Origin of the sequence: Niveispirillum sp. (assembly GCF_052437035.1) — a bacterium.
Classification (GTDB): domain Bacteria; phylum Pseudomonadota; class Alphaproteobacteria; order Azospirillales; family Azospirillaceae; genus Niveispirillum.
The window spans coordinates 1,061,904-1,103,538 of sequence record NZ_JBQVOH010000001.1 but is presented as its reverse complement, the minus strand read 5'-3'; the positions used below and the strand labels follow the sequence as shown (position 1 = coordinate 1,103,538).

Annotated in this window: 34 protein-coding genes, 4 tRNA genes and 1 pseudogene (1 of these 39 running past the window's edge); 19 read left to right on the top strand and 20 right to left on the bottom strand. The window is 62.1% G+C overall.

The window, feature by feature from the left end; all coding sequences use genetic code 11:
• Nucleotides 1-156: 156 nt before the first annotated feature.
• Nucleotides 157-1,039 (top strand): annotated as a pseudogene (locus ACT6Q8_RS05265) (ISNCY family transposase); the annotation flags it as partial.
• A 20-nt stretch (nt 1,040-1,059) separates the two neighbouring features.
• On the opposite strand, the gene ACT6Q8_RS05260 reads toward ACT6Q8_RS05265, so the two are convergent.
• Nucleotides 1,060-1,983 carry a LysR family transcriptional regulator gene (locus tag ACT6Q8_RS05260; protein ID WP_444734482.1) on the bottom strand — a complete coding sequence of 308 codons (924 nt, stop codon included), beginning with the start codon at nt 1,981-1,983 and terminating at the stop codon, nt 1,060-1,062.
• Nucleotides 1,984-2,086: 103 nt separating this feature from the next.
• On the opposite strand from ACT6Q8_RS05260, the gene ACT6Q8_RS05255 reads away from it, so the two are divergent.
• On the top strand, nt 2,087-2,956 hold the full coding sequence (locus ACT6Q8_RS05255; protein ID WP_444734483.1) for an NmrA family NAD(P)-binding protein: 870 nt from the start codon (nt 2,087-2,089) through the stop codon (nt 2,954-2,956).
• 66 nt (nt 2,957-3,022) lie between these two features.
• Here ACT6Q8_RS05255 and ACT6Q8_RS05250 read toward each other — a convergent pair whose 3' ends face one another.
• The 5 genes from ACT6Q8_RS05250 to ACT6Q8_RS05230 form a co-directional block, all read right to left on the bottom strand.
• A complete protein-coding gene (locus tag ACT6Q8_RS05250) occupies nt 3,023-4,990 on the bottom strand; it encodes a methyl-accepting chemotaxis protein (RefSeq protein WP_444734484.1) in 1,968 nt (655 codons plus the stop codon).
• Nucleotides 4,991-5,216: 226 nt separating this feature from the next.
• Nucleotides 5,217-5,591 carry a GcrA family cell cycle regulator gene (locus ACT6Q8_RS05245; RefSeq protein WP_082372212.1) on the bottom strand — a complete coding sequence of 125 codons (375 nt, stop codon included), beginning with the start codon at nt 5,589-5,591 and terminating at the stop codon, nt 5,217-5,219.
• Nucleotides 5,592-5,854: 263 nt separating this feature from the next.
• Complete coding sequence (locus tag ACT6Q8_RS05240; protein ID WP_054167580.1) at nt 5,855-7,306, bottom strand: NADP-dependent isocitrate dehydrogenase; 1,452 nt, start codon at nt 7,304-7,306, stop codon at nt 5,855-5,857.
• Nucleotides 7,307-7,747: 441 nt separating this feature from the next.
• On the bottom strand, nt 7,748-8,938 hold the full coding sequence (locus tag ACT6Q8_RS05235) for a vWA domain-containing protein (protein ID WP_054167579.1): 1,191 nt from the start codon (nt 8,936-8,938) through the stop codon (nt 7,748-7,750).
• A gap of 54 nt (nt 8,939-8,992) precedes the next feature.
• Nucleotides 8,993-10,366: an adenylate/guanylate cyclase domain-containing protein gene (locus ACT6Q8_RS05230; protein ID WP_156344541.1), complete on the bottom strand. Its 1,374-nt coding sequence runs from the start codon at nt 10,364-10,366 to the stop codon at nt 8,993-8,995.
• A 386-nt stretch (nt 10,367-10,752) separates the two neighbouring features.
• Between ACT6Q8_RS05230 and ACT6Q8_RS05225 the strand changes: the two genes are divergently transcribed.
• Both ACT6Q8_RS05225 and ACT6Q8_RS05220 read left to right on the top strand, forming a co-directional pair.
• Nucleotides 10,753-11,214, top strand: coding sequence for a spore coat protein U domain-containing protein (locus ACT6Q8_RS05225; protein WP_444734485.1), 462 nt, complete (start codon nt 10,753-10,755; stop codon nt 11,212-11,214).
• A 65-nt stretch (nt 11,215-11,279) separates the two neighbouring features.
• On the top strand, nt 11,280-11,744 hold the full coding sequence (locus ACT6Q8_RS05220; protein WP_444734486.1) for a spore coat protein U domain-containing protein: 465 nt from the start codon (nt 11,280-11,282) through the stop codon (nt 11,742-11,744).
• A gap of 7 nt (nt 11,745-11,751) precedes the next feature.
• Here ACT6Q8_RS05220 and ACT6Q8_RS05215 read toward each other — a convergent pair whose 3' ends face one another.
• The 3 genes from ACT6Q8_RS05215 to ACT6Q8_RS05205 form a co-directional block, all read right to left on the bottom strand.
• Nucleotides 11,752-12,129: an Mth938-like domain-containing protein gene (locus ACT6Q8_RS05215; protein ID WP_054167575.1), complete on the bottom strand. Its 378-nt coding sequence runs from the start codon at nt 12,127-12,129 to the stop codon at nt 11,752-11,754.
• Between the two features lie 45 nt (nt 12,130-12,174).
• Nucleotides 12,175-12,249: transfer RNA gene (locus tag ACT6Q8_RS05210), tRNA-Asn, on the bottom strand.
• Between the two features lie 98 nt (nt 12,250-12,347).
• A tRNA-Asn gene (locus ACT6Q8_RS05205) sits at nt 12,348-12,422 on the bottom strand.
• Between the two features lie 176 nt (nt 12,423-12,598).
• Here ACT6Q8_RS05205 and ACT6Q8_RS05200 point away from each other — a divergent pair.
• Nucleotides 12,599-13,207: an NUDIX domain-containing protein gene (locus ACT6Q8_RS05200; RefSeq protein ID WP_444734487.1), complete on the top strand. Its 609-nt coding sequence runs from the start codon at nt 12,599-12,601 to the stop codon at nt 13,205-13,207.
• A 43-nt stretch (nt 13,208-13,250) separates the two neighbouring features.
• Here ACT6Q8_RS05200 and ACT6Q8_RS05195 read toward each other — a convergent pair.
• Nucleotides 13,251-13,324, bottom strand: a tRNA-Cys gene (locus ACT6Q8_RS05195).
• Nucleotides 13,325-13,548: 224 nt separating this feature from the next.
• Here ACT6Q8_RS05195 and ACT6Q8_RS05190 point away from each other — a divergent pair.
• From ACT6Q8_RS05190 to ACT6Q8_RS05170, 5 genes are all read left to right on the top strand, one after another.
• A complete protein-coding gene (locus tag ACT6Q8_RS05190) occupies nt 13,549-14,214 on the top strand; it encodes a protein-L-isoaspartate O-methyltransferase family protein (RefSeq protein ID WP_082372211.1) in 666 nt (221 codons plus the stop codon).
• A 20-nt stretch (nt 14,215-14,234) separates the two neighbouring features.
• Nucleotides 14,235-14,567, top strand: a complete 333-nt coding sequence (locus ACT6Q8_RS05185; RefSeq protein ID WP_245924149.1) for a rhodanese-like domain-containing protein — start codon at nt 14,235-14,237, stop codon at nt 14,565-14,567.
• 2 nt (nt 14,568-14,569) lie between these two features.
• Nucleotides 14,570-15,961, top strand: coding sequence for a TolC family outer membrane protein (locus ACT6Q8_RS05180; protein WP_054167573.1), 1,392 nt, complete (start codon nt 14,570-14,572; stop codon nt 15,959-15,961).
• Nucleotides 15,962-16,333: 372 nt separating this feature from the next.
• Nucleotides 16,334-16,732 (top strand): DUF2497 domain-containing protein, encoded by a 399-nt coding sequence (locus ACT6Q8_RS05175; protein WP_308421099.1) that lies wholly within the window; start codon nt 16,334-16,336, stop codon nt 16,730-16,732.
• Between the two features lie 104 nt (nt 16,733-16,836).
• Entirely contained in the window at nt 16,837-19,521 is a 2,685-nt protein-coding gene (locus ACT6Q8_RS05170) for a valine--tRNA ligase (protein ID WP_444734488.1), read from the top strand.
• An 88-nt stretch (nt 19,522-19,609) separates the two neighbouring features.
• Here ACT6Q8_RS05170 and ACT6Q8_RS05165 read toward each other — a convergent pair whose 3' ends face one another.
• On the bottom strand, nt 19,610-20,467 hold the full coding sequence (locus ACT6Q8_RS05165; RefSeq protein WP_444734489.1) for an ATP-binding protein: 858 nt from the start codon (nt 20,465-20,467) through the stop codon (nt 19,610-19,612).
• A gap of 212 nt (nt 20,468-20,679) precedes the next feature.
• Between ACT6Q8_RS05165 and yajC the strand changes: the two genes are divergently transcribed.
• On the top strand, nt 20,680-21,021 hold the full coding sequence (gene yajC, locus ACT6Q8_RS05160; protein WP_054167500.1) for a preprotein translocase subunit YajC: 342 nt from the start codon (nt 20,680-20,682) through the stop codon (nt 21,019-21,021).
• A gap of 525 nt (nt 21,022-21,546) precedes the next feature.
• Nucleotides 21,547-24,564, top strand: coding sequence for a TonB-dependent receptor domain-containing protein (locus ACT6Q8_RS05155; protein WP_444734490.1), 3,018 nt, complete (start codon nt 21,547-21,549; stop codon nt 24,562-24,564).
• Between the two features lie 180 nt (nt 24,565-24,744).
• Here the strand turns inward: ACT6Q8_RS05155 and mgtE are convergent, their stop codons facing one another.
• The 5 genes from mgtE to ACT6Q8_RS05130 all read right to left on the bottom strand — a co-directional run bounded on the left by mgtE (nt 24,745) and on the right by ACT6Q8_RS05130 (nt 30,105).
• A complete protein-coding gene (gene mgtE / locus ACT6Q8_RS05150; protein ID WP_444734491.1) occupies nt 24,745-26,100 on the bottom strand; it encodes a magnesium transporter in 1,356 nt (451 codons plus the stop codon).
• Between the two features lie 44 nt (nt 26,101-26,144).
• Nucleotides 26,145-26,765, bottom strand: a complete 621-nt coding sequence (locus tag ACT6Q8_RS05145; protein WP_444734492.1) for a class I SAM-dependent methyltransferase — start codon at nt 26,763-26,765, stop codon at nt 26,145-26,147.
• Nucleotides 26,766-26,827: 62 nt separating this feature from the next.
• Nucleotides 26,828-29,119, bottom strand: a complete 2,292-nt coding sequence (locus ACT6Q8_RS05140) for an NADP-dependent malic enzyme (protein WP_054167498.1) — start codon at nt 29,117-29,119, stop codon at nt 26,828-26,830.
• Nucleotides 29,120-29,269: 150 nt separating this feature from the next.
• Nucleotides 29,270-29,878 carry a class I SAM-dependent methyltransferase gene (locus ACT6Q8_RS05135; protein ID WP_444734493.1) on the bottom strand — a complete coding sequence of 203 codons (609 nt, stop codon included), beginning with the start codon at nt 29,876-29,878 and terminating at the stop codon, nt 29,270-29,272.
• 142 nt (nt 29,879-30,020) lie between these two features.
• Nucleotides 30,021-30,105: transfer RNA gene (locus ACT6Q8_RS05130), tRNA-Leu, on the bottom strand.
• A 176-nt stretch (nt 30,106-30,281) separates the two neighbouring features.
• Between ACT6Q8_RS05130 and ACT6Q8_RS05125 the strand changes: the two genes are divergently transcribed.
• The 3 genes from ACT6Q8_RS05125 (at nt 30,282) to ACT6Q8_RS05115 (ending at nt 32,518) form a co-directional block, all read left to right on the top strand.
• Nucleotides 30,282-31,391: a branched-chain amino acid ABC transporter substrate-binding protein gene (locus ACT6Q8_RS05125; protein ID WP_444734494.1), complete on the top strand. Its 1,110-nt coding sequence runs from the start codon at nt 30,282-30,284 to the stop codon at nt 31,389-31,391.
• 219 nt (nt 31,392-31,610) lie between these two features.
• Nucleotides 31,611-32,012 carry a response regulator gene (locus ACT6Q8_RS05120; RefSeq protein ID WP_444734495.1) on the top strand — a complete coding sequence of 134 codons (402 nt, stop codon included), beginning with the start codon at nt 31,611-31,613 and terminating at the stop codon, nt 32,010-32,012.
• A gap of 248 nt (nt 32,013-32,260) precedes the next feature.
• Nucleotides 32,261-32,518 carry a hypothetical protein gene (locus ACT6Q8_RS05115; RefSeq protein WP_444734496.1) on the top strand — a complete coding sequence of 86 codons (258 nt, stop codon included), beginning with the start codon at nt 32,261-32,263 and terminating at the stop codon, nt 32,516-32,518.
• A gap of 89 nt (nt 32,519-32,607) precedes the next feature.
• Here ACT6Q8_RS05115 and ACT6Q8_RS05110 read toward each other — a convergent pair whose 3' ends face one another.
• From ACT6Q8_RS05110 to ACT6Q8_RS05095, 4 genes are all read right to left on the bottom strand, one after another.
• Nucleotides 32,608-33,072 (bottom strand): DNA polymerase III subunit chi, encoded by a 465-nt coding sequence (locus ACT6Q8_RS05110; RefSeq protein WP_054167571.1) that lies wholly within the window; start codon nt 33,070-33,072, stop codon nt 32,608-32,610.
• A 71-nt stretch (nt 33,073-33,143) separates the two neighbouring features.
• Complete coding sequence (locus ACT6Q8_RS05105) at nt 33,144-35,576, bottom strand: beta-galactosidase (protein WP_444734497.1); 2,433 nt, start codon at nt 35,574-35,576, stop codon at nt 33,144-33,146.
• A 68-nt stretch (nt 35,577-35,644) separates the two neighbouring features.
• On the bottom strand, nt 35,645-36,157 hold the full coding sequence (locus ACT6Q8_RS05100) for a hypothetical protein (RefSeq protein ID WP_444734498.1): 513 nt from the start codon (nt 36,155-36,157) through the stop codon (nt 35,645-35,647).
• Nucleotides 36,158-36,232: 75 nt separating this feature from the next.
• On the bottom strand, nt 36,233-37,726 hold the full coding sequence (locus ACT6Q8_RS05095; protein WP_444734499.1) for a leucyl aminopeptidase: 1,494 nt from the start codon (nt 37,724-37,726) through the stop codon (nt 36,233-36,235).
• 204 nt (nt 37,727-37,930) lie between these two features.
• Here ACT6Q8_RS05095 and lptF point away from each other — a divergent pair, with 204 nt between their 5' ends.
• The 4 genes in view from lptF to pdxA are tightly spaced (at most 50 nt apart) and all read left to right on the top strand, a layout consistent with a single transcriptional unit that may run on beyond the window.
• Nucleotides 37,931-39,055, top strand: coding sequence for an LPS export ABC transporter permease LptF (lptF, locus tag ACT6Q8_RS05090; RefSeq protein WP_444734500.1), 1,125 nt, complete (start codon nt 37,931-37,933; stop codon nt 39,053-39,055).
• Nucleotides 39,055-40,149, top strand: a complete 1,095-nt coding sequence (gene lptG, locus ACT6Q8_RS05085) for an LPS export ABC transporter permease LptG (protein ID WP_444734501.1) — start codon at nt 39,055-39,057, stop codon at nt 40,147-40,149. The genes lptF and lptG overlap by 1 nt, the downstream gene beginning before the upstream one ends.
• Nucleotides 40,150-40,199: 50 nt before the next feature.
• Entirely contained in the window at nt 40,200-41,522 is a 1,323-nt protein-coding gene (locus ACT6Q8_RS05080) for a peptidylprolyl isomerase (RefSeq protein ID WP_444734502.1), read from the top strand.
• Between the two features lie 3 nt (nt 41,523-41,525).
• Nucleotides 41,526-41,635, top strand: the 5' portion of a protein-coding gene (pdxA, locus tag ACT6Q8_RS05075) for a 4-hydroxythreonine-4-phosphate dehydrogenase PdxA (protein WP_444734503.1). 904 nt of this gene lie beyond the right edge of the window; the window shows 110 of its 1,014 coding nt (coding positions 1-110); its start codon is at nt 41,526-41,528; its stop codon lies beyond the right edge, outside the window.

Below are 41,635 nucleotides of genomic sequence, written 5' to 3'. Positions count from 1 at the left end.
CAGCAGCAAGCTGGCAGCTATCAGGCGAACCGACTACAATGCACTGCAACCCAGTCGCACTTCAGCGTGAATCCGCCGCGCAAAGTTAAAATGTCAGTTCTGTGCAAGATAGAAATGTCAGTCTCTGGATCGGTTTGACCGGTTTTGGGGGCTGTCATGGGCTGGCTGATGATGAGCGATGGGGATGTACGGCGTGTTGAGGTACTGGCAGAAATCGAGAGTGGTCAGCTTGGGGTTTCGGACGCGGCTGGGATATTGGGCCTGAGTGAGCGCCAGGTTTGGGCGTCTTCTGGATCGCTACCGGTGTGATGGCGGTGGCGGGATTGTCCATCGAGGCCGGGGCCGACCGTCGAACCACCAGATTTCAAAGGGGGTTCGCGAGCTGGCACTGGAGTTGGTTCGTCTGCATTACCATGATTTTGGGCCAACATTGGCGGCGGAGAAGCTGGCTGAACGGCACAAGCTTGTGGTGTCGCGGGAGACGCTTCGGCACTGGCTGGCGGAGGCTGGTTTATGGCGCACCAAGGCACAGCGACGTCAATTTCACCGCCCTCGCCTTCGGCGGCAATGCCAGGGTGAGTTGGTACAGATTGATGGGAGCGAGCATCGCTGGTTTGAGGACCGCGGGCCGCCGCCCTGTAGCTTGCTGGTGTTTGTGGATGACGCGACGGGCTGGCTGATGGCTCTGCGGTTTGTGGTCTCGGAGAGTACCTTCAGCTATTTCGAGATTTTGGCGGCCTATCTGCGCGACCATGGGCGGCCATTGGCCTTTTATTCGGACAAGCACACGGTTTTCCGGGTGGCCCGCAAGGATGCCAAGGGTGGCCAGGGGATGACGCAATTCGGGCGTGCCCTGGCGGAACTGGGGATTGAGATCCTGTGTGCGAACTCCAGCCAGGCCAAGGGCCGGGTGGAGCGGGCGAACCGGACTTTGCAGGACCGGCTGGTCAAGGAACTGCGTCTGGCGGAGATAGACAGCCTGGAGGCTGGTAATGCGTTTCTGCCGGGTTTCATGGCGCAGTTCAACGAACGGTTCGCAAGCGCAATTTTCGTTGAAAATCAGTCTGTCATGGACACGCCTTCACGTAGTGCGCTGACGACTTCGCGCCGAAACCATGTGTGGGCCTGATCGTCTTGAAGCCGTTCATGCCACGCGACGCTGACATCGAAGCCGCCAAGGTCGATTGGCGTAGGCAGGATGGCTAGCGGTGCCAGAACGGCTATCCGCCTTGCCAATCCGGATGGCACCGTCAAGACCATATCGGTCTGTGCCACCACAAGGGGGGCGGCCATGAAATGCGGAAGCCTGACGGCGACATGGCGCGACAGGCCACGCTGAGCCAGGGCCGTATCCACGGCCCCACCGCCACGCCCCGTCACGGTAACCAGGATATGGGGCATCGCTACAAACCGTTCCAGCGTCAGGCCGTCGCTGACAACCGGATGGTCGGCGCGCACCAGACAGGAAAAGGCCGAACGATAGACCTTGGTGGCGTGAAAGCCTGCGCGTATCTGCGGGTGGTAACCGACCGACAGGTCAGCCTCCCCCGCTTCCACAGCAACCAACGGGTCGCCGCGGAAGCCGATGATCTCCAATTCCACCCCCGGCGCCGTCCGGTGGAGGCGGCGGGCCAGCGTGGGCATAAGTTCCATGCTTTGCACATCGGGGCACAGGATACGGAACCGGGCCTGATGCGATGACGGATCAAATTCCGGCGCTGTCAACAAACCGCGCACCCCCGCCAACGCCCGGTGCAACGGCTCCTCCACGGCCAACGCGCGCGGGGTCGGGACCAGACCGTCGGGTCCCCGCACGAACAGGCGGTCATCGAACAAGGACCGCAGGCGGCCCAGAGCCCGGCTCATCGCCGGCTGCGACAGGCCGACAGCATCCGCCGCCTTCGTCACGCTGCGCTCCCGCAGCAGCGCTTCCAGTGCTGTCAGCAGATTAAGATCAATACCCGCTAAATTCACTTGGTGCATATTAAGTATAATATGCATTCATTTTACGCATGTAAACAGCCGCGTCATTCTTCCCTTCGACAAGGGGCGGGCCGCGAGTGGTCCCGACCAGAGATAGGAGAGAATGATGTCGTTGTTTGCTGTAGCCGGTGTATCCGGCAATACCGGTGCTGCCGCTGCCAATGCCCTGCTGTCGCGGGGGCATGGCGTGCGCGTGATCGTCCGCGATGCCGGCAAGGGCGCCACCTGGGCAGCGCGCGGGGCTGAGGTCGTGGTAGCTGACCTTGGCGACATCCCTGCCCTTACCCAGGCCCTGCGCGGAACGGATGGGGCCTTTCTGTTGAGCCCGCCGCGCTATGACATTGCTGACCCGATTGAGGCGGCGGCCCGGACCGGAACCGCCCTTGCGGCGGCCAGCAAGGCAGCCGACCTGCCCCTTGTCGTCGTACTGTCCTCCATCGCCGCCCAGCACACCACTGGCACGGGCATGATTAAGACCAATAACCGGGTGGAGACGGCGTTCAAAGCGGCTGGAGCCAAGGCGACCTTCCTGCGGGCCCCGTATTTCCTGGAGAATCTGGGCTCGGTACTGCCATTGGTTCAGGAACAGGGACTGCTTCCCAGCTTGATTGATCCCGATCAGCGGATGGACATGATCCCGGTTCGTGATATTGGCGCCGCCGCTGCCGATCTGTTGACTGGCATGGCTGCCGCGGCCCCGGTCGTGGAACTGCACGGGCAAAAGCCGGTCACGATCCGGGAAGTTGGCGCCGCCTTCGAACAGGTAATGGGTAAATCGGTACAGGTCCTGGGTGTGCCCGCGCAGGGTTGGGCGGAAGCGATCGCCCAATGGGGCCTGCACCCGTCTGTGCAGAAGGAATTCGTGGAAATGTATACCGGCATCGCGGATGGGACTGTGGATTGGGAGGGTCACTCTGCCCTGCACGGTGCGACCACGCTGACCGAATGGGCACATCACATCCTGAACCGTTGATAAAGATCGGGCCGGACGGGTTGCCGTCCGGCCCAGTTTTCACCTGTTACCGGGAGCGTGAACCGGTCAGGCGGCGCGTGCCTCCGTGAGGTAACGTTCAACCTGTTGCGACAGCTTGCCTGCACCCAGGCTCAACTCGTCCGCGCTGCTCCGCACCTGAGCGGCGGCGGCCCCGGTTTCACCGGTAGCTTGGTTGACCCCGCTGATATGTTCGGTGACGTCACGGGTACCGGCAGAGGCCTGGGAGATGTTGCTGGCAATCTCGCGTGTGGCGGCCTGCTGCTGCTCCACAGCCGCGGAGATGGCGGCGGCTGTGGCGTGCAGTTCACGGATCATGCCCGTCATGCCGCGCAGGGCGCTGCCGGCACGGCCGGACGCGGCCTGGATTTCCTCGACCTTCTGACGGATACGGTCGGTTGCCTGCGCGGTCTGGGTCGCCAGCCCCTTCACTTCGCCCGCGACGACGGCAAAGCCCTTGCCCGCCTCACCTGCCCTTGCTGCCTCAATGGTGGCGTTCAGCGCCAACAGATTGGTCTGGCTGGCGATGGCTTTGATCAACTCCACCACCTCGCCCACTTCCCGTGCGCTCTCGGTCAACTGACGCATCAACTCGTCGGCCTGCCCGGCCTCCTTCACAGCCATGCTGGTGCGGCTGTTCGATGCCTCAGCCTGACGACCGATCTCCTGAATGGAAGCGGCAAGCTCCTCAGTGGCGCTGGCCACGGCGGCGACGTTGGCGCTGGCTTCCTCGGCAGCGGCGGCGACGGCCACCGACTGCCCGCTGGCATTGTTGGCCGTCATGCTGAGGGCATCAGCGGCGCGGGCCATCTCGTCGGCAGCCTGGGCCACCAGATCAACAACACCCTTCACATTGGCCTCGAAGTCATTGGTGAGATTGACCTGCTGCGTCACCAGCGACCAAGTCAGCATAGGCGCGACATAGCGGCCGTCGTTATCCAGGATCGCGGTCACCCGCAGGTCCATGACCTCACCACCCAGCTTTATCTTGGTCCGGTGCGGCAGGTTGGCGGGGTTGGACAGCAGGCGGCGCTGATGTTCAGGATGCTTATGCAGGATGTCGATCGACTGGCCCACCATCTCCTCAACCTTGCAGGGCAGCAGATGTTCGACGGTCTTCAGCACCTCGGCGCTGCGCTTGTTCATATAGTTAATGCGGAAATTGTCGGCAGGATCGCAGGTCATCACGCCCAGCGGAGCATCCGCGATCATCTGGGCCTGGGCAAAGGCCTTGGCGACGGTACCGCGCAACGTATCGAAGGCCCGGGCGATGCGTCCGATTTCATCCCCGCGGGTCCAGGTCAGCGCGGGCGGCGTCTTGCCACCCGCCAGTTCGCTGATCAGAGTACTGACCCGGTTGAGCGGCGCCACCACGAGGCGGGCCAGACCGACGGCTGATAACAGAGCTGCCAGGGCCGCACCGGCAATCACCAACCAGAGCACTGTCAACATCCCATGCAGGCCGTTATCAGCAATCTCCGTGCGCTGAACGAGTTGCGTACGCTCGGCTCCTTCCACGGCGTCGAGCGCCGTGCGAAGGCGGGCGATGATCGGGGCGCTGACATGCTGGGCCACCATATTGCGGGCCGCTTGAAGCCCGCCCGTCTGACTGGCCAACGCGATCTCACGGTCGGCAACCTGGGTCCGCCAATCGGCAGCGGCCGCCGCGATTTCCCGCAACTGGGCCTGCTGTGTCAGGTCGGCGCTGGTAAGGCTCATAGCCTCCTCCATTGCCTTATCAAAGCGCGTGCGGGCCGGCGTCAGCGGAGACAGGAATTCCTTGTCGCCCGTCACCAGAAAGGCGCGCAGCGCGCTTTCCTGCTGCTGGATTGATTGCTGCAAGGTCGAGACCTTGTCCAATACCTGATAGCTTTCGGTGTTCAGATCAACCGCTTCATGTGTCCGGTTCAAGAAGCTGGTGATCCCGACACCGGAAAGGGCGACGACACTGATTACTATACCAAAGGCTAGTGACAGTTTGCCTGTAACCGAAAGGTTAGAAAGATAAGACCGCATGGCACGCTCCTGTTCTGGCGCGGCGATTTCTTCGCCTGCGCTTAACGTGCGCCTCGATTATTACCTGAACTTTAACCTCTGCTGTTGACATGGTTGAAATATTGGAAACTATCCATTTGCACAGAAAATATATGTAGATAGTTCGGCAAGCATATCAATCGGCAAAAAGAAACCCCGGCATCTTTCGATGCCGGGGTCATCCTTGTCACCGTTCAGTCAGGGGCTTTCAGGCCACGCCCAACTTGCGGTCATCTTCGCGCTTGCGGGCTGGTTGATAGGCGATAGCCGCATGTTCAGCGCAATAGGGCAAACCATTCAAGGAGGGCTTGCCACAGAAATGGAAGTCAGGCGACTTCGGATCGCCAACCGGCCACTTGCACATCCGTTCCGTCAGGGAAAGGATCGTCGCACCCTTGGTCGGCTTCTTCTTGATGGGCGACGGCCGACCGGACAGACCCAGACGATGCGCCTTACCAATCACGGCATTGCGGGTGACATTCCCCAACAGCTCGGCGATCTCGCTGGCGCTCATGCCTTGACCCCAAAGCTGGCGCAGCTTCTCAACGCGCTCTTCGCTCCAGGTGCTTTCCGTCGCTTCCACGCTCCAGGTCCCCTTGTGCTATGGCAATTACCGACACCGGAACAGATAGTTCACCACATTTGCGGGTCTAGCCCCAGACCCTGCGGATCGCTGTCTTATCCATTATCCGGCCACTAAATATAGTGGCCTCTTGGATGTGAACCTACCAAATTTGATTCGGCTTGGGTAGAGGGCGCGGTACGGATTCCTGTGGGTAACTCCGTTACCTATCCAAAGGGGGAAGGAGGAGTATAGGCCCCCTTCCCCCACCTCATCCTTTGCGCTTACTGCCCGGCGGCGGCAGAGAAGCCGTTGGCGCCATCAAAGCTGTACAGGCTGGCCGTCTGCACCACGTCCAGGCCGGCATCGGCGAAACGGCCCAGAAGGCTGATGATGGCAGCCGGGCTGACGGGTGCCTTGCCATCGCCCAGCAGGCGCAGGCGCCAATGATCGGTGCAGAAGGTTTCCGGCGCCCCATCAGGCCAGACCTTCTGACCGCGATTGGAGATCATCGACAGCTTCAGATCGCTGCCGATCAGGCCCGCTACACGCGCTGCCATGTCGTCGCCATTGCCGCCCTTATGGTCCAGGAACACGTCGACGCCGATCAGCTTCTTCTCCTGACGCGCATAATCCTTCAAGGCGATGCCGGCAAAGCTGGCCTTCTCGCCCACCTGATAGGAGGCGGGGATCAGCTGGGTCGGGCGCTCACCCAGGCGATCGATCAGGTTCTGTGCGAAGTCGCGGGTGCCGACGCGGGCCTTGGAGACGCCGCGCTTGAAGATATCGACAGTGTGGATGCCGTCTTCGATCATGCGCAGCCAGGCATTGTGGATCTTCTCCGCCGCCTCGGCCTGGCCGATATGGACCAGCATCATCACCGACGCCAGGATCAGGCCCGACGGATTGGCAATGTTCTTACCGGCGATGGTGGGGGCAGAGCCGTGGATGGCCTCAAACATGGCGCACTGGTCACCGATATTGGAGGAGCCGGCCAGACCGACCGAACCCGTGATCTGGGCCGCGATGTCGGAAATGATGTCGCCATAGAGGTTCAGCGTGACGATCACGTCGAACTGTTCGGGCGTGTCGGCCAGCCGGGCAGCGCCGATATCGACGATCATGCTTTCATGTTCGATATCGGGATATTCGGCAGCGATCTCATCAAAGACGCGATGGAACAGGCCATCGCTGATCTTCATGATGTTGTCCTTAACGAAGGCCGTCACCTTGCGGCGATGGTTCGCGCGGGCATATTCGAAGGCGTAACGGATGATCTTTTCCGAACCGGGCCGGGTGATCAGCTTTACCGCCTGGGTCACTTCCTGCGTCTGGCGGTATTCGATGCCTGCATACAGGTCTTCCTCATTCTCGCGCACGATGACCACGTCCATGGTCGGGTGCTTGGTCGAGACGTAAGGGTGATAGGAGACGCAGGGGCGGATATTGGCATAAAGGCCAAGGGCGCCACGGATGGTCACATTCAGCGACTTGTACCCGCCCCCCTGCGGCGTGGTGATCGGGGCCTTCAGGAAAACCTTGGTGCGGCGCAGGCTGTCCCAGGCGCTCGGCTCCATGCCGTTCATGATGCCGCGCTTATAGACGCTTTCACCGATCTGGATTTCTTCGAAGGCCAGATTGGCTCCCGATGCCTGCAGCACTTCCAGCGTGGCGTCCATGATCTCGGGGCCGATGCCATCGCCGCGCGCAATGGTAATGGGGGTAGGTTCGGTCATGTGATGTTCCTTTTCGTCAATGCCCGTCCCCTTCAGCGGGGTTTGCCGGGCTTGGCGAGCGGCAAGTTAATCCCGTTACCGTTTGTGCACAATCGCATCGAAGGTCGGGGCGGCCCTGACCCGGCGACACAAGTCACGGACGACAAAGAACTTTTGTGTCGAAACGACGCCTGTCCCCGATATTTTTCGTGACAAGGGGACGAACCGGCCCTGTGAAACATTATGCACCATCCCATCGGCGCGTGTTTCACAGGGTGGGCCGACCGGCCCTGTGAAACCCTGTGCAACATCCATGTCGGCGATGTTACGTGGCGTGTGCCCCACTCACCGACATATGGGAAACCCTACGCAACACGGTTTCCCGGCGTGTTTCACAGCGGATGCAGATAGGGTGGAGCGGCAATCAGCCTAACAAAAAACCGATGCCAGGGGGAGAGTTGATCAGCGCATCAGTTCCCGCATGCCGGCGTCCAACCCGGCCAGGGTCAGCGGATACATGCGGCCCTCCATGATCTTCTGGAAAATCCCGATCGACTGCGTATAGGTCCAATAACGCTCATCCGACGGGTTCAGCCAGATTGAATGCGGGTATTTGTCCAGCAGGCGGCGCATCCAGACGATGCCCGCCTCCTCGTTGAAATGCTCCACCGAGCCGCCGGGCTGCGTGATTTCATAAGGGCTCATCGAGGCATCGCCGACAAAGACCAGCTTATAGTCGGGACCATAGGTATTGATCACGTCGAACGTGGAAAGCCTCTCCACATGCCGGCGCTTATTGTCCTTCCACACGCCCTCATAGACGCAATTATGGAAGTAATAATATTCCAGGTGCTTGAACTCGCCCCGCGCGGCGCTGAACAATTCCTCGCACAGGCGGATATGGTCGTCCATGGAGCCGCCAATATCCAGGAACAGCAGCACCTTCACGGCATTATGCCGTTCCGGCACCATCTTGATATCCAGCCAGCCGGCATTGCGAGCGGTTGAGCTGATCGTGTCGGGAAGGTCCAGCACATCGGCGGCCCCCTGGCGCGCGAATTTGCGCAGACGGCGGAGTGCCACCTTGATGTTGCGGGTGCCAAGTTCGACGCTGTCATCCAGATTGCGGAATTCCCGCTTGTCCCAGACCTTCACGGCGCGGCGGTGGCGGCTGCCATCCTGGCCGATGCGCACACCCTCGGGATTGTAGCCATAGGCGCCGAACGGACTGGTCCCTGCCGTACCGATCCATTTATTGCCGCCCTGATGCCGGTCCTTCTGTTCGGCTAGCCGCTGCGCCAGTGTCTCCATCAGCTTATCCCAGCCGCCCAGCGCCTCGATCTGCGCCTTCTCCTCGTCGGTCAGGAATTTCTCCGCCAGTTTGCGCAGCCATTCCTCGGGAATGCGGGCCGTCAGCTCCTCAGCGCCGATGGCAGAGGAACCTTCCAAGCCTTTGAAAACAGTTGAAAACACCCGGTCAAACTTATCCAGGTTGCGCTCATCCTTCACCAGGATGGCGCGCGACAGGTAATAGAAATCCTCCACCGCATAGCCCGCGATGCCGGCCTGCATCGCCTCCATCAGCGCCAGATATTCCTTCAGGCTGACAGGCACGCCGGCCTTGCGCAAGTCGTAGAAGAAGCCGGTGAACATGGGTTTTCACGCATTTTTGAAAGGGCAGAGAAGGCCAGAATAGCAGGCCCCGGCTCAGGCCGCGACATCGTCGCGCAAGACCAGGGGCCGGTACCACAGGGCGATGGCGCCATCACGCCCGCGCAGGGGCATTTCCTCCACCCGGCGATATCCCGCCAGTGCCGCCTCACCATCGGTGACCAGGGCCGCACCCGCCACCTCATCGGAAATGACAATGCCGGCTTCCAACTCGCGGGTCAGATGCATCAAACGGCTGGCGACATTCACCGTATCCCCGATGACGGTGAATTCCAGCCGCTGATCCGACCCGATATCACCTGCCACGACAGCTCCATAATGCACACCGATGCCCAGCCCGACCGACGGCAGGCCATGGGCTGCACGTTCACGGTTCCAGTCATGGATGGCATCCTGCATGTCATGGGCACAGGCAAGGGCCGCCGCGGGGTCCCGACCACTGGGGGCAAGCAGGCCGAAAGTGGCCATCACGCAGTCGCCGATATATTTATCGACTGTGCCGCCATGGGTGAAGACGGCCTGTTCCATGCGGATGCGGAACTGGCGCAACAGGTCGATGATCTCCGAAGCTGGCGCATTCTCGCACAGGCGGGTAAAACCTGTCAGATCGGCAAACAAGACGCAGACGACGCGGGTATTGGGTTGCGACAGGGGGCTGTCGCTGGCCGCCAGCCGTTCCACCATGTCGGGCGAGAAGTAGCGGGCCAGGTTTGCCCGCTCACATTCCGTCGCGGCCTGACTGACCAGCAGCATCTTGGACCGCCGTACCGCCGCCGCCAGGGTCAGAGCAACCAGCATCAAGATCAGCACCTGGCTGAGCCAGCCGGGCAGGTCGATATAATAGGGGTCCAGCATGACCTCGAAAATCTCGTTCAGGCTGGTGCTGTGAAAGGGCCAATCCATCGGCATCGTGAAAGATCGCGGCTCACGCAGGGCATGGACGACCACCGCCGACCAGGACAGGACGGCGGTCAACCCGCTCCAAACCACCAGGGCCGGTCGCTGCAACGTGGCAGAACTGACCACCATCAGGAAGAAGACCGCGAACCAGACGCTGCGCGTGGTCAGGGCGGCCGGCATCACCTCCCCGCTGAAAACCACAGGCACTGTCATCACAGCCGCAATTGCCGCGTGATCGAAGGCGACCGACGCGAACAGGTGCCATGGCCGGAATGCCCTTGTCCGGTGCAGCGCCCACAGACCCATGCCGTTGCAGGCCAGAATGGCGATGCAGATATAACCCGCAATGTTGCCGACCGATTGGTCCAGGGCGGTGATCCAGCTCAAGATCGCGCCCAACCCGATCAGCCGCGCCCAGGTGGCCATCTCGATGCTGCGCGCCTGTTCGCGCGCGAACACGGCCTTCAGCCGCGCCTCCGCCCCCAGGTTGCGATCCGACAGGTTGCTCATGCCACCCTTCCCCACCGCCTTTGCCGACGGTGCCGTCCCCTGTTTACCAAGTTAACGCGACAATGGGTCTTTATGACAGGGCCAAGCATCAACCCACCCCAGCCGATCCCGCAAGCCGGGCGACGATGAACGGCAATCATGGAGGGTTGATGGCAAGGATGTGGTTTTACACATCCTTTGTTTGCGACCCTATATGCCGGTTGTTGCATTTTGCATTTAATATAGCAGTATTTGAATTATGCAATGCATGATGAAATGGTTTTGCGCCTGAAACAGTCATTTTCAGCCCGGAATCTTCCCATATCCGATTGGCATACCCCATGCAGCAGGAGTGATCAGAAAGGCAAACGCCTTCCCGCTATAAAAGAACCGACGGAGCCGACATCATGAACAAGTTCTTCGCCAAGACCGCCGCCGCCGCTGCCATCGCTGTTGCTTTCGCGGCCCCGGCCATGGCCCAGAATGCGTCCGGCACGATTGCGCTGAAGGGCAATGTCGCTCTGTCCTGCACCATCGCCGTCCAGGACTTGAACCAGTCTCTGGCCCTGAAGGCCGGTGAGAATGCCAAGACCGTCGGTTCGGTCACCGAGACCTGCAATTCCGGCTCCGGCTACAAGATCACGCTGGCTTCGGCCAATGCCGGCAAGCTGAAGTCCGGCAACTTCACCATCGACTATCAGGTGAACTATGACGGCCAGGGCGGCGCGCTGACCAGCCAGATGGTTGTTGACCGCGCCACGGCGCAGTTTGGCAAGAAGTCCGACCTGAAGGTCACCATCGCCGCCTCCGACCAGTATATCGCTGGTGACTATGCCGACACGGTCACCGTGACCATCGCGGCCAAGTAAGTTTGCCGACCAAACCCCGCCCGAAACCGGGCGGGGTTTTCCATATCCGGACAAAGAGGTGCAGAATGCGCCGTGTACTGGTCCGGGCCGTTCTGGCCCTGCTTCTCTCATCAACCGCCCTGATGCCCGCCGCCATGGCGCAGAGCACGGGTGGCAATTTGTCATTGCGGGGCAACATGCCCATGTCCTGCGCCATCAGTGTGCAGGACAATAACGTCATCTGGAACCTGACCAGCGGCGAAGGGTCGAAGACGGTCGGGTCGGTGACGGAGAGCTGCAATGCCGGCAATGGCTATTCAATCAGCCTGGCGTCGGCCAATGGCGGCAAGATGAAAAGCGGCGTCAACGAGATCGCCTACTCCGTCGATTACGACAGCAACGCCGGCAACCTGACCAGCCAGATGGTCGTCCAGCGTGCGACGGCGCAGTTTGGCAAGAAGTCCGATCTGAAGGTGACGGTGCCGATTTCCAATCAGCATGTGGCCGGCGACTATGCCGACACGATCACAGTGACCATCGCCGCCCGGTGAGGCTGGATCAGACCGTCAGCAAGGCGGCGGCCACGCGCCGCCCCTCGGCCAGCAGCACATTATAAGTGCGGCAGGCGGCGGGACTGTCCATGACATCCAAGACCAGACCCTGCTCCCGCAGCACCTTGCGCAGGACCGATGGCAGCAATTGCATGCGGGCACCAGAGCCCAGCAGCAGCACATCCGGCTTTGGGTCGGCAGCAAGCACAGCGGCGAAATGATCGACGGTCAGATCAGCGAAGCCGGGTACATCCCAGGCAATGGTGCGATCGGGAAAAACGATCACAGCCCCCTCATGCACCACGTTGGACACCCGGAAACGGCCAGGGGCATAGGTGTCGATGACCTGACGATCAGCCGGGATTATGGGGGTGATATCGACCATGTCGGGGATATTCCGATAGGCCCGACTATGCGGGCCAGGTTGAAATGGCTCCCAGGGAGGGATTCGAACCCCCGACCGGGCGGTTAACAGCCGCCTGCTCTACCACTGAGCTACCTGGGATCAGGCCATTTCCAACACTGGAACTACTATGATACGCGTGCCAATCGCACCCCTGAATGAACAGGGCCGGACGCTTTTGGGCATCCGGCCCTGCCGATTGGCTCCCAGGGAGGGATTCGAACCCCCGACCGGGCGGTTAACAGCCGCCTGCTCTACCACTGAGCTACCTGGGATCAGTACTCACGTCACGGCGCGTTGTCGACGCCGCGTCGTGCGGTGGCCGGGCTTATAGCCAACCCGATCCGGGTTTGTAAACCCCTGTTTCGCGATTTTGCGCATTTTCTTGATCGGGGTGGAAAATCCCTGTGATTCCAGTAGCCTGAACCCATGTCTGACAAGGGGGACACGCATGCGCAACCATGACCCGGACGCCAATCCCTGGCGCACGCTGACCCGCCGTCCGGTTTATGAGAATCCCTGGATCCGGGTGGATCACCATGAAGTGGTGAAGCCCAGCGGCGATCCCGGCATCTATGGCTTGGTCCATTTCCAAAACCATGCCGTCGGCGTGGTCCCTGTGGCGGCGGACGGAACGACCTGGCTGGTGGGGCAGTACCGTTACCCGCTGAACCGCTACAGCTGGGAAATCCCTGAAGGCGGCGTGCCGGCGGGCGAGGATCCCGCCGCAGGCGCCCGGCGAGAGCTGCGGGAGGAAACGGGCCTGACCGCTGCCTGCATGATCCCCATCATCCCCCGCGTGGCCCTGTCCAACAGCGTGTCGGATGAGGAAGGCACGCTTTATGTGGCCTGGGACCTGACAGAGGGAGAGGCGGAGCCGGATGATACCGAACAGTTGCGGCTGCGCCGTCTGCCCCTGCGTGCGGCACTTGATATGGCCTTGTCAGGGGAGATCACCGACAGCCTGTCGCTTCTGGCCCTGCTGCGCCTTCCCCTGCTGCTGAAAGCTGCGGATACGCCGGCGGATCTGCGCGCAGCACTGATGAAGGGCTTGGAGTGAGAGCAAAGAAAAAGGCCCGTCGCGGGGACGGGCCTTTTAATTCTGGAGGCACGGCCGGGAATCGAACCCGGATTCACGGATTTGCAGTCCGTTGCATCACCATTCTGCCACCGCGCCATCGGTGCCGCCGTTCGGCATCGCCGTCCGGGGTGGGGCCGGTATATAGACGGGTGCCGCCACCAAGGTCAAGGGCCTGAAAGAAGAATTCCGTCGCACGGGTCTGTGGTGCAGCCGCAACATTGTGTTCCGCGGGCGGGACGGATATATAGCAGCGTGGGTTCCCGCTTTCCGGCGGCTGCGCCCACCCGCCCTTTCCTTTCCCCAGCGCGACAGACACGTCCATGATGGCCACCACCGAATATAGCGCCGCCCGTCTGAACATGGTCGAAGGCCAGATCCGGCCCAACAAGGTGACCGATCAGCGTGTGGTCGATGCCTTTCTGGCTGTGCCACGCGACCAGTTCGTGCCTGAAGGCCTGCGCGGCGTCGCCTATGTCGACAAGAGCATCCCGGTCACCAGAAGCCGCTATCTGCTGGAACCGATGGTCCTGGCACGCCTGCTGAACGACGCGAAGATCGAGTCCACGGATATCGTCCTGGATGTGGGGACCGGCACCGGTTATTCCGCCGCTGTCATTGGCCGCCTGGCCGCCACAGTCGTGGCGCTGGAATCGGACAGCGAACTGGCCGCCTTCGCCAATCAGGCGATGCAGACCCAGGGCGTGGACAATGCCGCCGTCATGCATGGCCCGCTGAATGCCGGCTGGGCCAAGCAGGCGCCGTACAACGTGATCATCGTGCAGGGTGCGGTTGCCGCCGTGCCCCCCGCCCTGCTGGACCAGCTGGCTGAGGGCGGGCGTCTGCTGGCTGTTGTACTGCCTGAAAGCGGTCAGGGCGTCGCCCGCCTTTATCTGAAGACTGGTGGACAAGTGTCCAGCCGCATCCTTTTCGATGCATCGGCGGCCCTGCTGCCGGGCTTCGAAGCCAAGGCCGATTTCCAGTTCTGATTCAGTATCCGGAGGGTTCTGTGCGCCCCATCACAGACAATGAGCTGACGGTGGAGGATTTGGCGGACAGGCTCCGGACGGATGACGGGATTGTCGTGCTGGATGTACGTGAATCCTGGGAAGTGGAACTTTGCCATATCGCGCAAAGCATCCACATTCCGCTCGGGCAATTGCCGTCAGCCGTGGCGGCATTGCCAGAGGACCGCGATATCGCGGTGCTTTGCCACCACGGCATGCGAAGCGCGTACGCCACACAATGGCTGCGCACCCAGGGTTTCGACCGGGCCATCAATCTTGCGGGCGGAATCGACGCTTGGGCCCGGCGTATCGATCCGACCATGAAGGTGTATTGACCATGGACTCCAGCCGTCTGAAGCAGTCCCCGACCAGCCTGATCCTGCGCCGCGTGGCGCGCGCCGCTCTGCCGGCCGTGGCCCTGGCCTTCGGACTTGGCCTTTCCCCCGCCAGCGCACAGTCCCTGCAGGACGCGTTGGCCCAGGCCTATCAGTCCAATCCGACCCTGGACGCCGCCCGGGCACAGCTCCGCGCCACGGACGAGTTGATCCCGCAGGCCAAGTCCGGCTTCCTGCCGACCATCAACGCCAATGGTAGCGCCAGCCGCAATCTGCAGAAGAACGGCCCGGTTGAGACCTACTGGACCGAGAAGTCGGTCGGTGCCGAAATCGTGCAGCCGCTTTTCCGTGGTGGCCGCACCGTTGCCAGCCTGAGCCGCGCCGAAGCGCTGGTGCAGGCGCAGCGCGCCACCCTGCAATCCACCGAGCAGTCGGTGCTGCTGGCCGTTGCCCAGGCCTATTCCGACGTGGTTCGCGACGAGGCGGTTCTGCAGCTGACCGTGAATAACGAGCAGGTGCTGAAGCGTCAGTTGGAAGCGGCCAATGACCGGTTCCGCGTGGGTGAAATCACCCGCACCGATGTCAGCCAGTCCGAGTCGCGTTTGGCCCTGTCGACTTCCAACCGCATTGCCGCCGAAGGTGCCCTGAACGCCAGCCGCGCAACCTTTGCCCGCCTGATCGGTGCGGTGCCGCAGGGCCTGACCCAGGCCGCCCCGCTGACCGGTCTGCCGGCCTCGCTGGACGCCACCATCGCGCTGGCGGAACAGAACAATCCGCAGGTTCTGGCGGCCAAGTTCTCCGAACGGGCTGCTGACGCCGCCGTCGATCAGGTCGCGGGCGAGTTGCTGCCGACCGTGTCGCTGGTCGGTTCCTACAGCCGTACCTGGGATCGCCCCGGCACCCTGGGCGATCTGGACAATGGCGCGATCATCGCCCGCGTGACGGTTCCGATTTACGAGGCCGGTGGCACCACCGCACGCGTGCGTGAAGCCAAGCAGACCGCCTCGCAGCGCCGTATCCAGATCGACGAGGCCGTTCGTGGCGCCCGCGAAACCGGCATCCGTGCCTGGGAAGCGCTGAGCACGTCCCGCGCCTCCATCAAGTCGCGCAATGAGCAGGTGCGTGCCGCCAATATCGCCCTGGAAGGCGTGCGTCAGGAAGCGACTGTCGGTTCGCGTACCGTCCTGGATACGCTGGACGCCGAGCAGGAACTGCTGAACGCCCAGGTCGAACTGGTTCGTGCACAGCGTGACGAGGTTGTGGCCAGCTTCCAAGTGATGGCCGCCACCGGTCAGCTGTCGGTCGGCAGCCTGGGCCTGCCAGTCCAGACCTATGATGTGGAAGCGCATTACAACAGCGCTTCCGGCAAGATCTGGGGTCTGTCGGCCGATTGATTCGGCAGCATTTGACGCAAATAAGCGCCAGCAGGGGAGGCCAATCGGCCTCCCCTTTGCTTTTTGGCCGCCTTCAGAGCCGATTCTTCAATCCTGTTAACAAGTTCGTGGAAATTTCTCGCGTTCTGCCCTAGGCTTGCCAACGAATTCGTGGAAGGTCAGGTTACGCGCGAAATGGCCGACAAAGGGTCCTCACAAGAACCATCGATGGAAGAGATCCTCGCTTCCATTCGTAGGATCATTTCCGAAGATGGCGAGACGCCGGGCGAAGAGGCACCTCCTCCTCCCCCGCCGCCGCCACCTCCCCCACCACCCCCGCCCCCTCCTCCCCCGCCGCCACCTCCCCCGCCGCCGCCGCCGCCTCCGCCCCCCATGGCGATGATGATGGAGCCGGAGCCGGAGCCCGATTTCGGGCCGGTTGAGGAAGAGCCGCTGGAACTGACCCAGATGGTTCAGGAGGAGCCTGAATATTACAGCCCGCCGCCCCCGCCGCGCCGTGCGCCCCCGCCTGAAGATGGCGGGCTGATTTCCGACTATGCCGCCGACGCGGCAAGCCGTGCCTTTGCGTCCGGTCTGGCCGGTTTCCGCCGTGGCGGGCCCAGCCTGATGGGCGATGGCCCCGTCGGTCGGGGCGACGTCACGCTGGAACAGATCGTTTATGAGATCGTGCGCCCCATGATCCGTGAGTGGCTGGATGACAATCTGCCCACCATGGTTGAACGTATGGTCAAGCGTGAGATCGAGCGGGTAGTACGGCGCGGCCTCGACTGACGCGCTTGCCTGCTTTGACGTGAACAAAAGGGGCGGCGCCTTGCTGGTGCCGCCCCTTTTCCTTTATCTAAGCCAATCCCCTTTACCCGGAAGGTCCGGCCATCATGTTGGAAAAGACGTTCTCCCCCGCCGAGGTTGAAGCCAGCCATTATCAGCGTTGGGAGGAGACGGGTGCCTTTGCCGCACACGTCGATTCGAACCAGACGCCCTATACCATCATGATGCCGCCGCCCAACGTAACGGGCAGCCTGCATATGGGCCACGCGCTTACCTTCACCTTGCAGGATATCCTGATCCGGTATCAGCGCATGCGCGGCAAGGATGCCCTGTGGCAGCCCGGCACCGACCATGCCGGCATCGCCACCCAGATGGTGGTGGAACGCAATCTGGGCAAGGAAGGCATCAGCCGCCAGGATCTGGGCCGTGAGAAGTTCCTGGAAAAGGTCTGGGAGTGGAAGGCAGAGTCCGGTGGCACCATCACCACACAGCTGCGGCGCCTGGGTGCCTCCACCGACTGGGCACGCGAACGCTTCACCATGGATGAAGGCCTGAACAAGGCCGTCCGCAAGGTGTTCGTGGAACTGTTCCGCCAGGGCCTGATCTATCGCGACAAGCGCCTGGTCAACTGGGACCCCAAGCTGCACACCGCCATCTCCGACCTGGAGGTGGAGCAGAAGGAGGTGAACGGCAATCTCTGGCATTTCCGCTATCCCATCGATGGGCAGGAAGGCCGTTACATTGTCGTCGCCACGACGCGTCCGGAAACCATGCTGGCCGACACGGCTGTCGCCGTTCACCCCGAGGATGAGCGCTATAAGGACCTGATCGGCAAGTTCGTGCGCCTGCCGCTGGTCGGCCGCCTGATCCCCATCGTGGCGGATGAGTATGCCGATCCGGAGACAGGGTCGGGTGCGGTCAAGATCACGCCCGCCCATGATTTCAACGATTTCGAGGTGGGCAAGCGCCACAAGCTGCCGCTGATCAACCTGCTGGACCGCGACGCCCGCATCGTGCAGGCGTTTGAAGGCTATAAGCCCGGCACCGATGGCAGGTTGGAAGCGTTCAGCGAGCCGGTGCCCGAAGCCTATCGCGGCCTGGACCGGTATGAGGCGCGCAAGAAGGTCGTCGCCGATCTGGAAGCGCTGGAGCTTCTGGAACAGATCGTTCCGCACAAGATGACGCAGCCGCATGGCGACCGCTCCGGCGTCGTCATCGAGCCCTGGCTGACCGATCAGTGGTATTGCGACGCCGCAACCCTGGCCAAGCCGGCCATCGAAGCGGTCGAAACCGGCAAGACCGTGTTTGTGCCCAGGAACTGGGAAAACACCTATTTCGAATGGATGCGCAACATCCAGCCCTGGTGCATCTCGCGTCAGCTCTGGTGGGGTCATCAGATCCCCGCCTGGTACGATGCCGATGGTAATGTCTTCGTGGCGGAGACCGCTGAAGAGGCGCAGGCCCTGGCCGGCGCCGGTGTGGCCCTGACGCGCGACAGCGACGTTCTGGACACCTGGTTCTCGTCCGCCCTGTGGCCGTTCAGCACGCTGGGCTGGCCGGAAAAGGTGCCTGAGCTGGACCGGTATTATCCCGGTGACGTTCTGGTCACCGGCTTTGACATCATCTTCTTCTGGGTTGCCCGCATGATGATGATGGGCATCCATTTCATGGGCGATGTGCCGTTCAAGACGGTCTATATCCACGCCCTGGTCCGCGATGAAAAGGGCCAGAAGATGTCGAAGTCGAAGGGCAATGTCATCGACCCGCTGGAAGTGATCGACCAGTATGGTTGCGACGCCCTGCGCTTCACCCTGACGGCCATGGCTGCACAGGGCCGCGACATCAAGCTGGCGGTGAACCGCGTCGAAGGCTACCGCAACTTCGCCACCAAGCTGTGGAACGCCGCCCGCTATGCGGAGATGAACCAGGTGGCGCAGGTGCCGGGCTTCGACCCGGCGGGCGTGAAGCTGACGGTCAATAAGTGGATCGTGGGCGCGGTGCAGCAGGCGGCGGGCCGCGTCACCGACGCGCTGGATGCCTACAAGTTCAACGAGGCGGCGAACGGCATCTATCAGTTTGCTTGGAATAGCTTCTGCGACTGGTACCTGGAATTCACCAAGCCCATCCTGAATGGCGAGGATGAAGCCGCCAAGGCCGAAACCCGCGCCACCACGGCCTGGGTTCTGGACCGTATCCTGCACCTGCTGCACCCCGTCATGCCCTTCATCACGGAGGAGTTGAACGAGAAGTTGGGTGGTCAGGGCCAGACCCTGATCTCCGCCCCCTGGCCCCTGCCCCAGGCCGCCCTGATCGATGCGGCGGCCGGTGACGAGATGGAATGGGTGGTGCGCCTGATCTCCACCATCCGTACCGTGCGATCGGAAATGAACGTGCCGCCCTCGGCCCAGTTGCCGCTGCTGCTGAAAGGCGCGTCGGAGGTGACGCGTCAGCGTCTGGCCACCCATCGCGACCTGATCCTGCGTCTGGCCCGCCTGTCGGGTGTGGAGACGACCAGCGAGGATGCTGCCAAGGGCTCTGCCCAGGCCATCCTGGACGAAGCCACCCTGATCCTGCCGCTGGCCGACTTCATCGATGTGGAGAAGGAAAAGGCCCGTCTTGCCAAGGAAATCAGCAAGCTGGCGCAGGACATCGCCAAGATCGACGCCAAACTGTCCAATAAGAACTTCGTGGACAAGGCGCCGGAAGAGGTGATCGAGGAACAGCGTGAGCGCCGGGCGGAGGCCGACACGGTGCGGGCCAAGCTGGCCGATGCGCTGACCCGGCTTGGGTAAAATGTCCGAGCATTTCCCGAACAGTGCATAAGAAAGGCGGCGTCCAATGGGCGCCGCCTTTTTGTTTGATGACCCGTGCGGTGAGGTATCAAACCAGCCGCTTGCCCGTTGCACCGGCCAGATCCTGGATCAACTGCCACGCCACGCGGCCCGACCGGTTCCCACGCGTCACCGACCATTCCACGGCGGCGGCATGCAGCTGATCCACCGTCAGGTCCAGGCCGTAGGCGGCGGCATAGCCCTCCACCATGGCAAAGAAGCTGTCCTGATCACAGGCATGGAAGCCCAGCCAGAGGCCGAAACGGTCGGACAGGCTGATTTTTTCCTCCACCGCCTCTGACGGGTTGATGGCCGTGGACCTCTCATTCTCGATCATGTCACGCGGCATCAGGTGGCGGCGGTTGGAGGTGGCGTAGAGCACGACATTATCGGGCCGCCCCTCGATACCGCCTTCCAGCAGGGCCTTCAGCGATTTGTAGTCGCCATCATCGTGGCTGAAGGACAGGTCGTCGCAGAACAGGATGCAGCGACGGTCCGATGCGCGCAGCACCTCCAGCAGCTTGTCCAGCGTCGGGATATCGTCACGGTGGATTTCCACCAGCGCCAGAGAGCCCGGCACATCGCGGTTCACCCTTGCATGCACCGCCTTGACGATAGAGCTTTTGCCCATGCCACGCGCGCCCCAGAGCAAGGCATTGTTGGCCGGCAGACCGCGCGCGAAACGCGTGCTGTTCTCCAGCAACCGTGCCTTCTGTCGGTCGATGCCCTTCAGCAGGTCGTAATCGACATAGGCAACGCGGGCCACGGGCGTCAGGGACAAGGTATCGGCATGCCAGACGAACGCGTCGGCAGCAGACAGGTCACCAGTGGCCCGTGCCGGCGGGGCCAGACGGTCCAGGGCGTCGGCGATGCGGGACAGAAGGGGCAGGATATCCTGGTCAGCCATGTCGGTCGGTCGCTCGAAAGTTCAGTGGTACCCCTTGTGCGCGGCGGCGGGCGGGGCCAGATGTGGTGCCCGCACGCTATCACGGGGTCTGTGCCGTGCCGAAGCCCGCTTGCCGCATGGCAGAAGGCCGGTTTCGGTTGCAACGGCCCCGCTGGCTTGTATAGTCCCCGCATCCGGCGTCGCCGGGCTTTGCAGAATTTGAGGAGCAGTTGATGTTCATTTCCACGGCCTATGCCCAGGCCGCTGCCGGTGCGCCGGGTGGCGGCATGGAATCCCTGATGTCGCTGGCCCCGCTGGTGCTGATCTTCGTCGTCTTCTATTTCCTGCTGATCCGTCCGCAGCAGAAGAAGCTGAAGGAGCATAAGGCGATGCTGGAGGCACTGCGCCGGGGTGACAAGGTCGTGACCGGCGGCGGCATCGTCGGCACCATCGTGAAGGTTGCCGATGACGAGGCGACGGTGGAAATCGCCGAAAATGTCCGCGTCCGCGTCCTGCGCTCCACGATCACCACCGTCCTTGCCAAGACCGAGCCGGCCAAGGTGGACGAGAAGTAAGCGCCCTACGGTCCGGGCAGTGGTATCATCAAGTGTATGGCGCTGCTTCGGCTGCGCTATACACTTGAGCGCACAAAACAATCACAACAGGTATCTCTTATCCTGAGAAAATCCATTCGCTCATACTTAAGTTTCTTAATAAAAAACGTTCATAATTTTTGAACTTATCGGAATGCATATCAAGTACATTTCATCGAAATTCCGTTTCAAAACATTATTATATTTGAGATCCATATTTGGTCATCGATATCTATGAGCAACTCCAGCATGGCGATTCTGTATTAATTTCATTTTATCTTAAAGAAACTTATTTATGGCCACAGCAATAGACCTTTGATCTCCCATATATCGTTGCAATATTCCAATCTTTGCATGTGTGTCTAAATTAACACGCATGCTGCATATCTTTATTAACGTCGCTTTTATGTATTTAATTATGCATAGCATGAATGCATCAATCCATCCTCACAAAACGCTGCGGACCGTATCGGACTGTTACCGCGGTAAAATTAAAAGAGGCATGCGATGACAAATGGATCTGTTGCTAACCGTGGTTTGCGCGGACTGCTGCTGCTTGGCGCAGCGACCGCTTGCATGACGGGTTCAGTATCGGCACAGCAGAACAATTCTGGCGAGTTGGTGCTCGAAGAAATCGTCGTTACCGGTTCGCGTATCGCGCGGTCTAACTTGAATTCAACGGTGCCGTTGAATGTTGTCAGCGAAACCGAAATTCGATTCTCCGGTTACACTAACTTGGCGGACGTGGTGTCGGCTGCGCCGCAGTTAGCCCCCAGCCTGAACGGCCAGAGCTCCGGCGGGTTCCTGTTCGTCGGCGGTCAGAGCCGCGTTGATCTGCGTGGTCTGGGTACCAACCGTACGTTGGTTCTGGTGGATGGCAAGCGCCACGTGACAGGCGCTCTCGATAGCCCCGCTGTCGATTTGAACACCATCCCGTCGAGCATGGTTGAGCGCACCGAAGTCATCACTGGTGGCGCGTCGGCCGTGTATGGCTCCGAGGCCGTCGCCGGCGTGGTGAACATCATCCTGAAGAAGGATTTCGAGGGCGCCGAATTCGATGCCTCCTACGGCATCTCTGAAGAAGGCGACGGACAGGAAAACCAGTTCAGCGGCACGTTTGGCGGCAAGTTCGCCGAGGGCAAGGGCTACGTCCTGGTCGGCGTCGAGTATACCAAGGTCGATCCGGTGTTCGCATCGGACCGCAGCTGGGCCGAGCCTGGCATCACCTTCAACACGCTGGTGACGCCGAACGTTTCCATCCCGGCGCCGAAGAGCCGCACCGGCCGTGGCGGCGTGTTCCGTACCCTGGTGGCCAATCCGGGCGCAGGTCCGATCGCCGCCAACGCGCTGGCCGGTGTCTCCATCGATTTCGAGAGCCGTTCTGTCCAGGGCCTGACGGACGTGAACTGCTTGGCAGCGCGCAACGCCGTTACCGCCGCTACCCCGCTGTGTAATGATCCGACGCTGGATTTCACGTCGATCTATACCACCCTGCAGGGTGAGAGCGAGCGTCTGCTGGGCCGGGCCTATGGCTCCTACCAGATGAGCGACTTCGTCAAGGTGACCGCTGAAATCGCTGCGGCGAGCGTCGACAGCTCCAATCCGCGCGCACAGCCGGCCTTCACCGGCACTGCCACGTTCCGGCACAATGTGCGCCGCGATAACGCCTATCTGAACGGCACCGGTGCCAACGCCGTCGAACTGCGCCGCATTTTCGACGCCAACGGCCTGACCGCCCCGACAGCTTCTGCCGAACTGTTCCGCTTCACCGAAGAATTCGGCCAGCGCGTCATCGAGCAGCAGCGCGACATGATCCGCACCGTGGTGGGTCTGGAAGGCGACTTCGAATTCGCCGACCGCAACGTCAAGTGGGATACCTACTACCAGTACGGCCAGTTGGATGGTAAGTCGCTGAACCGCGGCCAGTTTAACAAAGAGCGCTATACCCGCTCCCTGGATGCAGTGATCAACCCGGCGACCGGCGCCCCGATCTGCCGTGACCTGCTGTCCACGGATGCCGGTGTTCGCGCCGCCGCTGCCGGCTGCGTGCCGAACGACTTCCTCAATGGTCCCAGCCAGGCTGCTATCGACTACGCAGCGGCCACGTCTGTGACCGTCGGTCAGGCGTCTCAGGAAGTTGCGGCATTCAACGTTACTTCCGACCTGTTTGAGCTGCCCGCTGGCGCCGTCGGTTTCGCGGTTGGCGCCGAATATCGTAAGGAAGTATCGGATCAGGAGACCGACAGCGCCACGGCACAGGGCCTGCTGTTCACCAACGCTATCCCCCGCCGTCGCGGTGAATACAACGTGAAGGAATATTACGGCGAAGTGCTGGTCCCGGTCCTGAAGGACATGTTCCTGATCAAGGAATTGAACCTGGACGGCGCCTATCGTTGGGCCGATTACAGCACGGTTGGCGGTGTCAGCCAGTGGAAGGTCGGTGCGGACTTCTCGCCCATCGACGATATCCGCTTCCGCGGTACCTACTCTGAGTCGGTCCGTGCCCCGAACATCATCGAACTGTACGCGCCGACCGGTGAAAACTTCACCACTGCGCAGCAGGACCCCTGCGATCGTTCGCGCATCGGCACCTTGACGGGTGAGGCCCGCTCGATCCGTCAGGCCAACTGCGCGCGCGACATCCCCGGCTACAACCCGGATACGTTCAATTCCAACATCGGCACCGGCCGTTCCTCACTGCGCCTGCTGCAGGGTGGTTTCGACGGTCTGCGTGAGGAAGTTGCAGAAACCTACACCGTCGGTGGTGTGTTCCAGCCCACCTTCCTGGAAGGCTTCGCGGCCACGGTCGATTACTATGACATCAAGATCAAGGACGCGATCGCCCTCCCCGCCCTGTCGGGCGTGTTCCAGGCCTGCTACGACACGGCTGGCGGCTCGTCGCTCTGCGATTTGATCGTTCGTGACCAGACCGGTACCCGCACCAGCGTGGTGGGCGGTGTCGATTTCGTTCGCACCACGCAGGCCAACATCGCCGCTTACAAGAACCGTGGCATCGACTTCTCGGTCGCCTACGGCTTTGATGTGGCCAATCTGGCGCCGGACCTGGGTGATGATGGTCGTATCGATCTGACGCTGCAGGGCACCCACCTGTTGCAGTATGACTATGTCTCGCAGGCCGGTCAGGCTCCGCGTAAGTTCGCCGGCACCTCCGGTACGCCGTCGTGGAAGCTGTCGGGTACGGCGACCTACTCCAACGAGACGTTCACCGTGTCGTGGAATACCCGCTTCGAAGACAACATGGTTGCCGACGAAAGCCTGTTGCCGATCGCCGATGGCCAGCCGCTGCCCCGTGATCCGTTCTACACGGGCGACTTCTGGATCCATGACATCCGCTTCCTGTACAACGTCACCCAGGAAGTGGTGCTGCGCGCTGGCGTGCAGAACGTCACCAACGAGCGTCCGCCGAACCACCCCAGCGTCTACACGGGTACCGGCAACGGCACCTCGGCAAACTGGGACAACCGCGGTCGTTATTTCTACACCGGTGTGAACGTCAAGTTCTAAGAACACCAGTGCTTTGCAAGGGGTCGTGGCATCATGCCATGACCCCTTTTTTTTGTTTCGGCCCGTTTGAATTCCGTTTCAAGAAGCTATCGGTTCTGCTCTTGGCATGCTTATCCCGGCGTAGAGGCCCGGCAAGGGGATCAAGCGTTCATCAGCTTACCGATTTCCCAGGGGAAACCGTCACAGCAGGAACAGCGTCGCCAGCCCTAGAAATGATAAGAAACCGACAACGTCGGTGATCATCGTCAGGAACACACCCGACGCGACGGCGGGATCAATCTTCATCCGGTCCAACAGGAACGGGATCAGGCCGCCAAACAGGCCGGCGCAGATCAGATTGATGATCATGGCCCCGGCAATGACCAGACCGATGATGGAATGGCCAAACCAGAAATAGGTGATGCCGCCGACAATACCGGCCAGGGCCATGCCGTTCATCAGGCCGACCAGCACTTCCTTGCCGATCACGCGGGCGGCGTTGGACGTGGTCAGTTCCTTGGTGGCAAGCGCGCGAACCGCAACAGTCAGGGCCTGGGTCCCGGCATTGCCGCCCATGCTGGCCACGATGGGCATCAGGGCGGCGAGCGCCACAACATGGGCGATGGTGGTGGTGAACTGGTTGATCACGGTCGCGGAGATCAGGGCGGTGACCACATTGAAGGCCAGCCAGCGGAAACGCGACCGCGCCGTGGAAAGGACGGCACGATACAGGTCGTCCTCACCGACGCCACCCATGGCCAGCATGTCGGCTTCGGCCTCCTCCTCGATCACGTCCACGACGTCATCGACGGTGATGACACCCAACAGGCGATCGCCCTTATCCACCACCGGGGCGGACACCAGACCATAATTACGGAACAGGCGCGCCACCTCTTCCTGGTCCATGGTGACAGGAATGCGGTGAATATCCTCGTGCAGAATGTCAGCCAGCTTCACACCGCGCTTGGCGCGCAGGACGCGGGACAGCGGTACGGAGCCGATGACCCGGTGCATGGGGTCCACAACGAAGATGTCGTAAAACTGCTCCGGCAGCTCGCTTTCGTCGCTGGTTGCAGCAGCACGCAGATAATCCAGAAGGCCGCCGACGGTCCAGAATTCTGGCACCGACACGAATTGCCGGCCCATCAGACGTCCGGCAGAATACTCCGGATATGTGAGCCCCTCCTCCACAAGCGCCCTGGCCTCGGGCGGCAGGTTGGAGAGGATGGATTGCTGCGCCTCCTCATCGAGGTCCTGGATCACGTCGACGGCGTCATCGGTGTCCAGTTCAGCGACAGCCGCCGCCAGGGCCTTCGGCTCCAGCCGCTCCACAACCTCGTCACGCAGGTCGATGGAAAGATAGGCCAGGATCTCTGCATCGAACTGCGGTCGCAGCAGCGCGATCAGCAGCTCGCGCCGATCCTCATCAGCCTGTTCCAGCAGATCGGCAATATCGGACGGATGCAGCTCGGCCAGAGCCATTGCGGCGCTTTGGGCGTCGCCGGCATCCAGGAAATCCGAAATCTCATGCATCTGCGCCCGCTCAGGCTCCTGCACCTTAAAACCCCACCCTCAATCGCTCCCGCACCAATGTCTCCCCCTCAGGGCGTATCCGGAAAATGTGCAGCGGCCAATTCACGAAGGGCCGCATCCGGCAAGGCCGCCTTGGAAGCGACCATCCACAGTTCGAAGAATGGGTATCCGCGCGATATGCCCGCAATCGCCTGGAACCCAGCTTCCTTCAATGCCTCTGCAAGACTGTCACGGGTGAAACCGGTGCGGTGGGCCATGAACTCGTTACCCGCCGCCAGTGATTGACGGTGGCCGTACAGCATGTCGATGGCAGAGATCGGCCCGGCTGGCGATTCTGCAAAAGGCTGCATCAGTTGGCCTTTTGCCACCAGGGCCGCAATGCCCTGCAAATCGGGACAGGTGATGATCAGGAACCCGTCAGGCGTCAGGACCCGTAGGCATTCGGCCAGGGCCACCGGCACCTCATGCGGATAATGGTGTTCGATACTGTGGGAGGAGTAGATGGCGTCCATGCTGCCGGATGCAATCATGTCCATCTTGATCATCGATCCGACTATATCCGGCCCGACATTCGGGTCGATATCGAACCGCACCTCATGCCAGCCGTCACCGGCGAAGGCCCTGGTCGTGTTATGACGCCGCTTGATGCCGCATCCGGCATGAAGGAATTGCTTCAAACCAAACGTCATACCCGTAAATCCCAGAAGGTCGAATGGAACGGGCCGCTGGATGGCGGCCCGTTGAAGTAAGGTCAACGCTCTTGCGTGGCAACCGGGCTGTGCATCTGTGCGTCAATGACGGCTAGGGCCGACATGTTGACGATGCCGCGCACCGTAACCGACGGTGTCAGGATATGCGCCGGCTTAGCGGTACCCAGCAGCACGGGACCGACAGTCAGGCCATCGCCCAGCACCTTCAACAGGTTGAAGGAGACGTTGGCGCTGTCACGGTCGGGCATGACCAGCAGGTTGGCCGACCCATGCAGGCGGCTGTTAGGGAAGATACGGCTGCGGATTTCCGGGCTGATCGCCGCGTCCGCATGCATTTCGCCCTCCACCTCCAGGTTCGGATAGCGGGCGGTGATGGCCTGCAGCGCCTCCCGCATCTTCACGGCAGAGGCGTCGTTGTGGCTGCCGAAGCTGGAATGCGACAGCAGCGCGATCTTCGGCGACAGACCGAAACGCCGCACCTCTTCTGCCGCCAGATCGGTGATATCGGCCAGTTCCGACGCGCTGGGCGTGGCATTCACATAGGTGTCGGTCAGGAAGAAAGTGCCGCGATTGAGGATCAGCACCGACAGGGCCGCCATCACGCGCGCGCCCGGCTTCTTGCCAATCACGTCATTCACGTGCTTCAAGTGCCAGTCATAAAGGCCAACGGTACCGCAGATCAGGGCGTCTGCGTCGCCCTTTTCCACCATCAGGGCACCGATGACGGTGCTGTTGGTGCGCACCACCTGGCGGGCGCGGTCAGGCGAGACGCCGCCGCGTTCCATCTTGCGGTGATAAGTCTGCCAATAATCGTTATAGGCCGGGTCGTTCTGCGGATCGATCAGACGGACATTGTCGTCCAGGCGCAGACGCAGCCCCAGCTTTTCAATGCGGCGGGCCACAACTTCGCGGCGGCCAATCAGGATGGGCTGGGCAATGCCGTCATCCATCACCTGCTGGGCGGCGCGCAACACCCGCTCCTCTTCACCCTCGGCATAGGCGATGCGGCGCGGGTCGGCCTTGGCCTTGGCGAAGACCGGCTTCATCAGCAGGCCGGAGCGGAAGACAAACTGGCCCAGCTGTTCCAGATAGGCGTCGAAATCCTGGATGGGGCGCGTGGCCACACCGCTTTCCATGGCGGCCCGAGCCACCGCCGGCGCGATTTCCAGGATCAGGCGTGGGTCGAACGGACGCGGAATCAGATATTCCGGGCCAAAGCTGGGCGGCGCCTCGCCATAGGCCATGGCCACCACATCATGCACCTCCGCCTGGGCCAACCGGGCAATGGCATTGACGGCGGCAATTTTCATCGCCTCATTGATCGTCGTGGCCCCCACATCCAGCGCACCGCGGAAGATGAACGGGAAGCACAGGACATTGTTGACCTGATTGGGGAAGTCCGACCGGCCCGTGCCGACAATGGCGTCGGGACGCACGGCCTTCACCTCGTCCGGCATGATTTCCGGCGTGGGGTTGGCGAGCGCCATCACAATCGGATTGGCGGCCATCTTCTTCACCATGTCCTGGGTCAGGACACGGGGGGCGGACAGGCCTAAGAAGATGTCGGCGTCGCCGATAATATCGTCCAGCGTGCGGGCATTGGTCGGCTTGGCGTAGCGTTCCTTGCGCGGGTCCATCAGTTCGGTGCGGCCCTGATAGACCACGCCCTTGATGTCATTCACCCAGACGTTCTCAACCGGCAGGCCCATATCGACCAGCAGATCCAGACAGGCCAGCGCGGCCGCCCCGGCACCGGAGCAGACCAGCTTCACCGAAGCAAAGTCGCGGCCCGTAAGTTTCAGCGCATTGGTGATTGCGGCAGCCACGATAATGGCGGTGCCATGCTGATCGTCATGGAAGACGGGGATCTTCATACGCTCGCGCAACTGCTTCTCAACATAGAAGCATTCGGGCGCTTTGATATCCTCCAGATTGATGCCGCCAAAGGTCGGCTCCAGGGCCGCGATGACATCAACCAGCTTGTCGGGGTCCTTCTCGCTGATCTCGATGTCGAAGACATCGATGCCGGCGAACTTCTTGAACAGGACGCCCTTACCCTCCATCACGGGCTTGGACGCCAGGGGACCGATATCGCCCAGGCCCAGAACGGCGGTGCCGTTCGTGATGACCGCCACCAGATTGCCGCGGCTGGTGTACTTGGCGGCATTCGCCTCGTCCTCCACGATGGCTTCACAGGCATGCGCCACACCCGGCGAATAGGCCAGTGCGAGATCGCGCTGCGTCGCCAGCGGCTTGGTCGGCGTCACGGCAATTTTGCCGGGAACGGGAAGGCGATGGTAATCCAGCGCCGCATCGCGGAAGGAATCGGTCATTTCAGGGTGAGCTCCCAACAAACCTGAACGGATTTTTGTTGGTTCCTAGTTAGTCCCCTACCACCGCCGCTGTCCAGCCAGAGGACACCGCGCAAAACGGTTACCAGATAAAACAAGAAGGATGGCCGGCCCTGTCGGCACACGTCCCGATCACTGATCCCGGCGCAGAAGGATGCCCCAATAAAGATCCGGGCCGCATGGCACATTCACATTGATGGCGGTGGCGTCAGCGATGGTGAAGCCTGTGCGCCGCATCAGGCTTTGCCAGGATGACAGGCCAAATACGCTGTAATGGTTCAGATTCTCATGATGATAAGCGGATGTGTCGGGCGCCGGCACCTCGACATAGACATGGCCGCCGACACGCGTCAGCCGGAAATATTCCGACAGGGTGAAAAGCGGAAACGGGCTGTGCTCCAGGACGTGGCGGCACCAGAGAAGGTCGAATGACTGGTCAGGGAATTCAAGAAAGCTCTGGTCGGCCTCGACGACCTCATACCCTGCGGCCTTGCAGACCTCATAATCGGCGCCGATGGTAATGCCGATGGCCTTTGCCTCTGCATCCCGGAAATGGGCCAGGGCCACGCCCTGCCCGCATCCGATGTCCAGGACATCCATACCGGCCTTCAGCACGCCATTCTGCTTCAGATGGTTAACCATCATGGCCGTGACGGAGATCGCCGGTTCCGAAGGCGGTTCGGCGTAGATTTCACCACGCAGACTGTCCAGGAATTTATCGAACCGTGAATAGTCGCGCATTACCGCCCCCTGCATTTCATCACACAGACAATACATGCGGGATAGGACGAAAAGGAAGATCACTATTGCAGGCTGACCGTCGTCACAGGCCCAAAAGCACGAAGCCCCGGAACATTGCTGTTCCGGGGCTTATCGCGGATCATGGTGCGGCCGAAAAGACTCGAACTTTCACGGGTTGCCCCACAGCGACCTCAACGCTGCGCGTCTACCAATTCCGCCACGGCCGCAAGCACATGTCGAAAACCAAACGGGGTCGCCGTTCGGTGGAGGGGTGGATAGCAAATCGCGACACGGGGTTCAAGCAGCATTTAGAGCGGCCCCGACCATGCTACGGATTTGACGGGCCGGTCACGCGTGTTAGCTTCTCCCCCACGTTCCACGCCCCGATGGGAGATTGGCGACAATGCAACTGAAGAAGACCCTGACCGCCGCACTGACGGCAGCGACCATGCTTTCGTCCCTGCCGGCATTGGCCGACACGGTGGTGGGGCTGGTGGCGCCGTTGACCGGCCCCAACGCGGTTTTCGGTGAACAGATGCGCCGTGGCGCCGAAATGGCGGTGGCCGACATCAATGCTAAGGGTGGCTTGCTGGGTGAAAAGCTGGTTCTGGTCAATCTGGATGATGCATCCAACCCCAGCCAGGGTGTCGCCATCGCCAACAAGCTGGCCACGCAGGGCGGTGTCGCCGCCTTCGGCAACTTCAACTCCGCCGTTTCGATTCCCTCCTCCAAGGTGTTCGCCGACGAAGGGATCGTGATGATCAGCCCGGCCTCCACCAACCCGCAATTGACGGAGCAGGGCCTCACCACCGTGTTCCGCACCTGCGGACGCGACGACCAGCAGGGTGATGTGGCCGCCGCCTGGCTGCTGAAAAACCACAAAGATGGCAAGGTCGCCGTCATCCATGACCAGACCACCTATGGCCGCGGTCTGGCAGAGGCCACCCGCAGCGCCCTGAACAAGGGTGGCAAGAAAGAAGTCATGTTCGACGCCGTGAATGTCGGCGACCGCGACATGTCGGCCCTGGTCACTAAGATGAAGGATGCCGGGGTCAATGTCGTCTATTTCGGCGGCCTGCATACCGAAGCGGGCCTGCTGGTCCGTCAGATGGCCGATGCGGGGCTGAAGGCCGTGTTCATGTCGGGCGACGGCACCGTGAACCAGGAATTCTGGAACATTGCCGGCGCGTCAGCCGAGGGCGCCCTGGTCACTTTCGGCAATGAATATCGCGACAAGCCGGAAGCCGCCGATGTCGTGAAGCGCTTCCGCGCCGGTGGCTTTGAACCCGAGGCTTACACGCTCTACACCTATGCCGCCGTGCAGGTCTGGGCCGGTGCTGCCGCCAAGGCCAAGTCGGCAGATGCCGACAAGGTCGCGGCCAGCATTCGCGATGGCGCCTATTCCACCGTGATCGGTCCGTTGTCGTTCGATGCCAAGGGCGACCGCAAGGTCACCGACTATGTCGTCTATCGCTGGACAGCCGGTAAATACGCCCCGATCCCCGGGCAATAATCCTACTCCCCCGAACACCCCCGGCCAGCCAAATGCCGGGGGTGTTTCGATTCTGGCACTATCGCTTTTGGCATTGGGCGAACTTTTGGTATAAGTGCCTGTGCCTACTGGCTGAATTGCGCGTATTCGGCTGTTGCCCTATCCAGAAGTCATTGATGCCGTCATGCGCCCCTTGATTGGGACGCTGCGGCGGGCTCCCCCCCGCTTGAAGGAATCGTGGTGACCGTATCCCCCGCCGTCAATCCGCCCCTGAAGGTCATGATCGTCGAGGACGACGCTCTTGTCGCCATGGGGGTGCAATTGACGCTGAACGAGCTTGGCCACGAAGTGGTCGGCATTGCGGCGTCGGAGATGGAGGCGTTGGCCGTAGCACAGGCGGAGCGTCCGCAACTGGCGCTCATGGATATACGCCTGCGCGGTGCCAATGACGGGGTGCAAGTGGCACAGCGGCTTTGGCAGGAATTGCGGGTCCGCTGCATCTTCCTGTCCGCCTATGCCGACGAGCATACGATGGAACGTGTGGCCAAGACCCGGCCCCTGGGTTTCGTTCAGAAACCCTACTCGGCCCAGCAGCTAAAAACAGCGCTGGAACAGGCGCGCCCGCGCTTGAACGAGGACTAAACGACCCTTAAGTCTCCGAATAACCCTGTGAATGGCATCTGATTGCCGTATTTCCGGGGGAACCTGAGCATGAAGACGGCAGGAATGAGAGTGGTTTGCCGGGAAAATACGCAAAAACTTCCCCGTAAAGCCATCGACCCTGTTGTCATAATGCACTCAAGGCTTCAAGGTTGGAGCGTTGAAGCGTACCCGGTAACGGGGGGATGGGCCCCTGCCAACCGGTCACATATAAGCGAAGGAGCGAACAAATGCGCGTGCTTCCCATGGTCTTTGCCGGCCTGATGGTTGTCGGTCTGGCCGCCTGCGGCAAGAAGGAAGAGGCTGCCGCCCCGGCTCCGGCCCCGGCCGCTGAGCAGCCGGCTCCGGCCCCCGCCGCCGAACCCGCCCCGGCGCCTGCGGAAGCGCCGGCCGCCGCTCCGGCTGAAGGCACCACGGCTCCGGCCGAGGGCGCTGCCCCGGCGACCCCGCCGGCAGAGGGCACCACCCCGCCGGAAGGTAACAAGTAATCCTTGATACCTTGATCGTTTAGGCGGTCGGAAGGGGCCGGGCATCGTCGGGATGCCCGGCCCTTTTCATTTCCGGAAGGAAAACACCGTCAGGCCTTCTTTTCCCAGCCACCACGGTCATTCTGTTGCCAGTAGGTCAGTTCGTCGCCCGCCGCCTTTGCCGTGCGCCAGCGGTCGCGGGCCGATGCGACCGCATCGGGATCATTGCCATCGAACAGATCGCAGATCAGGGTGACGCCCGGCATTCCCGGTTGATCCACCCCGTCGGTCAAGAACAGAACCGTGGCGCCATTGGGTGGCGTTTCCAACGGCCCATCGGCCAGAGCATGGATCAGCACCGGCTGTAACGCGGCGTGCCCATCCTTTGCGGTGCCATGTGGCAGAAAGCCATCGGGCCGGTAGGTCCAGAGATGCTGGTTCATGGCTTCTGCCCGTTCGGGGCTGCCCACCATCACCAGCACGCGCCAGCCGCGTTCCAGCGACTTTTCCAGCAGGCCCGGCAGGGTCTGTTCCAGCGTCTTGCGCGTCAGGTGATAGAAACGCCGTTCCGTCATCGACAGGACCCCATCCCGGTTCACGGCCGTTGCTTTAGCACGAAAGCCAGCCGTGAAGTCAGGGGGCACGATCAGGGGACAGCCACCGACAGCGCATATTCCGGCACGATACGGGCGGATTTCAGCACTGCCACCTGCCCATCCGGCTTCTGCGCGGGTTTCCATTCCTGCTGGATATAGATGGGTGCATCGGCGCGCAGCGGCATGACAGTCAGGGTCAATGGCTGCGCGATCTCCGCCGCGAAACGCTTCAATCCGATGCGCCAAACGGGACCATTGAAGTAGTGATCATCGATCATGCGCACGCCGCTGAACAGTCGGCCCACATCACCCTGATAATCCAGTTCCAGCCAGGCATCGGCCACGCCGGCCAACGCATCCGCCGGCACCCGGACCGACCACGCCGCCGACTTGCCATAGGCTTCTGGCGCCGGCTGCATCGCCGCCTTGGCCGGGCCGCCGATACGGATGGCAGGGGCAGGCTGTGCCGCGCGCACCGGCTCCACCGTTACCGGCACATCCGGCTTGGGCGTCACGGCCTTTTCATAGGTGGTGAACAGCCCATCCGTCTTGCCACCCCGGCCCAGGGAGGGCAGCGTGGAATAACGGAAACGCGGATTGCCCCGGCTGCGCAGGTCGAATCCGGCATCGGTGGGGAACAGATCGGCGTCGCTGATGACCGCAATATCATGACCGTTACGGCGCAGCAGTGCCAAGGATTCGGCCTGCGCCTCTGTCAGGATCAACAGCCGCTTTGCAGCACCGGCGGCCTTGAAGGTCACGACCGCGCCCAGGCCGGGCTTCAGGCCCGTGACAAGGGTGGTGCGGGTGCGATTGGCGACCTTTGCCCCCGGCGCCCTGACATCCGTTGCACCCGCCAGGGCCAGTTCCACGGGCACCCCGGGTTCGGCCTGCAGGATATGGGTTTCGATGCCATCGACCGTCACACGCGTGACCGGCTGTGCCGTGGCGTAGGCCAGCCGGGTGCCACCCAGGTCCATGTTCACGGGCCAGATGAAATGCGATCCGGCAGGGATGGTCACCGGTTCGGACGGAAAGCTGACAGGGCCGCCGGGCAGATTGATGGTGAAGCGCACATCCGTAACCGGTTGCATCCGGTACTGACGGATATGGCTGCTGAAGAACAGGATGGCGGCATCGCCGGCGCTGCGCACCGACCAGCGGGGTGTGGAAAGATCATCCAGCGCCTTGGGCAGGATGGCGGGTGCCTGCGGCACCATGGGTGCCAGTTGATCGCCATAGCCGGATGTGAACAGGTGGAAGGGCCGCACCTTGCGCAGGACGGGACGCATGTCGCCATACTGACCAATCGGCGCCTGGAAATCATAGCCGATGATGGGCGTGTCATTATGGCCGTGGATGGCCGTGTTCTCTTCCAGCGTGGTGCGCCCCACCGGATTGCGCCCGCCATGGAACATGTAATAGCCGAACAGGTTCACGCCCGACCCGATCTGTACCGGCAGCATCGCGGAGATATCGGCGGGGTCGATCACAGCCCGGCGCCGGTACATGGCCGGAACCCCGCCGCCATATTCGGCCCCCAGGAAGGGGGTGTGCGGGATGTCGGGATCGGCATCACCCCGGCGCGTCGCCACCGTCTGCGCGCCCAGATTGCCACTGACCCGGCTGTCGAACCGAAAGGCATAGGTTTCCTTGGGCGGCAGGATTTCCGGACTGGCCTTCCAGGGCTCATCCGGATAACCGCCGAAGACGGGCACCACCTCCCCACTGGGATAGACGGTCTGGTCCCAGCCGGTGACGGTGTAGAGCGGGACATCGAATCCGGCGGCCAGCGCCATGCGCTTCAAGGTGGCGATATGGTCCCGCCCCTGCCCCGGCCCGGTCAGGTTGTATTCATTCTCCAACTGGACCCCGATGACCGGGCCGCCATCCTTCCACAGCAGGCCTGAAACCTGCACCGCGATCTGCCGATAGAAGCGGTCGACATAGGACAGATATTGCGGGTCATTGCCGCGCGTCGGCATGGCATCCACCACCCAGTCGGGGATGCCGCCATACCGCACCTCCGCATGTGACCAGGGGCCGATACGGACCACCAGCTTCAGCCCGTGCTTGGCACAGAGCTGCGCAAACCGCCGTAGGTCGCGATCCCCGGTCCAGGTGAAGGCGCCCTCCACCTCCTCATGGTGGTTCCAGATGATGTAGGTGGCGACGATGTCGATTCCCGCCGCCTTCATCTTGGCCAGTTGCTCCTCCCAGCCATCGGCGGGGAAGCGGGTGTAATGGAACTCACCCATGGTCGGCATCCAGGGCTTGCCGTCCAGCGTCAGGTAGCGGTTGTTGATGCCAATGGTCCCACCCGCCGGGCTGACCCCCTGCCCCATTTTCAGGTAGCCGGTTTCCAAGGCCGGAGCGGGAGCGGTGGCATCCACGCTGAGCACGGTTTCCGCCAGACTGGCACCCGATGACAGAAACGTCGCGGCCAGAGCCATGCCGACCAGATGGCCATGTTGAACGCGCATCAACCTACCTCCCCAAACCTGATTTTGGGGAGTAGTATTATACGATAAATATGTTCTGCAAAAGCCCGTCAGCGCGGCGGGAACGGATCGAAATCCACTTCCTGAACCATGGAACGCAGATCATCCAGGGTTCCGGTGCGGGTGGTCAGCATGACAATGCCGTCCGCGCCGGCGGGAATCTGGATCTGGTGAAGCGGCACCTGCGCTTCTGGATAGGTAATGACGATGGCGCGCTTGCCATGCAGCACCTCGACCGTGCCATTCGGCGGCAGGGTGCTGGGAATCTTGATGGAGCCCATGACGGCCTTGTACAGGGTCGGGCTACGGGCCGCCCCCACCACGACCTCAACCTTGCCCTTGCGGTAGGAGGCCTCTGCGGTCGCTGCCGAATACATCGGCAAGGCGCCGCCCGCCGTGCGGACCTCGCTTTTCTTCCAGCCATCATGACCGCCGGGAAGGACGTCCTGCATCTGGCTGTTCGGCTTAATGACGGGCTCCTGGGCCGTTGCCAGGGTGGCCGGCAACATGGCCAGCGGAGAAACCAGCAGGGCAAGGGAGAGAGCAAGAGCCGAACGACGCATGAAACCTTCTCCGTCGGAAAATCACCGTGGAAAAGGGGCCGGCCATTCCGCCGGCCCCTGACCATCTATCAGATATCAGCCTTCGTAATGCGTGGCGACCAGCTTATCCAGCAGGCGCACGCCGAAAGCCGTGGCACCCTTCGGCACCACGCCCTTGTCGGCCTTGGCCCAGGCGGTGCCGGCGATGTCCAGATGCGCCCACGGCACCTTGTTCACGAAGCGCTGCAGGAACTGCGCCCCGATGATGGAACCGGCATTCATGGGGCGGCCAATATTCTTCACATCGGCCACGTCGCTGTCGATATCCTTATCATAGGCGGGCGACAGCGGCAGACGCCAAAGCTTCTCACCCGTCTTCAGACCCGCCTCGGTCAGCTTGGCGGCCAGATCGTCGCTGTTGGAGAACAGGCCGGCATGTTCATTGCCCAGGCTGACGATGATGGCGCCAGTCAGGGTGGCCAGATCGACCATGAACTTGGGCTTGAACTGGTCCTGGCAGTACCAGAGCGCATCGGCCAGCACCAGACGGCCTTCGGCATCGGTGTTCAGCACCTCGATCGTCTGGCCCGACATGGTGGTGACGATGTCACCCGGACGCTGCGCATTGCCGTCGGGCATATTCTCGGCCAAGGCGACGACGCCGATGGCGTTCACCTTCGCCTTGCGACCGGCCAGCACGGCCATCAGGCCGATGACGGTGCCGGAACCGCCCATGTCCCACTTCATCTCGTCCATGTTGGCGGCGGGCTTGATGGAGATGCCGCCCGTGTCGAAGGTGATGCCCTTGCCGACGAAGGCCACCGGCGCCTCATCCTTGGCACCGCCATTCCACTTCATGATGACCAGACGCGGCGGACGCACCGAACCCTGGCCCACGCCCAGCAGCGCGCCCATGTTCAGCTTCTTCATCTTCTTCTCGTCCAGGACCTCAACCTCAAGGCCCAGCTTGGACAGCTCAACGCAGCGGTCGGCCAGCGTCTCCGGATAGATGACATTCGGCGGCTCCGACACGACATCGCGCGTCACGAAGATGCCGTCGGCGACCTTTTCCAGCTTCTCCCAGACCTTCTTGGCGGCCTTGGCGGCGTCGGTCTGCACCGTCACCTTCTTGATCGACGGCTTCTTATCGTCGGACAGCGTCGTGCGGTACTTGTCGAACCGGTAGGAACGCAGGACGGCGCCGAACGCGACCTCGGCGGCCAGTTCACCGGCATCGCCAGTCAGCCCGTCATGGGCATCCAACGCCACGGCCAGATCAGCCTCGCCCGTGCTCTGTGCGGCGGCCCAGGCGGCGGCACCGGCATTGTTGGCGCCATTGCCGTCAAACTCACCGGGTGCGCCAATGCCGACCAGCAGCAGGCGGGAAACGTCCAGGCCGGTGGGCGCGACGAGGTTCAGCACCTCTTCCGCCTTGCCCTTGAAACGGCCCTGTTCCATGGCGCGGGTCAGCAGACCGCCGGTCTTCTGGTCCAGATCACGCCCCAGCGCGCCCAGCGCGCGGTCGGCGGCGACAGTGACGGCCAGGATGCCGGATTTCGGCGTACCGGGCGAAGCGAAGGCGATTTTCATTCCGGTGCTCTCTTGTTGTTGAACCGGCGAATTGTGGCGCCGGCGGTTGTGTGCATGGCAAGGAGTCGATAAAGAACAGCCACGTACCCATGTCAAGGTCACCTTGGGCCAAAATCTGTCGGTCCGCCACGAACAGGTCGCAATCGGGCGATACGTTGTATGGTGGATGCAGGGCCGGTACGGTGCCCGACCCTTTGGGAAAACATGTCTCAGATCAACCGTTACCTTCTGCGCAACCTGTTCCTGTCCACGATTGTGGTGACGGGTGCCCTGTCGGCGGCCATCTGGCTGACGCAGTCGCTGCGCCTTGTCGAACTGGTGGTGGAAGGGGGCGCCGGTTTTGGCGCGTTTGCGCATCTGGCGCTGCTGTCCTTCCCCACCTTCCTGTCGATCGTTCTGCCCTTCGGCGTTCTGACGGCAGTGCTGTTCACCTATAACCGCCTGACGCAGGACAGCGAACTGGTGGTGATGCGCGCCGCCGGCCTTGGCCCCATGGCGCTGGCCCGGCCTGTCCTGATTCTGGCCCTGATCGGCACACTGCTCTGCTTCATGCTGTCTGTCTGGCTGGGGCCGGCGGCACAGCGCAGTCTGGTGGCACTGCGGCAATCGGTGCGCAGCGACGTGTCGGCCATGCTGCTGCGGGAGGGGACATTCAACGAACTGTCAGACAAGCTGACCATCTATGTCCGCGACCGACTGCCCGATGGATCGCTGGAAGATATCCTGATCCATGATGGACGGCAGCAGGGGGTGACCACCACCATCGTGGCGGCGCGCGGCACCATCACCGATGCCGATGGTACGCCCCGCGTCCTGGTCCATGACGGAACGCAGAGCAAGTTCACGGAGGCCACGGGCAAGGCCGAATGGCTGGAATTCGAACGCTATGCCGTGGATTTGCAGTCGCTGCGCCGTGAATTGGCACCCCGCTGGGTGGAACCGCGTGAGCGGACCCTGGAACAGCTCTGGTTACCCGACGAGAATGACCCGATCGACCGCCGCTTTGCCGGCCGGTTGCGGGCGGAACTCCATAACCGGCTGGCCAGTCCGTTCCTGGTCCTGTCCTTTGCCACCATCGCGCTGGCGGCCCTGCTACCGGGTGAGTTTTCCCGCCGGGGCCGTGGAAGGCGCATCACCATTGCCGCTGTTGGCGCCCTGGTGCTGCAGGCCGCCGTGCTGGGCATTGTCAGCCTGATTGGCAAGGTGCCGGTACTGGCGGGCCTGCTGTACGTGTTCGTGCTGGCGCCTGTACCGCTCTGTCTTTGGTATCTGCGGCGCGACGGCATGGGCCGTTCCCTGCCCGCCGCCCCTGGCAATGGGGTGGGCTGATGCGTCTGTTTGCCACCCTTTCCCTTTATATCGGGCGTCAGTTCCTGCTGTGGTTTGCGGCGGGGCTTGGTTCGCTGCTGGCCCTGGTCTATCTGCTGGACACGGTCGAGTTGCTGCGCCGTGCCGCCAACAGGCCGGAAGCGACCTTTGATATCGTCGTGACCATGGGCCTGCTGAAACTGCCGGAGATCGGGCAGGAGGTGCTGCCCTTCGTCGTGCTGTTTGGCGCCATGTACACATTCTGGCGCCTGACCCGCACGCATGAGCTGGTGGTGGCGCGGGCCAGTGGGATCAGTGTGTGGCAATTCACGGCCCCCGTGCTTGCGTGGGCCATGATCATCGGCGTGCTGCTTGTCACCATCCTGAACCCGATCTTCGCCGCCATGCTGACCCGGTATGAAAAGCTGGAAAACCGGTATCTGCGCGGCCAGACCTCTTCCCTGGATGTCGGGCGGTCCGGCCTGTGGCTGACACAGCTGACGCCGGAAGGGGCCTATCGCATTCATGCGGAGTCGGTGGTGCCCGGCACGCTGGAGATGCGGCGCGTCATGGTGCTGCTGTCCACGCCGGGGCAAAAACTGTCGGCCCGTCTGGATGCAGCATCCGCCGAACTGGTGCCCGGATACTGGGACCTGAGCGAGGTTTGGTACAATGAACCGGGGGAGCCGGCGCGTTTCCTGGCACGCTATCGCCTGCCCACAGACCTTACCGAACAGCGCATCCAGAACAGCTTTGCCAGCCCCGACACGCTGTCCTTCTGGCAATTGCCAGACTTCATCCGCACACTGGAACTGACGGGCCTGTCACCGGTAAGGCACCGTCTGCATTGGCATGTTTTGCTGGCGCAGCCCTTCTTCTATGCGGCCATGGTGCTGCTGGCGGCGGCCTTCTCCCTTCGGCAGATGCGCGGTGGCGGCACCCTGACCATGGTGGGGGCCGGGATCGTCACCGCCCTGCTGCTGTTCATCGTCAAGGATGTGATCATGGCCCTGGGCCTGTCGGGTGCGGTGCCCGTGATCATGGCCGCCTGGGCACCCGCCGGGGTGACGGTGATGCTGTCCGCCGCCGCCCTTCTTCACACCGAAGACGGATGAACAGCGGTACGCTTTGCGTTTAGCCCTGCAAGCCTCTATAAGAACGCCCCATGATGCAGCCTGTGATCCGACCGACCATGAAAAGCCTTGCGCGCAACGCCCTGCTGGGGGCGACCGCCCTGTCCATCGTCCTGCTGTCCGCGCCCGTGGCCGTGATGGCGCAGGGCGCCAACGGGGCCCAGGGCCAGTTGGGCCGTATCGCCGCCATCGTGAACGAGGAACCGATCACGGTCGCCGACGTGGAAGGCCGGTTGCAGCTGGCCATCGTATCCTCCGGCCTTCCCGACAATGCCGAGACACGCCAGCGCCTGCTGCCGCAGGTCATCCGTCTGCTGACGGACGAGGCCTTGCAGATCCAGGAAGCGCGCGAGCGCAACCTGACGGTCACCGAGGATGAGCTGAGCGAGGATCTGGAAGCCGCCGCACAGCGCAACCGCATGGATCTGGAGCAGTTGAAGGCCGCCCTGGCTCAGGCCGGTGTGCCCTGGAACACCATGCGTCAGCAGATGCTGGCCCAGATCGCCTGGAGCAAGGTCGTGCAGCGCGTGGTGCGCCAGCAGGTGACCGTGCCCGACAGCGAAGTGAACGCCTATATCGAGCGTATCCGCGCCAATGCCGGTAAGCCGGAATATCAGGTCGCAGAGATTTTCCTGGCCGTCGACAGCAGCACCAGTGAAGCCGAGGTCCTGCGCCTGGGCGAGCGTCTGGTGGAGCAAATCGGCCGGGGTGCGAATTTCAGCGCCGTTGCACGCCAGTTCTCGCAATCGGCCGGTGCGGCCAGCGGTGGCGACCTGGGTTGGATTCAGCAGGGTCAGCTGGAAGACAATCTGGACCGGTCGTTGCAGCAGATGCAGAAGGGCCAGTTCTCCCGCCCGATCCGTGGTTCGGCCGGCTACCACATTCTGTGGCTGCGTGATCAGCGTATCGTGGCTGCGGGTGACCCCAAGAATATCCAGATTGCCATCCGTCAGTTCGTGGTGCCCATCGCCGGTGAGGCGCAGGCCCAGCAGGACGCAGCCTTCGACGCCGCCAAGCAGGTGAGCGAGCAGGCGCGCGGCTGTGAAGCCCTGGAACAGGCCACGCAGGCCGTGCCGGGATCGCAGGTCTTCACCCAGCCGCTGACCCGCCTGGGCGACATCCCCGAACAGATCGGGCAGATGGTGAGCGCGCTGGGCGTGGGTCAGGCGACGACCCCGCTGATGACCGACCGTGGTGCCATGCTGCTGATGGTCTGCGACCGCGTGGTGCCGGAAGGCAGCCTGCCGCCGCCCGATCAGGTGCGCAGCGCCCTGTTCCAGGAACGCATGGATCTGCAACAGCGCCGGTACCTGCGCGACCTGCGCCGGAACGCCACCATCGAGACCAGGATGTAAGCCATGGCGGCGCCGCTGGGCCTGACCATGGGGGAACCGGCAGGCATCGGCGGCGACATCGCCCTGAAGGCCTGGATGGAACGCGGGGCGGCATCAGTGCCGCCCTTCGTCTT

Coding starts and splice junctions, on each gene's coding strand:
- ACT6Q8_RS05260 (WP_444734482.1), bottom strand. CDS start 1,983: ATGCACCAAGTGAATTTAGCGGGTATTGATCTTAATCTGCTGACAGCA.
- ACT6Q8_RS05255 (WP_444734483.1), top strand. CDS start 2,087: ATGATGTCGTTGTTTGCTGTAGCCGGTGTATCCGGCAATACCGGTGCT.
- ACT6Q8_RS05250 (WP_444734484.1), bottom strand. CDS start 4,990: ATGCGGTCTTATCTTTCTAACCTTTCGGTTACAGGCAAACTGTCACTA.
- ACT6Q8_RS05240 (WP_054167580.1), bottom strand. CDS start 7,306: ATGACCGAACCTACCCCCATTACCATTGCGCGCGGCGATGGCATCGGC.
- ACT6Q8_RS05235 (WP_054167579.1), bottom strand. CDS start 8,938: ATGTTCACCGGCTTCTTCTACGACTTGCGCAAGGCCGGCGTGCCTGTC.
- ACT6Q8_RS05230 (WP_156344541.1), bottom strand. CDS start 10,366: ATGAGCAACCTGTCGGATCGCAACCTGGGGGCGGAGGCGCGGCTGAAG.
- ACT6Q8_RS05225 (WP_444734485.1), top strand. CDS start 10,753: ATGAACAAGTTCTTCGCCAAGACCGCCGCCGCCGCTGCCATCGCTGTT.
- ACT6Q8_RS05220 (WP_444734486.1), top strand. CDS start 11,280: ATGCGCCGTGTACTGGTCCGGGCCGTTCTGGCCCTGCTTCTCTCATCA.
- ACT6Q8_RS05215 (WP_054167575.1), bottom strand. CDS start 12,129: ATGGTCGATATCACCCCCATAATCCCGGCTGATCGTCAGGTCATCGAC.
- ACT6Q8_RS05200 (WP_444734487.1), top strand. CDS start 12,599: ATGCGCAACCATGACCCGGACGCCAATCCCTGGCGCACGCTGACCCGC.
- ACT6Q8_RS05190 (WP_082372211.1), top strand. CDS start 13,549: ATGATGGCCACCACCGAATATAGCGCCGCCCGTCTGAACATGGTCGAA.
- ACT6Q8_RS05180 (WP_054167573.1), top strand. CDS start 14,570: ATGGACTCCAGCCGTCTGAAGCAGTCCCCGACCAGCCTGATCCTGCGC.
- ACT6Q8_RS05175 (WP_308421099.1), top strand. CDS start 16,334: ATGGCGATGATGATGGAGCCGGAGCCGGAGCCCGATTTCGGGCCGGTT.
- ACT6Q8_RS05170 (WP_444734488.1), top strand. CDS start 16,837: ATGTTGGAAAAGACGTTCTCCCCCGCCGAGGTTGAAGCCAGCCATTAT.
- ACT6Q8_RS05165 (WP_444734489.1), bottom strand. CDS start 20,467: ATGGCTGACCAGGATATCCTGCCCCTTCTGTCCCGCATCGCCGACGCC.
- yajC (WP_054167500.1), top strand. CDS start 20,680: ATGTTCATTTCCACGGCCTATGCCCAGGCCGCTGCCGGTGCGCCGGGT.
- ACT6Q8_RS05155 (WP_444734490.1), top strand. CDS start 21,547: ATGACAAATGGATCTGTTGCTAACCGTGGTTTGCGCGGACTGCTGCTG.
- ACT6Q8_RS05145 (WP_444734492.1), bottom strand. CDS start 26,765: ATGACGTTTGGTTTGAAGCAATTCCTTCATGCCGGATGCGGCATCAAG.
- ACT6Q8_RS05140 (WP_054167498.1), bottom strand. CDS start 29,119: ATGACCGATTCCTTCCGCGATGCGGCGCTGGATTACCATCGCCTTCCC.
- ACT6Q8_RS05135 (WP_444734493.1), bottom strand. CDS start 29,878: ATGCGCGACTATTCACGGTTCGATAAATTCCTGGACAGTCTGCGTGGT.
- ACT6Q8_RS05125 (WP_444734494.1), top strand. CDS start 30,282: ATGCAACTGAAGAAGACCCTGACCGCCGCACTGACGGCAGCGACCATG.
- ACT6Q8_RS05115 (WP_444734496.1), top strand. CDS start 32,261: ATGCGCGTGCTTCCCATGGTCTTTGCCGGCCTGATGGTTGTCGGTCTG.
- ACT6Q8_RS05110 (WP_054167571.1), bottom strand. CDS start 33,072: ATGACGGAACGGCGTTTCTATCACCTGACGCGCAAGACGCTGGAACAG.
- ACT6Q8_RS05105 (WP_444734497.1), bottom strand. CDS start 35,576: ATGCGCGTTCAACATGGCCATCTGGTCGGCATGGCTCTGGCCGCGACG.
- ACT6Q8_RS05100 (WP_444734498.1), bottom strand. CDS start 36,157: ATGCGTCGTTCGGCTCTTGCTCTCTCCCTTGCCCTGCTGGTTTCTCCG.
- ACT6Q8_RS05095 (WP_444734499.1), bottom strand. CDS start 37,726: ATGAAAATCGCCTTCGCTTCGCCCGGTACGCCGAAATCCGGCATCCTG.
- lptF (WP_444734500.1), top strand. CDS start 37,931: ATGTCTCAGATCAACCGTTACCTTCTGCGCAACCTGTTCCTGTCCACG.
- lptG (WP_444734501.1), top strand. CDS start 39,055: ATGCGTCTGTTTGCCACCCTTTCCCTTTATATCGGGCGTCAGTTCCTG.
- ACT6Q8_RS05080 (WP_444734502.1), top strand. CDS start 40,200: ATGATGCAGCCTGTGATCCGACCGACCATGAAAAGCCTTGCGCGCAAC.